The 55008-nt window shown below is 71.8% G+C and carries 58 protein-coding genes (2 of these 58 running past the window's edge); 26 read left to right on the top strand and 32 right to left on the bottom strand.

All coding sequences use genetic code 11. The features are described 5' to 3' along the window. On the bottom strand, positions 1–112 hold the beginning of the coding sequence (locus ACFUO4_RS25515; protein ID WP_383488694.1) for a DUF305 domain-containing protein. Its footprint begins 527 nt before the window's first position; 112 of the gene's 639 nt are visible here — the first part of the coding sequence; it begins with the start codon at positions 110–112; the stop codon falls past the left edge of the window. Between the two features lie 191 nt (positions 113–303). Here ACFUO4_RS25515 and ACFUO4_RS25520 point away from each other — a divergent pair, with 191 nt between their 5' ends. Then, complete coding sequence (locus ACFUO4_RS25520; RefSeq protein ID WP_383488697.1) at positions 304–1806, top strand: LVIVD repeat-containing protein; 1503 nt, start codon at positions 304–306, stop codon at positions 1804–1806. Here ACFUO4_RS25520 and ACFUO4_RS25525 read toward each other — a convergent pair. From ACFUO4_RS25525 to ACFUO4_RS25545, 5 genes are all read right to left on the bottom strand, one after another. After that, on the bottom strand, positions 1794–2483 hold the full coding sequence (locus ACFUO4_RS25525) for a TetR/AcrR family transcriptional regulator (protein ID WP_383488700.1): 690 nt from the start codon (positions 2481–2483) through the stop codon (positions 1794–1796). The two genes, ACFUO4_RS25520 and ACFUO4_RS25525, sit on opposite strands and share 13 nt — an antisense overlap. A 173-nt stretch (positions 2484–2656) precedes the next feature. Then, on the bottom strand, positions 2657–3373 hold the full coding sequence (locus ACFUO4_RS25530) for an HAD family hydrolase (RefSeq protein WP_383488703.1): 717 nt from the start codon (positions 3371–3373) through the stop codon (positions 2657–2659). 100 nt (positions 3374–3473) lie between these two features. Then, complete coding sequence (locus ACFUO4_RS25535; RefSeq protein WP_383488706.1) at positions 3474–4145, bottom strand: phosphatase PAP2 family protein; 672 nt, start codon at positions 4143–4145, stop codon at positions 3474–3476. 46 nt (positions 4146–4191) lie between these two features. Next, on the bottom strand, positions 4192–5136 hold the full coding sequence (locus tag ACFUO4_RS25540; protein ID WP_383488709.1) for a M56 family metallopeptidase: 945 nt from the start codon (positions 5134–5136) through the stop codon (positions 4192–4194). Between the two features lie 94 nt (positions 5137–5230). Beyond that, complete coding sequence (locus tag ACFUO4_RS25545; RefSeq protein WP_383488712.1) at positions 5231–5764, bottom strand: DUF5134 domain-containing protein; 534 nt, start codon at positions 5762–5764, stop codon at positions 5231–5233. Between the two features lie 153 nt (positions 5765–5917). On the opposite strand from ACFUO4_RS25545, the gene ACFUO4_RS25550 reads away from it, so the two are divergent. Continuing rightward, positions 5918–7558: an FUSC family protein gene (locus ACFUO4_RS25550; RefSeq protein WP_383488715.1), complete on the top strand. Its 1641-nt coding sequence runs from the start codon at positions 5918–5920 to the stop codon at positions 7556–7558. After that, complete coding sequence (locus ACFUO4_RS25555) at positions 7555–8094, top strand: MarR family winged helix-turn-helix transcriptional regulator (protein WP_079310253.1); 540 nt, start codon at positions 7555–7557, stop codon at positions 8092–8094. Before ACFUO4_RS25550 ends, ACFUO4_RS25555 begins: the two co-directional genes overlap by 4 nt. A 35-nt stretch (positions 8095–8129) precedes the next feature. Here the strand turns inward: ACFUO4_RS25555 and ACFUO4_RS25560 are convergent, their stop codons facing one another. The 3 genes from ACFUO4_RS25560 to ACFUO4_RS25570 all read right to left on the bottom strand — a co-directional run bounded on the left by ACFUO4_RS25560 (position 8130) and on the right by ACFUO4_RS25570 (position 10538). Beyond that, positions 8130–9182 (bottom strand): aldo/keto reductase, encoded by a 1053-nt coding sequence (locus ACFUO4_RS25560; RefSeq protein WP_383488719.1) that lies wholly within the window; start codon positions 9180–9182, stop codon positions 8130–8132. Positions 9183–9259: 77 nt separating this feature from the next. After that, positions 9260–10024, bottom strand: a complete 765-nt coding sequence (locus ACFUO4_RS25565; protein WP_383488722.1) for a VOC family protein — start codon at positions 10022–10024, stop codon at positions 9260–9262. A 121-nt stretch (positions 10025–10145) separates the two neighbouring features. Next, complete coding sequence (locus ACFUO4_RS25570; RefSeq protein ID WP_383488725.1) at positions 10146–10538, bottom strand: VOC family protein; 393 nt, start codon at positions 10536–10538, stop codon at positions 10146–10148. Between the two features lie 70 nt (positions 10539–10608). On the opposite strand from ACFUO4_RS25570, the gene ACFUO4_RS25575 reads away from it, so the two are divergent. Then, complete coding sequence (locus ACFUO4_RS25575) at positions 10609–11139, top strand: GNAT family N-acetyltransferase (RefSeq protein WP_383488728.1); 531 nt, start codon at positions 10609–10611, stop codon at positions 11137–11139. A 15-nt stretch (positions 11140–11154) separates the two neighbouring features. Here the strand turns inward: ACFUO4_RS25575 and ACFUO4_RS25580 are convergent, their stop codons facing one another. Next, positions 11155–11838 carry a glycerophosphodiester phosphodiesterase family protein gene (locus ACFUO4_RS25580; RefSeq protein ID WP_079310244.1) on the bottom strand — a complete coding sequence of 228 codons (684 nt, stop codon included), beginning with the start codon at positions 11836–11838 and terminating at the stop codon, positions 11155–11157. 354 nt (positions 11839–12192) lie between these two features. Here ACFUO4_RS25580 and ACFUO4_RS25585 point away from each other — a divergent pair, with 354 nt between their 5' ends. From ACFUO4_RS25585 to ACFUO4_RS25610, 6 genes are all read left to right on the top strand, one after another. Next, positions 12193–13590 (top strand): DUF6421 family protein, encoded by a 1398-nt coding sequence (locus ACFUO4_RS25585; RefSeq protein WP_383488732.1) that lies wholly within the window; start codon positions 12193–12195, stop codon positions 13588–13590. 50 nt (positions 13591–13640) lie between these two features. Then, the gene (locus ACFUO4_RS25590; protein WP_079310242.1) at positions 13641–14390 is read left to right on the top strand and encodes an SDR family NAD(P)-dependent oxidoreductase; all 750 of its coding nucleotides are present in this window, start codon (positions 13641–13643) and stop codon (positions 14388–14390) included. After that, a complete protein-coding gene (locus ACFUO4_RS25595; protein ID WP_079310241.1) occupies positions 14387–15457 on the top strand; it encodes a low specificity L-threonine aldolase in 1071 nt (356 codons plus the stop codon). The genes ACFUO4_RS25590 and ACFUO4_RS25595 overlap by 4 nt, the downstream gene beginning before the upstream one ends. A 252-nt stretch (positions 15458–15709) precedes the next feature. Continuing rightward, the gene (locus ACFUO4_RS25600) at positions 15710–16303 is read left to right on the top strand and encodes a transglutaminase family protein (protein ID WP_383488736.1); all 594 of its coding nucleotides are present in this window, start codon (positions 15710–15712) and stop codon (positions 16301–16303) included. A gap of 8 nt (positions 16304–16311) precedes the next feature. Next, on the top strand, positions 16312–17016 hold the full coding sequence (locus tag ACFUO4_RS25605; RefSeq protein WP_383488739.1) for a B3/4 domain-containing protein: 705 nt from the start codon (positions 16312–16314) through the stop codon (positions 17014–17016). 26 nt (positions 17017–17042) lie between these two features. Beyond that, positions 17043–18272: a hypothetical protein gene (locus ACFUO4_RS25610; RefSeq protein ID WP_383488742.1), complete on the top strand. Its 1230-nt coding sequence runs from the start codon at positions 17043–17045 to the stop codon at positions 18270–18272. Positions 18273–18284: 12 nt separating this feature from the next. Here the strand turns inward: ACFUO4_RS25610 and ACFUO4_RS25615 are convergent, their stop codons facing one another. From ACFUO4_RS25615 to ACFUO4_RS25625, 3 genes are all read right to left on the bottom strand, one after another. Beyond that, positions 18285–19310: a hypothetical protein gene (locus ACFUO4_RS25615; protein ID WP_383488745.1), complete on the bottom strand. Its 1026-nt coding sequence runs from the start codon at positions 19308–19310 to the stop codon at positions 18285–18287. A gap of 91 nt (positions 19311–19401) precedes the next feature. Beyond that, positions 19402–20130, bottom strand: coding sequence for a lysophospholipid acyltransferase family protein (locus ACFUO4_RS25620; RefSeq protein ID WP_079310234.1), 729 nt, complete (start codon positions 20128–20130; stop codon positions 19402–19404). A gap of 192 nt (positions 20131–20322) precedes the next feature. Next, a complete protein-coding gene (locus ACFUO4_RS25625) occupies positions 20323–20736 on the bottom strand; it encodes a DUF4395 domain-containing protein (RefSeq protein WP_383488749.1) in 414 nt (137 codons plus the stop codon). Between the two features lie 76 nt (positions 20737–20812). On the opposite strand from ACFUO4_RS25625, the gene ACFUO4_RS25630 reads away from it, so the two are divergent. The 4 genes from ACFUO4_RS25630 (at position 20813) to ACFUO4_RS25645 (ending at position 23975) form a co-directional block, all read left to right on the top strand. Further along, positions 20813–21226: a thioredoxin family protein gene (locus tag ACFUO4_RS25630; protein WP_079310232.1), complete on the top strand. Its 414-nt coding sequence runs from the start codon at positions 20813–20815 to the stop codon at positions 21224–21226. Positions 21227–21419: 193 nt separating this feature from the next. After that, positions 21420–21929, top strand: coding sequence for a flavin reductase family protein (locus tag ACFUO4_RS25635; protein WP_383488752.1), 510 nt, complete (start codon positions 21420–21422; stop codon positions 21927–21929). Between the two features lie 243 nt (positions 21930–22172). Continuing rightward, complete coding sequence (locus tag ACFUO4_RS25640; protein WP_383488755.1) at positions 22173–22961, top strand: electron transfer flavoprotein subunit beta/FixA family protein; 789 nt, start codon at positions 22173–22175, stop codon at positions 22959–22961. A gap of 51 nt (positions 22962–23012) precedes the next feature. Next, positions 23013–23975 (top strand): electron transfer flavoprotein subunit alpha/FixB family protein, encoded by a 963-nt coding sequence (locus ACFUO4_RS25645; protein ID WP_383488758.1) that lies wholly within the window; start codon positions 23013–23015, stop codon positions 23973–23975. Positions 23976–24036: 61 nt separating this feature from the next. Here the strand turns inward: ACFUO4_RS25645 and ACFUO4_RS25650 are convergent, their stop codons facing one another. After that, the gene (locus ACFUO4_RS25650) at positions 24037–24930 is read right to left on the bottom strand and encodes an endonuclease/exonuclease/phosphatase family protein (protein ID WP_079310228.1); all 894 of its coding nucleotides are present in this window, start codon (positions 24928–24930) and stop codon (positions 24037–24039) included. Positions 24931–25121: 191 nt separating this feature from the next. Between ACFUO4_RS25650 and ACFUO4_RS25655 the strand changes: the two genes are divergently transcribed. Both ACFUO4_RS25655 and ACFUO4_RS25660 read left to right on the top strand, forming a co-directional pair. Further along, positions 25122–26411 carry a DUF6986 family protein gene (locus ACFUO4_RS25655; protein ID WP_079310227.1) on the top strand — a complete coding sequence of 430 codons (1290 nt, stop codon included), beginning with the start codon at positions 25122–25124 and terminating at the stop codon, positions 26409–26411. Positions 26412–26498: 87 nt separating this feature from the next. Further along, positions 26499–28265, top strand: a complete 1767-nt coding sequence (locus tag ACFUO4_RS25660; RefSeq protein ID WP_383488763.1) for a protein kinase — start codon at positions 26499–26501, stop codon at positions 28263–28265. Here ACFUO4_RS25660 and ACFUO4_RS25665 read toward each other — a convergent pair. Together ACFUO4_RS25665 and ACFUO4_RS25670 are read right to left on the bottom strand one after the other, a co-directional pair. Then, positions 28211–29038: a hypothetical protein gene (locus tag ACFUO4_RS25665; RefSeq protein WP_079310226.1), complete on the bottom strand. Its 828-nt coding sequence runs from the start codon at positions 29036–29038 to the stop codon at positions 28211–28213. The genes ACFUO4_RS25660 and ACFUO4_RS25665 overlap by 55 nt on opposite strands. Positions 29039–29108: 70 nt before the next feature. Continuing rightward, positions 29109–30158 carry a LacI family DNA-binding transcriptional regulator gene (locus tag ACFUO4_RS25670; protein WP_079310252.1) on the bottom strand — a complete coding sequence of 350 codons (1050 nt, stop codon included), beginning with the start codon at positions 30156–30158 and terminating at the stop codon, positions 29109–29111. 207 nt (positions 30159–30365) lie between these two features. On the opposite strand from ACFUO4_RS25670, the gene ACFUO4_RS25675 reads away from it, so the two are divergent. Beyond that, positions 30366–31313 (top strand): ROK family protein, encoded by a 948-nt coding sequence (locus ACFUO4_RS25675; RefSeq protein ID WP_383488766.1) that lies wholly within the window; start codon positions 30366–30368, stop codon positions 31311–31313. 97 nt (positions 31314–31410) lie between these two features. On the opposite strand, the gene ACFUO4_RS25680 is transcribed toward ACFUO4_RS25675, so the two are convergent. Next, on the bottom strand, positions 31411–33417 hold the full coding sequence (locus ACFUO4_RS25680; protein WP_383488769.1) for an NPCBM/NEW2 domain-containing protein: 2007 nt from the start codon (positions 33415–33417) through the stop codon (positions 31411–31413). A 173-nt stretch (positions 33418–33590) separates the two neighbouring features. Between ACFUO4_RS25680 and ACFUO4_RS25685 the strand changes: the two genes are divergently transcribed. The 3 genes from ACFUO4_RS25685 (at position 33591) to ACFUO4_RS25695 (ending at position 35966) form a co-directional block, all read left to right on the top strand. Beyond that, positions 33591–34562, top strand: a complete 972-nt coding sequence (locus ACFUO4_RS25685; protein ID WP_383488772.1) for a TIGR01777 family oxidoreductase — start codon at positions 33591–33593, stop codon at positions 34560–34562. 30 nt (positions 34563–34592) lie between these two features. Continuing rightward, positions 34593–34784 (top strand): hypothetical protein, encoded by a 192-nt coding sequence (locus ACFUO4_RS25690; RefSeq protein WP_079310223.1) that lies wholly within the window; start codon positions 34593–34595, stop codon positions 34782–34784. A gap of 138 nt (positions 34785–34922) precedes the next feature. Next, on the top strand, positions 34923–35966 hold the full coding sequence (locus ACFUO4_RS25695; RefSeq protein ID WP_079310222.1) for an NUDIX hydrolase: 1044 nt from the start codon (positions 34923–34925) through the stop codon (positions 35964–35966). A gap of 14 nt (positions 35967–35980) precedes the next feature. Here the strand turns inward: ACFUO4_RS25695 and ACFUO4_RS25700 are convergent, their stop codons facing one another. Together ACFUO4_RS25700 and ACFUO4_RS25705 are read right to left on the bottom strand one after the other, a co-directional pair. Next, positions 35981–37000 carry a protein kinase family protein gene (locus tag ACFUO4_RS25700; RefSeq protein ID WP_383488776.1) on the bottom strand — a complete coding sequence of 340 codons (1020 nt, stop codon included), beginning with the start codon at positions 36998–37000 and terminating at the stop codon, positions 35981–35983. Further along, positions 36997–38352, bottom strand: a complete 1356-nt coding sequence (locus ACFUO4_RS25705) for a dipeptidase (protein WP_383488779.1) — start codon at positions 38350–38352, stop codon at positions 36997–36999. Before ACFUO4_RS25705 ends, ACFUO4_RS25700 begins: the two co-directional genes overlap by 4 nt. A gap of 132 nt (positions 38353–38484) precedes the next feature. Between ACFUO4_RS25705 and ACFUO4_RS25710 the strand changes: the two genes are divergently transcribed. Further along, on the top strand, positions 38485–39741 hold the full coding sequence (locus ACFUO4_RS25710; protein WP_383488782.1) for a geranylgeranyl reductase family protein: 1257 nt from the start codon (positions 38485–38487) through the stop codon (positions 39739–39741). 383 nt (positions 39742–40124) lie between these two features. On the opposite strand, the gene ACFUO4_RS25715 is transcribed toward ACFUO4_RS25710, so the two are convergent. Further along, complete coding sequence (locus tag ACFUO4_RS25715) at positions 40125–40580, bottom strand: nitroreductase family deazaflavin-dependent oxidoreductase (protein ID WP_079310220.1); 456 nt, start codon at positions 40578–40580, stop codon at positions 40125–40127. Between the two features lie 169 nt (positions 40581–40749). On the opposite strand from ACFUO4_RS25715, the gene ACFUO4_RS25720 reads away from it, so the two are divergent. The 3 genes from ACFUO4_RS25720 (at position 40750) to ACFUO4_RS25730 (ending at position 43612) form a co-directional block, all read left to right on the top strand. Continuing rightward, positions 40750–41460: a TetR/AcrR family transcriptional regulator gene (locus tag ACFUO4_RS25720; protein ID WP_383488786.1), complete on the top strand. Its 711-nt coding sequence runs from the start codon at positions 40750–40752 to the stop codon at positions 41458–41460. A gap of 254 nt (positions 41461–41714) precedes the next feature. After that, the gene (locus ACFUO4_RS25725) at positions 41715–42950 is read left to right on the top strand and encodes a sensor histidine kinase (protein WP_383488789.1); all 1236 of its coding nucleotides are present in this window, start codon (positions 41715–41717) and stop codon (positions 42948–42950) included. Further along, positions 42947–43612 (top strand): response regulator transcription factor, encoded by a 666-nt coding sequence (locus tag ACFUO4_RS25730; protein ID WP_126270346.1) that lies wholly within the window; start codon positions 42947–42949, stop codon positions 43610–43612. The genes ACFUO4_RS25725 and ACFUO4_RS25730 overlap by 4 nt, the downstream gene beginning before the upstream one ends. Here the strand turns inward: ACFUO4_RS25730 and ACFUO4_RS25735 are convergent. Together ACFUO4_RS25735 and ACFUO4_RS25740 are read right to left on the bottom strand one after the other, a co-directional pair. Beyond that, positions 43573–43887 carry a DUF6332 family protein gene (locus tag ACFUO4_RS25735; RefSeq protein ID WP_383488793.1) on the bottom strand — a complete coding sequence of 105 codons (315 nt, stop codon included), beginning with the start codon at positions 43885–43887 and terminating at the stop codon, positions 43573–43575. The two genes, ACFUO4_RS25730 and ACFUO4_RS25735, sit on opposite strands and share 40 nt — an antisense overlap. 71 nt (positions 43888–43958) lie before the next feature. After that, positions 43959–45446 carry an MFS transporter gene (locus ACFUO4_RS25740; RefSeq protein WP_383488797.1) on the bottom strand — a complete coding sequence of 496 codons (1488 nt, stop codon included), beginning with the start codon at positions 45444–45446 and terminating at the stop codon, positions 43959–43961. 84 nt (positions 45447–45530) lie between these two features. Here ACFUO4_RS25740 and ACFUO4_RS25745 point away from each other — a divergent pair, with 84 nt between their 5' ends. Beyond that, positions 45531–45926, top strand: a complete 396-nt coding sequence (locus ACFUO4_RS25745; protein ID WP_383488800.1) for a MarR family winged helix-turn-helix transcriptional regulator — start codon at positions 45531–45533, stop codon at positions 45924–45926. A 40-nt stretch (positions 45927–45966) separates the two neighbouring features. Here ACFUO4_RS25745 and ACFUO4_RS25750 read toward each other — a convergent pair whose 3' ends face one another. After that, positions 45967–46701, bottom strand: coding sequence for a maleylpyruvate isomerase family mycothiol-dependent enzyme (locus tag ACFUO4_RS25750; RefSeq protein ID WP_383489779.1), 735 nt, complete (start codon positions 46699–46701; stop codon positions 45967–45969). 214 nt (positions 46702–46915) lie between these two features. After that, complete coding sequence (locus tag ACFUO4_RS25755) at positions 46916–48088, bottom strand: MFS transporter (protein WP_383488803.1); 1173 nt, start codon at positions 48086–48088, stop codon at positions 46916–46918. A gap of 246 nt (positions 48089–48334) precedes the next feature. On the opposite strand from ACFUO4_RS25755, the gene ACFUO4_RS25760 reads away from it, so the two are divergent. After that, positions 48335–49126, top strand: a complete 792-nt coding sequence (locus tag ACFUO4_RS25760) for a class I SAM-dependent methyltransferase (protein ID WP_079310216.1) — start codon at positions 48335–48337, stop codon at positions 49124–49126. 52 nt (positions 49127–49178) lie between these two features. Here the strand turns inward: ACFUO4_RS25760 and ACFUO4_RS25765 are convergent, their stop codons facing one another. From ACFUO4_RS25765 to modA, 8 genes are all read right to left on the bottom strand, one after another. After that, entirely contained in the window at positions 49179–49592 is a 414-nt protein-coding gene (locus ACFUO4_RS25765; protein ID WP_383488806.1) for a VOC family protein, read from the bottom strand. After that, a complete protein-coding gene (locus tag ACFUO4_RS25770) occupies positions 49589–50173 on the bottom strand; it encodes a dihydrofolate reductase family protein (protein WP_383488809.1) in 585 nt (194 codons plus the stop codon). The genes ACFUO4_RS25765 and ACFUO4_RS25770 overlap by 4 nt, the downstream gene beginning before the upstream one ends. 73 nt (positions 50174–50246) lie before the next feature. Continuing rightward, a complete protein-coding gene (locus ACFUO4_RS25775; protein ID WP_383488812.1) occupies positions 50247–51410 on the bottom strand; it encodes an oxygenase MpaB family protein in 1164 nt (387 codons plus the stop codon). Positions 51411–51450: 40 nt separating this feature from the next. Next, entirely contained in the window at positions 51451–52506 is a 1056-nt protein-coding gene (locus ACFUO4_RS25780; protein WP_383488815.1) for a polyprenyl synthetase family protein, read from the bottom strand. Continuing rightward, positions 52496–52774 carry a polyprenyl synthetase gene (locus ACFUO4_RS25785; RefSeq protein WP_383489782.1) on the bottom strand — a complete coding sequence of 93 codons (279 nt, stop codon included), beginning with the start codon at positions 52772–52774 and terminating at the stop codon, positions 52496–52498. The genes ACFUO4_RS25780 and ACFUO4_RS25785 overlap by 11 nt, the downstream gene beginning before the upstream one ends. A gap of 141 nt (positions 52775–52915) precedes the next feature. Continuing rightward, positions 52916–54004 (bottom strand): ABC transporter ATP-binding protein, encoded by a 1089-nt coding sequence (locus tag ACFUO4_RS25790; RefSeq protein WP_383488818.1) that lies wholly within the window; start codon positions 54002–54004, stop codon positions 52916–52918. Positions 54005–54056: 52 nt separating this feature from the next. Continuing rightward, positions 54057–54953 carry a molybdate ABC transporter permease subunit gene (gene modB / locus ACFUO4_RS25795; protein ID WP_383488821.1) on the bottom strand — a complete coding sequence of 299 codons (897 nt, stop codon included), beginning with the start codon at positions 54951–54953 and terminating at the stop codon, positions 54057–54059. Next, a protein-coding gene (gene modA, locus ACFUO4_RS25800) for a molybdate ABC transporter substrate-binding protein (RefSeq protein ID WP_383488824.1) crosses the window boundary here: on the bottom strand, positions 54950–55008 show its 3' portion. Its footprint extends 769 nt past the window's final position; 59 of the gene's 828 nt are visible here — the last part of the coding sequence; the start codon falls outside the window, past its right edge — the gene reads right to left on this strand; it ends in the stop codon at positions 54950–54952. The genes modB and modA overlap by 4 nt, the downstream gene beginning before the upstream one ends.

Genomic DNA, 55008 nt, shown 5'->3' on the forward strand with positions numbered 1-55008 from the left:
CCGAAGGGCCCGTCGCCGCCGCCGACTTGGCGTCCGAGCCGGAGTCGCAGGCCCCGAGGCCGAGCAGCACCAGAACGGTCACCGTGGCGAGGGACGCGCGGCGGATGAGCACAACGGCCTCCTGTGGCAGGCGGGTCGGGTGACACCTTGTGAGTGCCGTGACTGTCCTAGCACGCTTCCGCGGATTGTCGAGCAGAAAACTTCATTGCGATTCTGTTGCCCCCTGTTGGTGTGTGCATGGTCAAGACCATACTTCGGTGGTGTGTGAACCGTTCCGAGGCGAACGGCACCAGGGAGGAAGCAGTGATCCTGAAAGATCCCCGAACCCGACACAGACGCCTGGGAGTTGTCGCCGCCGCGACCGGACTCCTCGCGGCCCTGCTGACAGCCGTCCCGGCCGCGGCCACACCCGACCCCGGGGACGGCACGGCGGCTTCCGGCACGGAGGTGTCGCAGAGCACCGAGGCCCAGGTGCGCTCGGCGATAGCCGACGGCGAGATACCCGGCCAGGACGAGATCGTCCACTCGGACAACATCGAGCACCTGACCAACATCCCCAAGGACGCGCTGCCCGGCACCAATTCGGACCTCGCCTTCCAGGGCAGGTACGCCTTCGCCGGCAACTACGACGGCTTCCGCATCTTCGACATCAGCAACCCGAAGGCACCCAAGACGGTCGCCCAGGTGCTGTGCCCCGGCTCGCAGAACGACATCTCCGTCTCCGGCAACCTGCTGTTCCTGTCGACCGACTCCTCGCGCAGCGACAGCAGTTGCAACAGCACCACGCAGCCGGTGACCGAGAAGTCCTCCTGGGAGGGCATGAAGGTCTTCGACATCAGCGACAAGACCAACCCCAGGTACGTCGCCGCCGTCGAGACCGCCTGCGGCTCGCACACCCACACGCTGGTGCCCGAGCGCAAGAACGTCTACATCTACGTCTCCTCGTACTCGCCGAACGCCGCCTACCCCGACTGCCAGCCCCCGCACGACGGCATCTCGGTCATCAAGGTGCCGCGCAACGCCCCCGAGAAGGCGGCGGTCGTGGGCTTCCCGGTGCTGTTCCCGGGCGAGGGCCCGGACGGCGGCGGCAACCCGGGCTCGCCCACCAACCCGGGTGTCTCCAAGACCACCGGCTGCCACGACATCACGGTGCTGCCCTCGAAGGACCTCGCCGCGGGCGCCTGCATGGGTGACGGCATCCTGTTCTCCATCGCCGATCCGGAGCACCCGAAGGTCATCGACCAGGTGCAGGACAACGTGAACTTCGCGTTCTGGCACTCGGCGACCTTCAACCAGAAGGCCAACAAGGTCGTCTTCACCGACGAGTTGGGCGGTGGCGGTGCCGCCACCTGCAACGCGACGGTCGGCCCGGACCGGGGCGCCGACGGCATCTACGACATCGTCGGCAAGGGCGACAAGCGCAAGCTCGTCTTCCGCAGCTACTTCAAGATCCCGCGCCACCAGGCCGACACCGAGAACTGTGTGGCCCACAACGGCTCGCTGATCCCGGTCAAGGGCAAGGACATCATGGTCCAGGCCTGGTACCAGGGCGGCGTCTCCGTCTGGGAGTTCACCGACTCCTCCAAGCCCAAGGAGATCGGCTACTTCGAGCGCGGCCCGCTGACCACCGACACGCTCAAGGTCGGCGGTGCCTGGTCGGCGTACTACTACAACGGCTACATCTACTCGAACGACATCGCCAAGGGCTTCGACGTGCTGAAGCTGAGCGACCGACGCACCGACCCCGCCAAGTGGGTCCGGCTGAAGGAGCTCAACACCCAGACGCAGCCCGACTACTTCGACTGACCCTCAGGGTCGCACTCCGGTGCGGCCCCGGTCGCGAAGAACCGCGACAGATCCGTGCCGCCCGTCCCGCCGGACGCCGCCTCGGTGTCCGGCGGGACCCCCAACTCCCAGTCCAGCCGGTAGCGTTTGAACAGTTCGGCGCGCAGCACCGGCAGCGGCATCGGCACGCCCGGCACCAGAGCGGCGTAGACCGAGCCCATCAACAGGGCACGCAGCATGGGGTAGTCGGCGTCGGGGTCCTGCGATCCATTGCGTACGACGGTGTCCCGCAGCAGCTCGGCCAGGCGCCGCTGTTCCGGGCACGGCAGGAACCCCTCGGCCTGCAGCAGCCCCGCCATGTGCTGACGCATCAGCACCGGCCGGTCCCGGGCCAGGCCCAGGATCGCGTCGATGGCCCGCGCCATCCGCTCCCGGCCGTCCTCGGTGCGCGGCTCCCGCTCCAGCGCCTCCTCCAGCGTGCGGTTCATCAGCCGGTGCACGGCGGACTGCACCAGCTGGCGCTTGCCGGGGAAGTAGTACGACACCAGTCCGCGCGCGGAGCCGGCCCGGTCCGCGATGTCGCCGAGCGTCGTCGCCTCGTACCCGTGCTCGCTGACCACCTCGACCGCCGCCTGCAGCAGCCGCTCGCGGGATCGCCGCCGCAATTCTTCATTGACCGAGGCGCTGCGCGGGGACATGCTGTAACTCCTGCGTTGACTGGCTGCCAGCCAACTATACTCAACGCGTCCGGATCGGCCGGTGAAACGGCTGGTCAGGGCTACTGTCCGTCTCGGGCGACGCGGGGGATCGTCCGAGACGGACGGTTCTTCACACCCCAGTGGTGGCCTGAGGCTACTTACTGGCCCGCGGTTCAGCCGGACACCGGGAATTTCCCGCCCTCGTCCACCACATCGAGCACCGCCAGCAGCCCGTCCGGCCGCTCGGTCACCGGCAGGTGGTCCACGAAGTGCACCGCGCACCCCAGAGCGGCGGCTCCGCCGTCGGCCCGCCGGTCGTCGCCGACCATGAGCGTGCGACGGGGCTCGCTGCCGAGGTGGGCGCAGGCGGCGGCGAACAGCCGGGTGTCGGGCTTCTGGACGCCGTGCTCGTACGACAGCGCGTAGGCGTCGATGTACGGGTCGAGCCCGTGCTCCCGGAACACCGGCCGCAGATCCCAGCCGATGTTGCTGACGACCCCGATGGCGACACCGCGCTCGCGCAGCGCCCGCAGCACCTTGCCGGCGTCGGGGTAGGGCTGCCAGGCGGCCGGGGACATGTGGCGGTCGTAGAGCAGGTCGTGCAGTGCCGGGTCCGGCAGCGTCACCTGGCGGGACAGGCCGGTGTAGACGGCCCGGTGCAGCTCGGCGCTCTCGTCGCGCGTCGCCCACGCCCCGGCCATCTCCTCAGGCACCCGTACGGGGTTCGTGCCCCCCGGCAGCGCCCCCGCCCGCTCCAGTGCCCGCGCGGTCTCGACGACCTCCGGCTCGGGCAACGCGATCCCGGCCTCGGCGAGCCCGCCCCGCAGCCAGGACTCGGCGGACTCGATACGGAAGAGGGTCCCGGAGAAGTCGAACAGCACAGCGATCATGCGGAGATCCTACGAGCCGACCTTCCGCTCCAGGGGTGACTCACCGCAACCGAACGCACGGACGAAATCCCGTCGTGAAGTCCCGCCGGTCACTCCTGCCTCACGCCTGTCGACGCCCGTGCACCAGCACCGCCACCGCCACCACCAGGCCCCCAAGCAGCCAGCCGCCGAGGACGTCCGAGGTCCAGTGGACGCCGAGCCAGATGCGGGTGAGGCCGACGCCCAGGACGGAGACGACGGAGAGGGCGAGGGCGGCCCGCCACAGGGCGCGGCCCGCGCCGTGGTGGTGCAGGAGCCACAGAAGCAGGCCCAGGACGACCGTGGCTGTCATGGCGTGGCCCGAGGGGTACGCGGCGAAGTGGGCCGTGTCGACCGGGTCCGGCCAGACCGGGCGGGGGCGGTCCACCGCTGCCTTGAGGGACTGCTGGATCAGCGTGCCGGCCGCGCACGTGACCGCCAGCCAGCCGGCCGTCCACCACGCCGACCGTCTCCACACCAGCCACACCACGACCACCGCGCACAGCAATCGCATCGTCCACGGATCCCACACCCAGTCCGTCAGGATGCGGAACGCGTGCGTCAGCCCGGACTCCTCGACCGCCCACCGATGGGTCGTGTCGGCGATGTCCCCGTCGAAGCTCATCAGGGGACGCCAGCGCACCGCCACGAGCGTGAGGAGCAGCACCGAGCACACACCCAGGACCCCGGCCGCGCGGCGTGCCGTGCGGTGGTCCGACGGGCTGGGCGGGGCGTCGACGGGCGGGGAGTGCATACAACGATCCTCGCCGACCACGGGGGCCGGAGGCCAATCCCGCCGCTCAGGCGCCCCAGCCCAGCGCGCGCAATCCGGGTACGAACGCCACCAGCAGCGGCACCAGCGGCACCAGCGCCGCCGTGGCCGTCAGGCCCAGGCGGCGGCCGGCCGGCAGCCGGTCCGGGGGAGTGAGGAGGCGGTGGACCCGCTGGGGGACGTGGGCGTGCGGGGTCGGACCGGGGCCGAAGACGCCCCGGTCCTCGTTGAGTTCCACCAGCGCCAGCGCCGTGGTCAACCGGCCGAAGCGGCGGGACGCCATGTCGTCCGCGGCGAGTTCGACCAGCCGGTGCATCTCGTCGCGGAACGCGGCGAACACCGGCACCTGCGGAAACCCGCTCGCCAACGCCGACGAGCAGTGCAGCAGCCAGTCGTGCCGGGCCTGCGCGTGGCCCTCCTCGTGGGCCAGCAGGGCATCGAGCTGACGGCCCTTCAGGCGCCGCAACGCGGCCGTGGTGACGACGAGTTGAGGTGCCGGCCCGGACAGCCACCAGGCGTCCGCGCGCTCACCCTCGAGGACCACGAGACGACCGGTGCCGCTCTCCTCGCCGGGCAACAGCGGGGCCCGTACCAGGAGTCGGGCCCGGCGCAGCCGACGCCTCGCCCGCGCCCGTACGACCTCACGCACCAGCATCGCCGCGCTCCACACCCCACCGAGCGCCAGCGTCACCGCCGTTGTCGCCGCCCAGGTGCCGCCCGCCCCGAGCGCGTAGGCCTCCACGACGCCGCGCGGCGCGGGCGCGAAGACGTGACCACGTACCGCCTGCCAGGCCGCCGCCGCGCTCAGGGTCATCGACAGGGCGCAGCACAGCAGTACCGCCGCCACCGCGCACTGCCACACCCACAGCGCGACCACCGGTTCACGGTCCGGCCAGTCGGCCCGGGCGAGCAGCCGAGGGGCCACTACGGCGGTCAGGGCGCCGAGCAGCAACAGTGCCGCGGGGACCATCATGGGAGCACCCTATGAGCGGCCCGCCGCCCACCGGTACGGCATCCCGCGGCAAAGTGACGCAGGACACGGCAGGGGCCGCAGCGGCCCCGAGTCGTCAGAGTGTCGCCAGCATCGCCACCATCGCGATCCCCATCGACAGCCGGCAGGCCCGCGCCACTTCGGGCCGGTCGCCCCACGCGACGGTTCCGCCCCCGGCCGTGACGGGCACCAGCCGCACGCCGGAGAGCAGCACGTAACCCGTGAAGTAGAGAAGCAGTGCCCCCGTCAGCACGGGGATCCCGGAGCCGCCGCCGTGGTGTGCGGGCGATGCCGCCATCACGACCGCCATGTAGACCATCGCCGACGCCCCCACCAGGTGATGCAGATGGTGAGCGCTGGTCCGCGCCGCCCACAGCGCCCGCAGTGCCGCCGCGCCGAACACGGCCGCGTACGCCGCCCAGGCCCAGGGCGGCGGGGTGAACACCGCGGCCGGAACGGCCATCGCGGCCATGCCGAAGCCCATGAGCGCCTCGCCGCCCGCGGCGCGGCGCTGCTCCTCGACGTCGCTGCGCATCCGCAGCAGGCAGTAGGCCCCGGTCGCCGCGCACAGCGCGACCAGCAGCCAGCCGGGCGAAGCCGGTCCGTGCACACGCGCCTCCCCGTTAGACGGTCGGACGGGGAGGGGATGCCCCGGTGACGCGGCGCGCACGCGAGCGCAAGGGTGTACATGGGGAGCATTCGGCGGAGCACGGCAGGTCAGCAGCTATCGTTTACGAGTAAAACACCTGTTAAGGTTGTGGGTATGAGCAGTACCCAGCCCGCCCCCGCCCAGCCGCGCCTCCGGCGCCTCCCCCTGGCCGGCGTTCTCCGTCTCGGCCGCCCCTCGGACATCTGGTTCAAGCCCGCCCTGAGCGTGGTCGCCGCGGTCGCCCCGCCGAACCTCACCCTGCTCGCGCTCGACCGGCTCGACCTGGCGATGTACACCATGGCCGGCTCCCTGTGCGCGCTGTACGCCCACAACCGCCCCTACGCCGCCCGGGCCCGCGCCCTTGCCTGGGTGGTGCTCGGCATGGTCGGCGGCCTCGCCGTCTCCCTCGTCACCGCCTCGCTCACCACCGACGCCGCCGTCCTGGTCGCCGTCGGCGCCCTGCTGGCCGCCGTGCAGAAGGCGCTGTGCGACGCGACCCGGGTCGGGCCGCCCGGCAACGTGGTCCTCACCTTCATCACCTCGGCGTCCCTGTTCGCCCCGCAGACCCTCGCCCAGGTCCCCGGCCACCTCGCCCTCGCCCTCGCGGCGGGCGCCTGGGCCTGGATCATCGGCATGGCACCCGGACTGGTCCGGCCGCACGGCCCGGAGCGGCGGGCCACCGCACACGCCCTGAACGCCACGGCCACCCATGTCGAACAGGACGACCCCCGCACCAGGGCCGCCGCGGCCGCCGCGATCCAGGCCGCCTGGCAGACCCTGCTGTCCGCCGGCGCCCGCACCGCGACCCGCCGGGCCCTGGACCGGCTGGTCGTCCGCGCCGAGGTCGCTCTCGCGGCCCCCGCCGACACCGACCCGCGACGCCTGCGCGCCTGGGCTCGCGACCTGCGCGGCAACGGACCGGTCCCCGCCCCCGCGGACCACGGCGAACTCCTCGGCGTCGACGCCGAACTCGCCGTCCCTGCCACCCCGTTGTGGCGCAGGCTCGGCCCGCTGACCCCGCTCGCCCTGCGCACCGCCGTCGGCTGCGCCCTCGCCGGATACGCCTCCCTCGCGCTCGGCGTCGGCCGCCCCTACTGGGCCCTGGTCACCGCCGCCTCGCTCTACCAGGCCAACCTCACCCTCACCTGGAGCCGCGGCGTCCAGCGCGTCGTCGGCAACCTCGCCGGCGTCCTCCTCTTCGCCGCCGCCGTCCCGCTCGCCCACCTCGGCCCCGCCGCCCTCGTCCTGGTCTGCGTCGCCTTCAACTTCGGTGCGGAAGCCCTCATCAGCCGCAACTACTGGCTCGGCAGCGTCTGCGTCACCCCCATGGCGCTGCTCATCACCGAGTTCACCGGCTTCCAGGAGCCCGGGCGGCTGATCACCGAGCGGATCGTGGACACCCTCGTCGGCGCCCTTGTCGGCTTCGGCGCCGCGATCGTCGTCACCAACCGCCGCGCGGGCAACCGCATCGAGGGGACGCTGACCGCCGTGGAGCGCGCCCGCGAACACACCGCCCGCCTCCTGGCCGAGCCGCACCCCGACCCCCGCGCCCTGGAGAACGCCCGCCGGGCCCTCGCCGCCCACCTCGTGGAGCTGCGGGGCGCCTTCGACGCCGCGGCCGGCGAGTGGTGGCAGGGCGCGCTGCCCCAGGAGCGGGTCGTGCGCGCCGAGCAGACCGGACACCGTACGCTCGCCGCGACGGTACGGCACCAGGAGGTGTGCCGGAGCGCGACGACGGAGGGCACACGGCCATGACGGCACCGAACGGACGGCAGGCGGACGCGACCGGGGGCGACACCGTCTCCGCGGTCGTCCGGCAGTGGCAGGCCGTCCACCCCGGTCTCGACACCGGCCCCATGGAGATCATCGGCCGCGTCAACCGCTGTGCCGCCCTCCTCCAGCAGGCCGAGGACGCCCCGCTGCGCCGGGCCGGACTCAGCCGCCCCGAGTTCGACCTGCTCGGCGCGCTGCGCCGCACCGGCCATGAGCTGACGCCGGGCGACCTGGCCCGGGAGACCTTCTCCTCCGGCGCCGCGGTCACCAAGCGCCTCAAGCAGCTGACCGAGCGCGGCCTCGTCGAACGCCGCGGGGACACCCGGGACCGCCGCGTGGCCCACGTCCGCCTCACGGACGCGGGCCGCGAGATCGTCGACGGCATCCTGCCCGAGCAACTCGCCTACGAGACGGCCGTACTGTCCGTCCTCGACCCGCAGCGCCAGGGCGAACTCGCCGGACTGCTCGGCGAGTTGCTCGGACAGTTGGAGGGGCGGCTGGGGGCACTGCGCGCCTGATCCCGCCGATCGTGCGGCCTGGCGGCCTGGCGACGCTAGAGGACGTCCGTCGCCGTCCGGCGGTAGCCCGGGCGGCGGTCGTCGATGGTCTCCCAGCGGTCGCCGTAGATGTTGCGGACGATGGTCGGTTCCCGTACGAAGTCGTGCGGGAAACCGAGCGGCACCGCACTCACCTCGTCGAGGCGGGCGACCGCGTCGGCGTCCAGCCGGACGTCGACACAGCCGAGGTTGTCGGTGAGCTGGTGCTCCTTGGTGGCCGCGATGATCGGCACGACGTTCCCGGGGCGGCCCAGCAGCCACGCCAGCGCCACCTGGGCGGGGCTCCAGCCGCCCTGCTCGGCGATGTCCAGGACCGCGGTGACGACCTCCTCCTGCTGCGGGTTCGGCTTGTCGCCCCACGCGTCGAGCCGGCCCGTCTCGCCGCGCCGGTACTTGCCGGTGAGCTTCCCGGCCGCCAGCGGCGCCCACGCGAACACCGCCTGGCCGAACGCCCGTGCCTGCGGCAGCAGTTCGCGCTCGGGCGTGCGCTCCAGCAGGTTGTAGCGCAGCTGCGAACCGGCGAACGCGGTCCAACCCCGCAGCTCGGCCAGCGTGTTGGCCTGCGCGATCTCCCAGGCCGGCCAGTCCGAGACACCGACGTAGAGCACCTTGCCGGTCCGTACGAGGTCGTCCAGCGCCCGCATCACCTCCTCGACCGGGGTGAAGTTGTCCCGCGCGTGCACCCACAGGACGTCCAGCCGATCGGTGCGCAGCCGCTTCAGGCTCGCCTCCAGCGACTGCACCAGGTTCTTGCGGTGGTTGCCGGCCGCGTTGACGTCGCCCTCGCGGGTGCCGCACGTGTACTTGCTCGCCAGCACGAACTCCTCACGCCGGCCCGCCATGAGCTCGCCGAGGATGCGCTCGGAGTCGCCGCCGGCGTAGATGTCCGCGGTGTCCAGGAAGTTGCCGCCCGCGTCGGCGTAGGTGTCCAGCAGCTTGGCGCTGGTCTCCTTGTCGGAGCCGTAGGCCGGGTCGTCGCCCATGACCATGGTGCCGAGAGCGAGTTCGCTCACGCGCAGGCCGGTCTTGCCGAACAGTGTGTAGCGCACGATCAGTTCCCCTTCAGGCAGGTCGTCGTGCGTACGACGCTATGAGCTGGAGCGCGCTCCAACGCAAGCCGTGCGCTTCAGCCCTCCGCGCCCGCCAGGTACACCCCGAACACCGCTCCGCCGGGATCCCGCAGCACCGCGATCCGCGGCCCGTCCGGCACCGACGTGGGCTCCATGAGGACGGTGCCGCTGGCGTCGGTCGCGGCAGCGGCGGTGGCGTCGACGTCCTCGACCGCGAAGTACGGCAGCCAGTGCGGCGGCACCTCGGGCGGGAACTTGTCGTCCATCGTGACCATGCCGCCGAAGTCGGCGCCGTCGAGACCCCACTGCGTGTAGTGCTCGGACGCGTTGACGCTCCAGCCGAACACCGTGGTGTAGAAGTCCACGGCCCGCTCCGGCGCCCGGCACAGCAGCTCCACCCAGCCCAGCGAACCGGGGGCGTTGAGCAGCCCGGCTCCCTCGAACCCCTGCGCCTGCCACAGATGGAAGCCGGCGCCCTGGGGGTCGGTCGCGGAGGCGAAGCGCCCCATGCCGGGCACGTCGGCCGGCGGTGACACCACCGAGCCGCCCGCCGCCTCGACCCTGGCGAGGACGGCGTCGAGATCGTCGGCGGCGAAGGTCACGAACCACGAGCACGGCCGCCCCTCCGCACCGAGCGGCACCATCCCCGCGACCGGAAGAGGACCGAGGTACGCGATCGTGTACCCGCCCATCTCCTCCCGCGCGTCGGTCTCCGTCCGCCAGCCGAAGAGGGCGCCGTAGAACCGCTTGCCCGCCTCCGGATCCGGCGTTCCCACCTCGGCCCAGCAGGGCCCACCGGCCACCGGCTTGTCGAGCCTCATGCCGCCACGCCCCTTCCACCGACGCGAGCACCCCTCTCGCACGCTAGCCCCGGCCAGGTAGGGCCGCCATTCGGCCGGAGCCCAGGCCACAGCAGGAACCCGCCGGTCGCGGCCGCGGCCCTCAGATGCCCGGGCGGAAGCGGATCGGATGGTCCCCGGGGACCTCGACGAGGACGATCCTGATGCCGTCCGGGTCGGTGAGCCACATCTCGATCAGGCCCCATGGCTCCTTCACCGGCGGTCGCGCGATCTCGACGCCCTTCGCCACCAGCTCCTCGTGCGCCGCGGTCACGTCCTCGACCTGCATCCACAGACGGACGGCCGCGGAGGGCGGGGTCTCGGAACGGCCGGAGAGCTCCAGGAAGCCGCCGCCGAGGAAGTAGACGGTGCCGCGTTCCGGTCCTGTGCCGAACTCGCGGTAGACGGCGAGGCCGAGCTGTTCGCCGTAGAAGACGCGGGAACGTTCGGGGTCGACGGGGTGGATCAGGGTCCGTCCGCTCAGTACGTGCACCATGCGGCGGAGCCTAGTGCGGGCGTTACGCTCATCGGTGCCCGTGTCGTGCCCGAGAGTGGAGAAACGCCCCATGACCGCTGGACTCACCTTCCGCGATGCCACCGACGCCGACGTGGACGCGCTGGTCGCGCTGATCGAGTCGGCGTACCGCGGGGACGCGAGCCGGGCCGGCTGGACCACCGAGGCGGACATCCTGGAGGGGCAGCGGACCGACCCGGAGGGTGTGCTGCAGGTCATCAAGTCGCCGGACAGCCGGCTGCTCACGGTGGAGCGCGAGGGCGAGGTCGTCGCCTGCTGCCAGCTCGAACACCGCGGCGACCACGCCTACTTCGGGATGTTCGCCGTCAGCCCCCGGCTCCAGGGCGGCGGCCTCGGCAAGGTGATCATCGCGGAGGCGGAGCGGGCGGCGCGGGAGACCTGGGGCGTCACCGAGATGCACATGACGGTGATCTCCGTACGGAACGACCTCATCGCCTGGTACGAGCGCCGCGGCTACCGCCGTACGGGCCGGATGACCCCGTTCCCGTACGGCGACGAGCGCTTCGGCATCCCCCAGCGCGACGACCTGCAGTTCGAGCTGCTGGTCAAGCCGCTCGCCTAGGGCCTGTCCGGATCGTCACGCCGTGAAGCGGGCGGTGCGTTTGATCTCCGAGTAGTCGGTGGTCGCGCCGTCCAGTTGCAGGGCGCGTACGAGACGCAGATGGTCCTGCGTGTTCACCACCCAGCCGATGATCCTGAGGTCCGCCTTGCGGGCGTGCTCGACGATCTCCAGGGTGATCCGGCGAATGTTGAGGCAGACGGTGGCCGCCCCGGCCTCGACGGCGCGTTCCACGATGTCGGTGCCGTACCGGCTGCCGATCAGCGCGGTCCGTACACCCGGCACCAGACGGGAGATCTCGGCGATCGCCTCGTCGTGGAACGAGGACACCTCCACCCGGCCCACCAGGTCCCGCTTGAGCATGACCTCGGCCAGCGCCCGCGCGGCCGCGATGTCCTTGATCTCGGCCTGGAGCGGCGCCCGCACCGCCTCCAGGACCTCCTCGAAGACCGGGACCTTCTCGCCCTTGCCCGCGTCCAGGGTGCGCAGCTCGGCGAGTGTCTTCTCGGCGATCGGACCGGTCCCGTCGGTCGTGCGGTCCACGTCCGTGTCGTGCATGACGACGAGGGCCCCGTCCTTGCTGAGGTGCAGGTCGAGTTCGATGGCGTCGAAGCCTGCCTGCTGGGCGGCGACGAAGGAACGGAGGGTGTTCTCGGGTTCGAGACCCATGACTCCGCGATGACCGATGGTAAGGAAGTTCAAGGTTCAACTCGCTTCCGTCGACGGCGGCTCGGCTTCCGCAGCCTAATGGCCTCGGCCGATGATGAACCCCTGCGTACACGGGGGATCGGGTGACATGTGGGGCGGACCTGGCCGGGACCGTTCCGGCTGGTCACCCTGGGGTGGGCGAGTCCCGCGGGCATTGACCGCCGATGCCGGCCCGGAGGCCCCAAGAAGATCACGTATACCCATCCGGAGCGCCGCCATGGCATCCGGCAGGAAAAAGTTTCGTGACCATGAGGGTGGGCAGGATAATTTGCGGAGGCCCCTCTTGCTGGCAGGAACCTCATATGTATACGGTTTCCTGACGCGAGGTTCTCCCGTGGAGGATGGGACATGACGGAAATTCTTGTGCAGGCGGCTATGGAGGAGCAGGTTCCTCCCGTGACCAGGGTGGTGGACCACCCGGCGTGGCCCGTGCTCAAGGGTGCCGTGGAGCGGATCAGGCCCTGGCAGTCCAAGGACGGGTCGATCGACTTCACGGCCGAGAGTGCCCCGGACCACGCCACCGCCGAAGCGGCCGTACGCGAGGTCACGGCGGCCGTCGAGGAGCTGTCCCCGCTGCTCCCGCACGACCGTGCCTACCACGAGGCCCTGGTGAAGGACCTGGCGCGCTGGGCCGAGGGTGGCTTCGAGGTGCCCGACTTCCTCGACTCGCTGCTCGCCTTCCAGCCCGCCAAGGGCCGCGCGGACGGCCTGCAGCACCTGGTCGTCTTCCCGATGTACACGCAGAACGGCAACCCGGACCGCAACCTCGAAGCGGTCGTGCTGCGCATGGTGTGGCCGGACTGGCTGGCCGAGCTGGAGCGCACCCGCTACGACAACCCGCTGTTCTGCGGCATCAAGTTCGAGGACTTCACGGCCGGTTACGACACCAACTCCGCCGTGCTCTTCCCCGAGACGATCGCCGTGCGCGAGGCGCCGGAACGATTCTCCTGGGGTGGCATCTTCTGTGACCGCGAGGCTGCCCGCTTCCGTGCCGTCACCGACGCCGCCGTCGGCATCCTGAGCCTCGACCTGCCCGAGGACATCGCCGCGATGGTCCACGACCAGAAGCGCTGCGAGGAGGCCTTCGTCCTGTGGGACATGGTCCACGACCGCACCCACAGCCACGGCGACCTGCCCTTCGACCCCTTCATGATCAAGCAGCGCCAGCCGTTCTGGATGTACGGCCTGGAGGAGCTGCGCTGCGACCTCACCGCCTTCAAGGAGGCCGTGAAGCTGGAGGCGGAAGGCGTGGCGCAGGCCCGCGACGTGCAGTTCGCGGTCCTCTTCGACCGCATGTTCCGCTTCCCCGTGACCGGCGAGCGGGTCCGCAACTACGACGGCCTCGGCGGCCAGCTGCTCTTCGCCTACCTGCACAAGCACGACGTCGTCCGCTGGACCGACAACAAGCTGCACATCGACTGGCAGCGCGCCCCGCAGGTCACCAACCAGCTGTGCGCCGAGATCGAGGACCTCTACCGGGCCGGCATCGACCGTCCGAAGCTCGTCCACTGGTTCGCCGCCTACGACCTGGTCTCGCAGTACCTCGCCCCGCACCCGGGTTCCAAGTGGGCCAAGGGTCCCGACGCCCTGGACCTGTCCCAGCCGCCCCGGAAACTCGTCGATGACGTGCTTCCGGACGAGTTTCCGCTGAGCATGTTCTATGAGGCCCTCTCCAAGAAGCTGAAGAACGTGATCGCCGGCACCAAGGGCATCCGTGCGGAGAGCGCCGAGCGGGTCGCCGCGTGAACGACCGCGGTACCGAGAACACTGCACGGCAAGCTCAGGAGGCGAAGAACATGGCGGGGAACGGAGCTCTCAGCGGTGCGGTGATCGCGGTGGCCGGCGCGGGTGGACCCGCCGGTCGCGCGACACTGCTGCGGCTCGCCGAGGCCGGGGCGACCGTCGTCGGCGCGGACAACGACCCCGAGCGCCTCGCGGAGGCGGTCAGCGCGGCCCGCGACGCGGGCGGCGGCGCCACCGTCACCGGGGAGCCGGTCGACCTGCTCGACCTGGACTCCACGCGGGACTGGGCCAATGGCATCGAGAAGGACTTCGGCCGGGTCGACGGCGTCGTCCATCTCGTCGGCGGCTGGCGCGGCAGCGAGACCTTCATCAAGACCAGCCTCGACGACTGGGACTTCCTGGAGCTGCTGCTCATCCGCACCGTGCAGCACACCTCCCTCGCCTTCTCCGAGGCGCTCCAGCGCAGCGACCGCGGCCGTTACGTCCTGATCAGCGCGGCGGGCGCGACCAAGCCCACCGCGGGCAACGCCGCGTACGCCGCCGCCAAGGCCGCCGCCGAGGCGTGGACGCTCGCCATGGCAGACTTCTTCCGCAAGGCCGGGGCCGGCGAGGAGCTCACCTCCGCCGCCACGATCCTGGTGGTCAAGGCCCTGGTGCACGACGCGATGCGCGCCGAGCGACCCAACGCCAAGTTCGCGGGCTTCACGGACGTCAAGGATCTGGCCGGAGCCATCGCCGAGGTCTGGGACAAGCCCGCCGGAGAAGTGAACGGAAACCGTCTGTGGCTCACCGAGAAGCCGTGAACCCGCCGAAGACCGACGCCCGGCGCCATCACGACCCGGACACCCGGGGCTTCGCCAGCGACAACTACGCCGGCGCCCATCCGGAAGTGCTCGCCGCCCTGGCCCTGGCCAACGGCGGGCACCAGGTCGCCTACGGCGAGGACGACTACACCGAGAACCTCCAGGCGATCATCCGCAGCCACTTCGGCCCCACGGCGGAGGCGTTCCCGGTCTTCAACGGCACCGGTGCCAACGTCGTGGCGCTCCAGGCGGTCACCGACCGGTGGGGTGCGGTGATCTGCGCCGAGAGCGCCCACATCAACGTCGACGAGGGCGGGGCGCCGGAGCGGATGGGCGGCCTGAAGCTGCTGACCGTCCCCACCCCGGACGGCAAGCTCACCCCCGAGCTGATCGACCGGCAGGCGTGGGGCTGGGAGGACGAGCACCGCGCGATGCCGCAGGTCGTCTCGATCACCCAGAGCACGGAGCTCGGCACGCTGTACACGCCGGACGAGATCCGCGCGATCTGCGACCACGCCCACGCGCACGGCATGAAGGTCCACCTCGACGGCTCCCGCATAGCCAACGCGGCCGCGTCCCTCGACGTCCCCATGCGGACGTTCACCAACGCGGTCGGCGTCGACATCCTCTCCCTCGGCGGGACGAAGAACGGCGCGCTGTTCGGCGAGGCGGTCGTGGTGATCAACCAGGACGCGGTCTCCCACATGAAGCATCTGCGCAAGCTGTCCATGCAGCTCGCCTCCAAGATGCGTTTCGTGTCGGTGCAGTTGGAGGCCCTGCTCGCCAAGGACCTGTGGCTGCGCAACGCCCGCCACGCCAACGAGATGGCCCAGCGGCTGGCCGAGGGCGTCCGCGCCGTGCACGGCGTCGAGATCCTCTACCCGGTCCAGGCCAACGGTGTCTTCGCCAAGCTCCCGCACGACGTGAGTCTCCGCCTCCAGAAGCGCTTCCGCTTCTACTTCTGGGACGAGAACGCGGGCGTCGTCCGCTGGATGTGCGCCTTCGACACGACGGAGGACGACGTGGACGCGTTCGTGGCGGCGCTCAAGGAGGAGATGGCCAACTAGGCGGCATATTAAGGTCGGGCGCCATGGGGAGGTCTTTCGGGCGGAGTGGGAGGCGGGGATCGCGGAGCCCCTCTCGAAGGACTTCGGTCCGATGCACGACCTCTACGAGTCGCCCGGCCTTCTCGTCCACCTGTCCCCGGAGACGGCGCGGCAGGCTGCCGCCTTCCTGACGGCCCCCTCTGGATGCATAAATATGCGATCAACCGGAAAACAATTGACCACCGGGTGATCGCATTCCTATGCTCTGCGGCCATGGAGCTGATCCAGAACACCCCTGACCTGTCCGCTTATCTCGCCGCCGACGAGGTCATCGACCACGACCACCCCGTCGTGCGGGACACGGCCGCCCGGCTCGCCCGGCAGGCCGTGGACTCGTATGCCTATGCGCGGCTGGCCTTCGAGTTCGTGCGGGACGCCATTCCCCACTCCGGCGACAGCGGCGACCTGCGCGTCACCTGGCGGGCCTCCGACGTGCTGGGGCAGGGCACCGGCATCTGCTACGCCAAGTCCCATGCCCTGGCGGCCCTGTTGCGGGCCGAGGACATCCCGACGGCCCTGTGCTACCAGCGCCTGGCGCACGACGACGGCAGTGGGCATGCCGTGCACGGACTCGTCGCCGTGCGGTTCAACGGGGCCTGGCACCGGCAGGACCCGCGCGGAAACAAGCCCGGCGTGGACGCGCAGTTCTCCCTCGACGGTGAGCTGCTGGCCTGGGTGCCCGACCCTGAGTCCAATGAGGTGGACTATCCAGTCCTGTATGCTGAACCTCACCCGGCCGTCCTGAGCGTCCTCAAAGCCGCGCCCGACCGGCCCCACCTGTGGAAGACGCTCCCGACCGAACTCTGAGGCAGGCGATGACCTTCTCCCTCACCGTGTCCGACGAGGTCCGCGCCCTCGCGCCCGGCTTCACACACGTCGCGATCGAGGCCCACGGTCTCGTCAACGGCCCGAGCACCGAGGCCAGTTCGGCGCTCCTCGACGACGCGGCCCGCCGTCTCGCCGTACGCCTGGACGGCCGCGCCCCGCACGAGGACCCGCACATGGCGGCCTGGCGCGAGGTGTACACGGCGTTCGGGTCGAAGCCGTCACGGACCCGCAACTCCGCGGAGGCGCTGGCCAAGAGGGCGCTGGCGGACGGCGGACTGCCCCGGATCAACCTGCTCGTCGACCTCTACAACGCCATCAGCGTCGCTCACCTGATCCCGGTCGGCGGTGAGGACATCGACCGTATCCAGGGCGGGATGCGGCTCGTGCGGGCCGGCGGTGACGAGGACTTCGTGACCATGGCCGGAGGTGAGGAGGTCGTCGAGCACCCCGACGCCGGTGAGGTGGTGTGGCGCGACGAGCTGGGGGTCACCTGCCGCCGCTGGAACTGGCGCCAGGGACCGCGCACCCGGCTCACCGAGGACACCGTCTCCGGGATCTTCCTGCTGGAGAGCCTCGCCCCGATGCCGGTCGCCGAGGTCGAGCGGGCGGGCGCCGAACTCGCCGAGCTGCTGGAGAAGTTCAGCCCCGGGGCGCATATCGAGGTGCACGCCGCCGCCCCGGTGCGCGGCTGATCCGTCGCGGTCGTTAACCTCCCCGTATGCATGACGGGGGAACACAAGAGAACAGCACCGGCACCGACGAGCAGCGGGTGCCGCTCACCGACACCGGCACCGGCACGCAGTCCACGCGGCCCCTCGCCCGGCTGAGGAAGCACTGGCTGCTCACCTCGGCGGTGGCGCTGGCCCTGCTCGCGACCGCCACGACCGTACCGATCGTCCTCGCGGACTCCGGCGACGACGCTCCCTGCCAGGAGATCCCCGCCTCGACCCGCGCCCTCGCGAAGAGCCCGGCCGCCGCCACCCGCGCGCTCGACCCCGGTGAGGACCTGTCCCGCTACGACGCCGTGCGCGAGCTGCTGATCCACGGGAACCCGTGCGGCGACGGCGGCGCGGTGCTCGGGCAGGTCGTCGACGCCGCCACCCGGGCCACGGCCCGGGGCAAGCCGCACACGCTCGCCCAGGCCCGTGCCGCGTACGCCGTGGTCGCCGCGTTCGACGACGACGCCGTGCCCAGCGGCGCGGCGCCCGGCGTGGCCCGCGTCCTCGCCGAGTACGTGGTCGACGCCAACCGCTTCCTGAGCCCCGACCGCGACGCGTACAGCCCGGCGGTGGACGCCGTGGCCGCCGCTCCGGACGACACCGGCTGGACGACGTACGGCCGCTTCCTGGCTCCGCGCGAGGCCCACGCCGACTTCGAGCACACCCAGCCCTACTCCGACGTACGGGCGGACCCGGAGGCCCTGGTCGGCGAACTCGCCAAGGACCCCGAGGCGTTCGCGATCCTCTACGACGCCGAGCGCGCGTACTTCGCCTACTACCTCGAACGCCTCACCCGTGACGGCGCCGACCCCGACTACCGGCCGGGCAAGGAGAAGGACGGCAGCCCGAAGTCGACCACGACCTGGGCCGACATCGACCTGGAACACCTCACCGACCGTATCGGCAGCCTCATGAACCACCGGGCGCGGTACGCCAGGGACGGCACGATCCCCGACCTCGCCGCCTTCGACAAGGCCGTGCGAGAGCACACGCGCGGCGCCTATCAGGCGGCCACGCGTCAGGTGAGCAGCCGGCCGGTCATGGGGGACATCGCCGAGCGGCCGGTCTCCGGACCGCTGAGCGGTGACCTGGCGGACGGGCGGCGCCAGCTGTTCGCCGTCCTCGACGCCTGGGCGACGGCGCGCAAGGTGCCGACGGAACGCGCGACGCAGCTACGGCAGTTGATCGACGACCGGTACGTCAGAGCGCTCTGGCTGACCTCGTACTGAACGGGGACAGGGTCAGTCGCCGAGGCGCAGTTCCGTGCAGTCCCGCCGCGCGGTCTGCGTCTCGGTGAAGGCCGCGAAGAGCTTGCGCTGCCCGGTCTCGTCGACGCCGGGGACGTCCTTGCCGGCGCTGAGCGCGAAGTTGGCGGCCTCGCCGTCGCAACGGGCGGTCGCCGTACGGGAGTCGGGGTCGTGCCGTCGCTGCTCGGCGAGCAGACGGTTGCTCCAGTCGCCGTACCAGGCGGCGAACCACAGCCGGGGTTCCCACTCGCCGGAGTCGGCGTCCCGCGCGTACAGGTCGCAACGCCCCACCGGGCCCGCGTCGTTCATGAGCACCGCCACCCGCCACTGCGCGGCCTTGAGCCCACCGGACTTGAGCGCCCACCCGCACGCCGTGTCACCCGCGTCGGCGAGCGGCACCGTCTTCGGGTCCTCCTGTGGATCCACCGGCGCGGCGTCCCCGCCAGGCGCCTCGAGCGGCTCGGCGCCACAACCCAGGCGGTCGGAGGCGGAGTTGGTGAGCGCGACCGCCGTCTCGTAGGCGGCGGGGGTGGCCCGCAGGGTGTCCCGGCCGAGCCAGGTGCGGACCAGCAGCTTGCGCTGCCGTCCCTCGTCGTCCCTGCCCAACTCCGGGCAGGGGAGGAGGAACTGGAGGGCGCCGTACTTGTCGATGTAGCCGGGCAGTCCGTCCGCCATCGGGCCCACGCGGTCGAACCCGGACTCGGACAGGACCGTCATGAACTCCCGGTCCACGTCGTCCCGCCGGGTGTACGCCTCGGTCGCCAGCAGCCGGTCGTCACGCACGTCGTCGCCGTCGAAGCCGAGGGAGCAGACGTAGTCGCCGAGTTCCTCGTGGGTCGCGGATTCCGCGTCCTTGAAGTGGTCCCCGTCGCGCCCGAGTTCACGGACCGCGTCGACCGGCAACGCGCCGTCGCAGGCCGTGCGCAGCAGCCACCAGTCCTGTGCGTACGGGGTGGCGATCCAGCCGCCCAACCCCAGCACGACCGCAGCCGACACCGACACCTTGACCCAGCGCCGCATTCCTTGCCCCCGTAGCAGTCCACCCGTTTACGGGCGGGACCCTATCGGTCGGGCGGCGGAGCCGGCGGCGCGGGTCGGTGATCTCGGGAGGTCAGCGGGCCTCGGCGGCCTTGACCTCTTCCGGGGTGGGCGCCGTGCCGCCGAGGTGGGCGGGCATCCACCAGGTGTCGTCGGCGTCCTTGGGACGGACCGGGTAGGCGCGCTGGGCGGCCTCCAGGAGCTCCTGGACGCGCTCGCGCAGCTGACGGGTGATCGCGCCCGCGTACTTGTCCTTGGGCGCCTCGACCGGCTCGCCGACCCGGATCGTGATCGGGGTGTGGCTGCGCTTGAAGTTGCGCGGGTGGCCCTTGGTCCACAGCCGCTGCGTGCCCCACAGCGCCATCGGGATCAGCGGCACGCCCGCCTCCTGAGCCAGGCGCGCGGCACCCGACTTGAAGGTCTTGAGCGTGAACGACTGCGAGATCGTGGCCTCGGGGAAGACCCCGACGATCTCACCGGCGCGCAGCGACTGCAGCGCGTGCTGGTAGGCCGCTTCGCCCTGCTTGCGGTCCACGGGGATGTGCTTCATCCCGCGCATCAGGGGACCGGAGATCCGGTGCCGGAACACGGACTCCTTGGCCATGAAGCGCACGAGACGCTTCTGGGGCAGTGCGGCCAGCCCGTCGAAGACGAAGTCCAGGTAGCTGATGTGATTGCTCACCAGCACGGCGCCGCCAGAGCGCGGGATGTTCTCCGAACCCTTGCAGTCGATCTTCAGGTCCCACACCTTGAACAGCGTGCGGGCGAGGCCGACGACGGGTCGGTAGACAAGCTCTGCCATGGACGGGGTGGACCCTTCCTTCTCTGCCTGGGAAAGGGGGTTCCCGGCGGGAAAGTTACGACACCGTAGGTTTACGGTATCTCGCAGATCGTGCCCCAAGAACGGGCGGGGGGCCAGTCCTCGTGCCCGCGAACGGCGAGATCCTTGTCACGTCGGCGCCTTGATCCACCTCGTGCTTTTACGTCGCCTTTACTACGCGCGTACGGTCACGCGCCGCACGAGCAGGTACATCTCGCACCCCAGGCAGTACCCGAACGCGGAGTTCAGGAACGCGGCCGCGAGCGCGGCCCCCGTCGCGGCGAGCCCCAGCCACTGCGGTCCGACGCCGTACCCGATCAGCCCCACGACCGCGAAGGCCAGGCCCACCGCCTGCGCGAACCGCGGCGGTTCGGGCGCCTCGAACTCGGTCGGCGGACCGATGCGGGGCCGCACGACCTTCCGGAACAGCCAGCCGTACGGCGAACGCCCCACGCCGCCCGCGGCCCCCAGTGCGAACGCCAGGGTCTGCCAGGCCAGGAGCCACACACTGCCGGTGATCAGCACGACCGCCAGTACTAGGGTCGTCACGGCCGCCCCGAAGCGCGGTCCCCTCACGTCGATGTCCATGAATGAAGCATTCCGCAAGGAATGCCGTGCGTGGAGTCGGGAATCTTTGCAGTCTCGTGAACGCTGGAGCTGGGTGATGACCGGAGTCGTGGTGTGTGTCGTGGTGCTCGCTGCGGCGAGCGCCTACGGAGTGCTGCACAGGCAGCGGAGCGGGAGAGTACGGGTGCGCGGGCGCGACGACGACAAGCGGCTCGGCTCGGCCGAGCTGGGCGCGGAGTTGGGGGAGCGGGCCACCCTCGTCCAGTTCTCCAGCGCCTTCTGCGCGCCCTGCCGGGCCACCCGGAGAGTCCTCGGCGAGGTCGTCGACCTGGTCCCCGGGGTCGCCCACGTCGAGATCGACGCCGAGGCCCACCTGGACCTCGTACGCGAACTGGACATCCTCAAGACGCCGACCGTGCTGGTGCTCGACGCCCAGGGGCGGGTGGTGCGGCGCGCCACCGGGCAGCCGCGCAAGGCGGATGTCATCGCGGCCCTCGGCGAGGCCGTGTGACGGTGAGGCAGCTCCCATATGCCGGGACGTACTTGACTGGGCGTACCACCTATCGTCAGCCTGACCGTATGCCTTCGGAACTCCTTCTCTTCGGGCGGGTCCACGTCGACCTGGCCCGCACCGCGAGCGCGCGCTGTCCGGGCTGTTGAGCAGCCACGGACCAGCTCGCCCCACCTCGCAGAAGGACGACCCCATGACGGCCACGCCGGACCTCCGCACCCCTCAGCTCGCCTCCCCCGATCTGCTGCGCTCCGTCTTCAGGCGGCACGCGGCGGGCGTCGCCGTGATCACCGCCCGTGGTGAGGGCGGCCCGGTCGGCTTCACCGCCACCTCGCTCACCTCCGTCTCCGCCGAGCCCCCGATGCTGTCCTTCGGTATCGGCACCGGAGCCTCCAGCTGGCCCGCGATATCCGGCACCGAGCACGTCGGCGTCCACATACTCGGCGAGCACCAGCAGGAGCTGGCCGCCACCTTCGCCCGCAGCGGCGCCGACCGCTTCGGCGCGCCCACCGGCTGGCGCGAGGGGCCCCAGGGTGTCCCCGTCCTCGACGACGTCCTGGCCTGGGTGGTGTGCCGCGTCGTCGCGCGCGTGCCCGCGGGCGACCACCGGATCGTCCTCGCCGAGGTGCTCCTCGGTGACCCCGCCGGCCCCGGCCGTCCGCTGCTGTACCACCAGGGCGGATTCAGCGGACTGCGCGACTGACGACTCGCGGCGCACGCCGGCTTTCCTCCGCTCTCCCCCTGCGGGACCGTCGAGTTCCGATTACGCTGCGTTGCAAAGGTCACAGTTCAAAGCGCTTGCTTAGCGGGAACGAACTGGGTGTACTGACGAGTAATATTTCGATCGGAGCGCGGGCCGCCCCGATCGGGATCGGCCGCTTGGGGCGCCTATGCTGCCTGCAAGTAGGCAGCACACAAATGTCGACGCAGCAGTAGGAGAGCCGGCGTGAGCTTGAGGATCGTTGTCACCGTGAAGTACGTGCCCGACGCCACTGGCGACCGGCACTTCGCCGATGACCTGACCGTCGACCGGGACGACGTGGACGGTCTGCTCTCCGAGCTGGACGAGTACGCGGTCGAGCAGGCGCTGCAGATCTCGGAGAACTCCGACGAGGACGTGGAGATCACCGTCCTGACGGTGGGCCCCGAGGACGCCAAGGACGCCCTGCGCAAGGCGCTGTCCATGGGCGCCGACAAGGCCGTCCACGTCGAGGACGACGACCTCCACGGCACCGACGCGATCGGCACCTCGCTGGTGCTCGCGAAGGCGATCGAGAAGGCCGGCTACGACCTGGTCATCTCCGGCATGGCCTCCACCGACGGCACCGCCGGCATCGTCCCGGCGCTGCTCGCCGAGCGCCTGGGCGTCCCGCAGGTCACCCTGCTGTCCGAGGTCTCCGTCGAGGACGGCACCGTCAAGGGCCGCCGGGACGGCGACGCCGCGAGCGAGCAGCTTCAGGCGTCCCTGCCGGCCGTCGTGTCCGTCACCGACCAGTCGGGCGAGGCGCGTTACCCCTCCTTCAAGGGCATCATGGCGGCCAAGAAGAAGCCGGTGGAGTCCTGGGACCTGGAGGACCTCGAGATCGAGGCCGAGGAGGTCGGTCTCGAGGGTGCCTGGACCAAGGTCGAGACCGCGGCGGCCCGTCCGGCGCGCACCGCGGGCACGATCGTCAAGGACGAGGGCGAGGGCGGCAAGCAGCTCGCTGAGTTCCTCGCGGGCCAGAAGTTCATCTGAGCCCGAGTTCGCCGACCGCCCCTCATCTGATCCAAGCAGGAGAGCATTCCCATGGCTGAAGTTCTCGTCTACGTCGACCACGTGGACGGTGCCGTCCGCAAGCCCACCCTGGAGCTGCTGACCCTGGCCCGCCGCATCGGCGAGCCCGTCGCCGTCGCGCTGGGCAACGGCGCCGGTGACACCGCCGCCGCCCTCGCCGAGCACGGCGCGGTCAAGGTCCTCACCCACGAGGCCGCCGAGTACGCCGACTACCTGGTCGTCCCGAAGGTCGACGCCCTCCAGGCCGCCGTCGAGGCCGTCTCCCCGGCCGCCGTGCTGGTCCCGTCCTCCGCGGAGGGCAAGGAGATCGCCGCCCGTCTGGCGCTGCGCATCGGCTCCGGCATCATCACCGACGCCGTCGACCTCGAGGCCGGCGACGAGGGCCCGGTGGCCACCCAGTCGGTGTTCGCCGCCTCCTTCACCACCAAGTCCCGTGTCTCCAAGGGCATCCCGGTCATCACGGTCAAGCCGAACTCGGCCGCCGTGGAGGCCGCCCCGGCCGCCGGCGCGGTCGAGGCGCTGTCCGTGACCTTCTCCGCCGCCGCGACCGGCACCAAGGTCACCGCGCGCACCCCGCGCGAGTCGACCGGCCGTCCCGAGCTGACCGAGGCCGCGATCGTCGTCTCCGGCGGCCGTGGCGTCAACGGCGCCGAGAACTTCGCGATCATCGAGGCGCTCGCCGACTCCCTCGGCGCGGCCGTCGGCGCCTCGCGTGCCGCCGTGGACGCCGGCTGGTACCCGCACACCAACCAGGTCGGCCAGACCGGCAAGTCGGTCTCGCCGCAGCTGTACATCGCCTCCGGCATCTCCGGAGCGATCCAGCACCGCGCGGGCATGCAGACCTCGAAGACGATCGTGGCGATCAACAAGGACGCCGAGGCCCCGATCTTCGACCTGGTCGACTACGGCGTGGTCGGCGACCTCTTCGACGTCGTCCCCGCCCTGACCGAGGAGATCAAGGCCCGCAAGGGCTGATCCCCGCAGCGCCTGACCGAGGCCCCCGCGACCGCTTCCCGGCGGTGGCGGGGGCCTCGGCTCATCCCAGGGTCAACGCGGCCTGGACCGGCAGATGGTCGCTGGGGAACTGCCCGTCGACGGCGAAGGTGTTGATCGAGGCACGGTGGACCTTCACCCCGGTCGTGGCCAGGATCCAGTCGATGCGCTCGCCGCCGGGCGTCAGCGGCTCGTAGCCGTGGAACGTCCCGTACGCGGCACCGCGTTCGGCCGCCGCGTCCCAGGTGTCGACGAGTCCGGACTCGACGAGGTTGTCGTAGGCCTGGTTGTCGTGGGCCGCGGCGTTGAAGTCGCCGGTGACGACGACCGGCAGCGAACGGTCGAACGCGGCGATCTGCTCGGTGATGAGCAGGGTGGCGCGCTCGCGCGCGTACTGGCTCACATGGTCGAGATGGGTGTTGAGGACATAGAACTCGCGGTCGTCGTCGGCGCGGTCGCGGAAGCGGACCCAGGTGACGATCCGGGGGAGCGCGGCACCCCAGGTGTTCGAGCCGATCGTCCGGGGAGTGTCGGAGAGCCAGTAGGTGTCGTGTTCGAGCGGGGCCAGGCGCCGGGTGTCGTAGAAGACCGCGGTCGACTCGTCATGGCTGCCGCCCTCGCGGCCGGTGCCGATCCAGGCGTAGTGCGGGCCGAGGTCGGCGTGGATGTCCAGCAGTTGCTGGTAGAGGCCCTCCTGGGTGCCGAGGAACGTGGGGGTCTCGCGGCGCAGGAGCGCGCGCATCACCGGGCGGCGGACGGCCCAGCTGTTGGGTCCGACGGCACTGGCGAAGCGCAGGTTGAAGGTCATGGCATCGAGGCGGCGCCCGACCGAGCGGGCGGCGGACGCGGGCATCGTGGCCATCAGAGGCAGGGTGAGCGCGGTGGCCACCACGGTTCTCAGTCCCATGCGACGCGTCATTCTGTCGGTGTCCGGCATGTAATCCCCTCCCGACGGATCAGGATGAACGGGGGAACCGGTGGGCGAAAGAGGGCGTGGTGGGGCCGGAGATGCCGGAAGGGGCGTGGCGGCCCATGCTGTGGACGGGGTGTTGACCTGCGGGAAGATCCACGGATAACTTCGTTCTACGGATTGTTGATTCCGTAGTGCGGAAAACAGGAGGGTGTGGCATGGGTCAGCAGGAGCAGGTGGCGACGAGCCTCGCGGGCGCCGTCAGCGAGGAGATCAGCGCCTCCCTCGCGCCGGTCGACGCCGAGCTGGAGCGCCGCTACCCCGGCGACCCGGGCACCCGCCAGCCCGTCCACACCGTCTACGTCCCCGGCGACGTCTTCGCCGCCGGCACCCTGCGCTCCTGGGGCGACCAGGCCCTCGCGGCCCTCGACGAGCACGCTCCGGACGCCGCGTCCTTCGCCGCCGTGCTCGGACTCTCCGACGCACTCGCCGAACCCGTCCACACGCGCGTGCGGGCCAAACTGGAGCGCGAGCCGATCGAGGACCTGCGCGTCGACTTCGAGGACGGCTACAAGGGCTCCGACGAGGACCAGGACGCCGCCCGCGCGGCCCGGCTCGTTGCGGACGCGTACAAGAACGGCACCGCCGCCCCGTACATGGGCATCCGCATGAAGTGCATGGAGTCCCCGGTCCGCGACCGCGGCATCCGCACCCTCGACGTCTTCCTCACCGGCCTGATGGAGGCCGGCGGACTGCCCGACGGACTGGTCCTCACCCTGCCCAAGGTCACCTACCCCGAGCAGGTCACCGCCATGGTCCGGCTCCTGGAGCAGTTCGAGAAGGCGCGCGGCCTGGCCCCCGGCCGGATCGGCTTCGAGATCCAGATCGAGACCAGCCAGGCGATCCTCGCCGCCGACGGCACCGCCACCGTCGCCCGCATGATCGACGCCGCCGAGGGCCGCGCCACCGGCCTGCACTACGGCACCTTCGACTACAGCGCCTGCCTCGGCGTCTCCGCCGCCTACCAGGCCAGCGACCACCCGGCCGCCGATCACGCCAAGGCGATCATGCAGGTCGCCGCCGCCGGCACCGGCGTACGCGTCTCGGACGGCTCCACCAACGTCCTGCCGGTCGGCAGCACCGAGAAGGTCCACGAGGCCTGGAGGTTGCACTACGGCCTCACCCGGCGCGCCCTGGCCCGCGCCTACTACCAGGGCTGGGACATGCACCCCGGCCACCTCCCCACCCGCTACGCGGCCGTCTTCGCCTTCTACCGCGAAGGCTTCGAAGCGGCCGCCAAGCGCCTCGCCGCCTACGCCAACCACGTCGACGGCGACGTCATGGACGAGCCCGCCACCGCCAAGGCCCTCGCCGGGTACCTCCTGCGCGGCCTGGACTGCGGCGCCCTGGACACCGGCGAGGTCACCCGGCTCACCGGGCTGACCCTGGCGCGCCTCCAGTCGTACGCCGGACCCCGCCGCGCGGACCTGACGGCCTCGGCCAAGTAACACCTCGGCGACCTCGGCGAGGACTGTCACAGCCGCCCCGTACTCTGTACGCGACCTTGCACATGCGTACGGAGGAACGGGGCGGCGGTGTCTTCGGGGGACAACGGACGGACGGACGGGACCGGCCGGCTGCTGGCCGGGCGCTATCGCGTCGTGGCCCAGCTCGGGCGGGGCGGCATGGGTGTGGTCTGGCGGGCGGTGGACGAGGTCCTCGGCCGTGAGGTCGCCGTCAAGGAACTGCGCACCTACACCGACGCGGACGGGCCGGAACTGTCCGATCTGCGGCTGCGCATGCAGCGCGAGGCCCGCGCGGCGGCCCGGGTGCGCCATCCCGGCGTGATCGCCGTGCACGACGTGGGAGAGGTCGACGGCCGCCCGCTGATCGTCATGGAACTGGTCGACGGCCCGTCCCTGGACGACGTCCTGCGCGACCGCGGCACCCTCGACCCCCACGAGGCCGCCGGCATCGGCGCCAAGGTCATGGACGCGCTCGCCGCCGCCCACCGCGCCGGCGTCCTGCACCGGGACGTGAAGCCCGGCAACATCCTGCTCGACCGCTCGGGCCGCGTGGTCCTCACCGACTTCGGCATCGCGACGATGGACGACCCGGGCGACGGCTCCGCCACCCATCTGACCCGCAGCGGCGAACTCGTCGGCTCCCTGGACTACTTGGCACCCGAGCGCGCCCAGGGCGCCGACCCGGGCCCCGCCTCGGACGTCTGGGCCCTGGGCGCCACCCTGTACGCGGCGGTCGAGGGCGCCTCGCCGTTCCGGCGTACGTCCACCTTCTCCACACTCACCGCCATCGTCTCGGAGCCCTTGCCGCAGCCCACGCGCGCGGGCGCGCTCGCGCCCGTGCTCCAGCGGCTCCTCGACAAGCGCCCCGAGGGGCGCCCGGAGGCGGAGGAGGCCGCCGCACTGCTCCAGGCGGTCGCGGAATCCGCGACGGCCGACTCCGGCACGACCCGGCTGCGGGGTACGGCCGTGGCGGCGCCCGTGGTGACGGAGCACAGCGTGCCGTCGGTGCCGCAGGGGTTCGGGCCGCCCCCGGCACAGGAGGCGCCGTCCGGCTTCGGCCCGCCCCCGGCACAGGAGGCGCCGTCCGGCTTCGGCCCGCCCCCGGCACAGGAGGCGCCGTCCGGCTTCGGCCCGCCCCCGGGACCCGGCATCCCGGACGTCACCGGCCCCATGGACACCCCCCGCCCGGCCCGCGGCCGGCGCCGCGTCCTGCTCGTGGCCGCGGCCGTCGCCGTCGTGCTCGCGTCGGCCGGGGTGACCGTGGCCGTCCTGAACGGCTCGGGTGACAAGGACACCGACGCGCGGTCCACGTCCCCCCGTACCGCTGCCGAGGTCACGCCGGCGGCGAGCGGCCGGGGCGACGCCGTACGCACGGACGGGCCCGAACCGACGGAGAAGGGCGGCAAGAAGACACCCACGGCAACTCCGTCGGCGAGTCGCACGGCCGACAGCGAGCCCACCGAGCGGGCCACCACCCCGGCCCCGAACAGGACTTCAGGCGGCCATGCCCCCGCCACCAGCGACAGCGGCGCCGACGAGACGACCAAACCCGCCGCGTCCTGCGTCTCCATAGGCGGCGGCAAGTACAACTGCGAGGTCTGGAAGACCGCCGACTCCTACACCGCGGCCGGCGCCAAGGTCGGCATCCTCGGTGCGGGCACCAACTACTTCTACTGCCAGCAGAATCTGGGCCGCCGCGAGACCGACGGCGAGTGGACCAACGTCTGGTGGGCGAAGACCGACGACGACAGCGGCAACACCGGCGTCTTCGTCAGTGACGTCTACATCAAGGGCGGCGACAACGACGAGCCGGTGCCCGGACTGCCGGTCTGCTGAGCCTCCGCGTACCGCTCCAGGCCGGAGACCGTCACCAGCTTCTCCCGCTTGAACAGCCGTGTCCCCTCCCGGCACAGCTCGTGGTCGGCGCGCGCCCGGGCGCAGAACTCCTCGGGCGTGACGCCGAACAGCTCCCTCAACCGGGGCGAGGCGACGAGGAGTTCGGTGAGCAGCGGCCGCTGGCCGGGGTGGCCGCGCGGGGTACCGGTGCCGTCGTGGAGCACGCCATGGGTGTTGACGTACACATACGCGCCCGGCAGTGCGGTGCCGTCGGCGAGTTCGCACCGCACGTCGGGGGCGGGCAGCCACGCGCGCCGGTAGTTCCCGGCCGTCAGATGCGCGCCCTCGCTCGCGTCGACGACCGCCAGCTGCTCGGCGTCGAGCCAGATGACGTACAACTCCTGTACGGCTCCCGGTGCTTCGACCGGGGATGCGGACACATAGCCCAGCCGGCTGACGTGCGCGGAGACGCCGATGGCGATGCCCGTGACGCGGGTGCGCACCATCGGGATCGGGGAGACGATCCCGTACTCGGCCATCTTGTGGCGCAGTTGGGCCGGGCTGGCGTTGGAGCCGACGGCGAGGACGGGGACGCGGTCCTCGTGCAGGAGGCGGTCGAGGGGCAACAGCCGGTCGCCGTCGAGGAGTCCGGAGTCCGAGGGCCACGCGCCCGGGTAGAGCAGCGGGTGATCGCGCGGCGCCTCGGCCAGACCGAGCGCTTCCAGGGTGCGGTCGCTCAAGGGCACGGCCTCAGGGCCGGTCCGGCGGATCATGCCGCGGCCGCGGGGTGTGGCATCAATGAGGTGACGCTGCTTTCCTGCGACCTGATCCACCGGACAGCCCCTAGTCCGCCGGCGGCAGTTCGCCCGAGCCGCGGGTGATCAGCCGGGTCGGCAGTTCGATCCGCTCCGGGGTGACCAGCGTGCCGTCCAGCTGCCGGAACAGCCGCTCCGCGGCCGTGCGGCCGAGGGCGGCGGCGTCCTGGGCCACGACGGTGACGCCGGGCTGGAGCAGGTCGGCGAGCTCGATGTCGTCGAAGCCGACCAGGGCGACCTGGCGCGCGTGCTCGGCGAGGACCCGGACCACGGTGACCGTCACCCGGTTGTTGCCCGCGAAGACCGCGGTGACCGGATCAGGCCCGGACAGCATCTCCTCGGCCGCCCGGCGCACCCGCTCCGGATCGGTGACCCCGAGGGACATCCACTTCTCCTCGACCGGTATCCCCGCGTCCTCCATCGCGGCCCGGTAGCCGCGCAGCCGCTCGGCCGCAGTGTGGATGCGGGGCATGTCGCCGATGAACCCGATCCGGCGGTGGCCGTGCGCGATGAGGTGGGCGACGCCGTCGCGGGCGCCGCCGTAGTTGTCGGACAGGACCACGTCGGCATCGATCTGCCCGGCCGGACGGTCCACGAACACCGTGGCGACGCCCGCCTTCAACTCCGGCTCCAAATAGCGGTGGTCGTCACCGGCCGGGATGACCACCAGGCCGTCCACACGCCGGGCGCACAGCGCCAGCACCAACTCCTGCTCGCGGTCCGGGTCCTCCGCGCTGGAGCCGTTGATCAGCAGGGCGCCGTTGGCGCGGGCCACCTCCTCGACCGCGCGGCTCAGCGGGCCGTAGAACGGGTCCGCGAGGTCTTCGAGGACCAGGCCGATGCTGGCGGTACGGCCCTTGCGCAGCACCCGCGCGCTGTCGTTGCGGCGGAAGCCGAGCGCGTCGATGGCCTCCTGCACCCGCCGCTCGGTCTCCGGGGTGACGCCCGGCTCGCCGTTGACCACGCGGGAGACCGTCTTGAGGCCCACTCCGGCGCGTGCCGCCACGTCCTTCATCGTCGGACGGTTGCCGTAACGCATGGTGGCGGATCGGTCTGCACGGCGGGTGGTCTCGGGCACGATGCGGCGTCCTGTCCTGTCGTCCACGGGTCGTCCACGCGGGAGGGGTGCGGCGTCCATGATTTTGTATGAGGATGTGGCGTCGAGCATAGAGCCTGGACAACGTTGTCAGATGCGGGGGACACTGTCCACCACAATTGCCGTGTCCGTGCCCCCACCTCGGAACGGCCCGCCCTTTCCGACGGTTGACGGGGAGATCTGACACTGATGCACACCGACCTCGTGGCAGCGCTCGACATCGGCGGCACCAAGATTGCCGGTGCGCTGGTCGACGACCGCGGCCACATCCTGGTCCGCGCGCAGCGCGCCACGCCCGCCCAGGAGGACGGCGAGACCGTCATGCGGGCCGTAGAGGAGGTGCTCGGCGAACTCACCGTGTCGCCGTTGTGGGGAAGCGCCTCGGCCCTCGGTATCGGCAGCGCGGGCCCCGTGGACGCCTCCGCGGGCACCGTGAGCCCGGTCAACGTGCCCGGCTGGCGCGACTATCCACTGGTCCGGCGGGTCCGGGAGGCGACGGGCGGGCTGCCGGTCGAGCTGATCGGCGACGGCGTGGCGATCACGGCGGCCGAGCACTGGCAGGGCGCCGCGCGCGGGCACGACAACGCGCTGTGCATGGTGGTGTCGACGGGTGTCGGCGGCGGCCTGGTGCTGGGCGGCCGGCTGCACCCGGGGCCGACCGGCAACGCGGGCCATATCGGCCACATCAGCGTGGACATGGACGGCGACCCGTGCGCCTGCGGCTCCCGCGGCTGCGTGGAGCGGATCGCCAGTGGCCCCAACATCGCCCGCCGGGCGTACGAGAACGGCTGGCGGCCGGGGCCGGACGGCGACACCTCCGCCGCCGCGGTGGCCGCCGCGGCCCGGGCCGGCGATCCGATCGCGGCCGCCTCCTTCGAGCGGGCCGCGCAGGCGCTGGCCGCCGGGATCGCCGCCACCGCGACCCTCGTCGAGATCGACATCGCGGTGATCGGCGGGGGAGTGGGCAAGGCGGGCGAGGTACTCCTAGCCCCGCTCCGCAAGGCCCTGACCGACTACGCCACCCTGTCCTTCGTCCAGCGGCTGGCGGTCGTGCCGGCCCAGATGGGAACGGACGCGGGTTTGGTGGGGGCGGCTGCGGCGGCGCTCGCCAAGGGCGCGGACAAGGCACCGGTCTGATCCCGCAGGAACGTTCACGCCGGGGGCGGTGGCCGCTGGGATGTCGGCGCCGGAGGCCGGGCGGGCCGGTCGGTGTGGCCGGGCCGCCCGGCGGAGTTCAGCAGGTCAACTGCGCGTCCGCCCAGTCCGCGTGGTCCGAGTCGAGGCCGTCGCCGCCGTCGGTGACGACGAGCCGGACCACCTGGGCGCCGGTGACGTCCGCGGTGAGCGGCTGGGCCGGCATCGCGTTGGTGAGGACGCCGGTCGAGGCGACCTTGGTGCCGTCCGCCCAGATCTCGAAGGCGACCGTTCCGGCGGCACCCTTCTCGTCGTCGACGCCGACGTCCGCGGTGACCGTCTCGCACGTCCTGCCCGTGTAGTACTCGATGATGCTCTGGGCGTGCACACCAAGTCCCTTGGCGTACACCACGCCGCCGATGGTGATCGGATGTCCGTCGCCCGCGGCGTTCTCCCCGTTGCTCATGTCGCGCTCCACCGGCCCCCATCCGCTCAGGGCCGACAGCCAGGGCAGTTCGCTGAGTGGGGAGGTCCCCGGGGGCGGCGGCACCACCACGGAGACCGTCACGGTCAGGGCCGTGGCGACGCGGACGCCTGCCGGTGAGCGGTAACTCGCCTTGAGTGTCAGGTCGTACGACCCGGTGGGCGTCCCGGCCGGGGCGGCCACCGTCCATCCGGTGCGCAGGGACCGGCCCGTCGTCAGGACGGCCGCCGTGGTCGCCGAGGTGGGGCGTACGGACCAGCCCGCGGGGCCGGTGAGGGCGACCGAGACCTGCCGGGCCGGGGTGCGACCCAGGTCGGTGACCTTGCTCGTCAGCGTGGCCGGGGCGCCGGCCTCGATCAACTGGCTGCCCTCCAGGCCGAGTTCCGCGGCCGGCGGGTGCTTGGCCCACCCGGGGTCGGCGGAGACCCGTAGGAGGACCGTGCCGTGGGCCGGGACGGTGGCGGCGATGGTGCCCGCGGTGTTGTAACTGCGGTGCTGCCACAGGTCGCGCAGGGTGTAGGCGTCGGCGGCGGGCAGGCCGACGGCCGCGGCGGTCGTGGCGATGCGCTGTGCGGTGCCGGTCTCGTTGAACAGGGCGACCGCGCGGCTGCCGTCCCGCATCTGCTTGGCGACGACCCACCGGCCGCCCTCCGAGGAGACCACGGTGCCCTGCTTGCCGAGCGGGTCCTGGTCGACCGCGATGACCTCCTTGTTGCCGAGGATCTCGTAGGTCGCGTCGCTCGCGTGGCGCAGGTCGGAGCCGATGAGGAGCGGCGCGGCCATGATCGACCACAGGGAGAAGTGCGAGCGGTACTCGGTGTCCGTCATGCCGCCGTTGCCGACCTCCAGCATGTCCGGGTCGTTCCAGTGCCCGGGGCCTGCATGCTCGGCGAGCGGGAGGTTCTGTCGCAGGATCGAGAGCATCGAGCCCCAGTTGTCGCTGATGTCGCCGGTCGTGCGCCACAGGTGGCCCACGTCGGACGCCCATTCCCAGGGCTTGTTCTCGCCCCACTCGCAGATGCTGTAGACGATGGGCCGGCCGGTCGCCCGCAAGGCGTCGCGCATGGTCGTGTAGCGCGCCTTGGCGTCCACGCCCTGGTTGTTACAGTTGTCGTACTTGAGATAGTCCACGCCCCAGTCCGCGAACTGCTGGGCGTCGCTGTACTCATGGCCCAGCGCGCCGGGAAATCCCGCGCTGTTGCACGTCTTGGTGCCCGCGCTCGTGTAGATGCCGAACTTCAGTCCCTTGGAGTGGACGTAGTCGGCGACCGCCTTGATGCCGTTCGGGAAGCGGACGGGGTCCGGGACGAGCTTGCCGTCCGCGTTCCGCTCGGGCAGGGCCCAGCAGTCGTCGAGGTTGACGTACTGGTACCCGGCGCCCTTGAGGCCCTTGTCCACGAAGATGTCCGCGATCGACTTGACCATCGCCTCGTTGAACTCGGCGCGGCAGTGCGTGGAGTTCCAGTTGTTGAAGCCCATGGGCGGGGTGAGGGCGAGACCGTCGTCCAGGGCGGGTGCGGCGGCCCGCGCCGAGGGTGCGGCGAGTCCTGCGGCGGCGAGCAGTGCGGCGGTGAGTGCTCCGACCACTCGGCCACGGGTTGTGCGGGTGTGAAGGTTACGCATCCTTACGTTCCTCCGTACCAGCGAAAGGTGGGATGACTACATGTACGCGTCGAAGCGTGATCCCGGTAGACCTCTGTCGGACAGGTCGGGGGAGGACAGGTTCGGGATGGGCGCTGTTTTTGAACGCGTTCAACTCTGTGCGTTACGCTCTCCCCCTACGAAGGGGGAGCCTGATGAAGTTCGTGATTCCCGGGGGAACCGGGCAGGTGGGTACCGTCCTCGAGCGCGCTCTGCGCGTGGCAGGACATGACGTGGTCGTCCTGACCCGGCGGCGGGCCCGGGACCATGAGGTGCAGTGGGACGGGAAGACGCTCGGGCCCTGGACCGAGGCGGTCGACGGCAGCGACGTGGTGATCAACCTGGCGGGGCGCAGCGTCAGCTGCCGCTACACCCCGGCCAACCTGAAGGCCATGATGGACTCGCGGGTCGACTCCGCGAGGGTCGTCGGAGAGGCGATCGCGGGCGCCGTACGACCGCCACGCCTCTGGTTGCAGATGAGCACGGCCACCGTCTACGCCCATCGCTTCGACGCGCCCCACGACGAGGCGACCGGAGTGGTCGGCGGCACCGAGCCGGACGTCCCCGACTACTGGGCCTACAGCGTCGAGATCGCCGAGCGCTGGGAGCGGGCCCAGGAGGAGGCCGACACCCCGCACACCCGGAAGGTCGCTCTCCGGTCCGCCATGGTCATGAGCCCGGACCGCGGCGGGGTCTTCGACGTGCTGCGGACCATGGTGCGGCTCGGCCTCGGCGGTCCCGTGGCGGGCGGGGCGCAGTACGTCTCCTGGATCCACGAGGACGACTTCGTCCGCGCGGTCGAGTTCCTGGTCGACCGTGACGACCTCGCCGGGCCGGTGAACCTCGCGGCCCCCGGCCCGCTGCCGCACCGCGCCTTCATGCGGGACCTGCGGGCCGCCCAGGGCATGCCCGTCGGGCTACCCGCCACCCGGTGGATGGCCGAGATCGGGGCGTTCGTCCTGCGCTCGGACACCGAACTGCTGCTGAAGAGCCGCCGGGTGGTGCCGGGACGCCTGCGGGAGGCGGGGTTCGCCTTCGAATATCCGCAGTGGTCCGACGCCGCCCGTGACCTCGTACGACGCGCCCGTACCGGAACCGGCCGGGTGCCCGCGCGGACGAGCGCGTGACCCCGGTGCCGTTTCGCAGTTGAACGGGGCATGAAGAAGCGCACCATGGCTGCCATCGCCTCCCTGGCCACCGGTTTCGTCGTCGCCGCCATCACCCCGTCCCACGCGGTCGGCGACAACCTCACCGACCTCGACGTCGAAAAGACCCTTAGCACCCTCGACCACACGATCGCCAGCGACAGCCTGGCCGTGGACAAGAACGCCCTCGGCCAGAACGACTGACGAGCGCGGGACCACGGTGCCGGCGCCCCCTGCCGCAGGGGGCGTCGGCACCGTCGTACCAGGGCCCTCAACTGGGGCTGGTTTCCGTGCCGGGGTGGAGCGGGCAAGCCTCAGGGGGCCAACAGAAGAGGGGGAACCGTGACCGTCGTTTGGATCAACGGCGCGTTCGGTGCGGGGAAGACCGCCACCGCACGGGAACTGATCGAACTGATCCCGAACAGCACGCTCTTCGACCCCGAGGTCGTCGGCGGGGCGCTCACGCACCTGCTCCCGCCCAAGCGCCTCGCCGAGGTCGGCGACTTCCAGGACCTGCCGATCTGGCGCCGGCTCGTGATCGACACGGCGGCCGCCCTGCTCACCGAGCTCGGCGGGACCCTCGTGGTCCCCATGACCCTGCTGCGCCAGGAGTACCGCGACGAGATCTTCGGTGGCCTCGCCGCCCGCCGCATCACCGTCCAGCACCTCCTGCTCGCCCCGGCTGAAACGATCCTGCGCGAGCGAATAGCGGGGCGGGAGATCCCGCCCGACCTCCCGGACGGCGAGATACGGGTACGGCAGCGGTCGTACGACCACATCGAGCCGTACCGCACCGCCCTCGCCTCCTGGCTCACCGCCGACGCCCATCTCGTCGACACCAGCGCCCTCACCCCGTACGAGACGGCCGTCCGGATCGCCGAGGCCGTCGGCTCCGGTGCCGTGCCCGTCTGCGACATCGTGCAGACCCCCGAGCCGACCGCCGAGACCGTCGCCGCCGGCGTCCTCCTCTTCGACGAGCAGGACCGCGTGCTGCTCGTCGACCCCACCTACAAGCCCGGCTGGGAGTTCCCCGGCGGTGTCGTCGAACCCGGGGAGGCTCCCGCGCGCGCGGGCATGCGCGAGGTCGCCGAGGAGACCGGGATCGAGCTGGACGACGTACCGCGCCTGCTGGTCGTCGACTGGGAACAGCCCGTGCCTCCCGGATACGGCGGTCTGCGCCTCCTCTTCGACGGCGGCCGGCTCGACGCCGCCGAGGCCGGTCAACTCCTGCTGCCCGGGCCCGAACTGCGCGAATGGCGCTTCGTCAGCGAGGAGGAGGCCGCCGAACTGCTGCCCCCCGTCCGCTACGAGCGGCTGCGCTGGGCGCTGCGAGCACGGGAGCGCGGAGCCGCGCTGTACCTGGAGGCCGGGATTCCGGTGGGTTAGCGGGGACTCACGCATCAGGCGCTTGCGAGTCTCAGCTCTTCCGTCGGGTACGGCGTGGTCCTGCTCTCCTGCTGGAAGCGGCGGTTGAAGTCGCCCATCAAGGACGCCACACGCGCGTGCCGGACCAGGATGCTCGCCGCGGCCCGGGGGATGCCCCTGGGCCGCATGCCCTCGGCGCAGGCCTCGATGAACGCCCGGCGGTCGTCCGGGCCGTAGCCGTGCAGCGCCACGGTGAGCCAGTTCACGAGGTAGCTGGCCGTGTAGGCGCGGTCGTAGTGCCGGTGCCTGGTGAAGAAGTTCCGCTCGTGCGGGGCGAGGTGGAAGCGGGCCGAGAGGGAGAGGCCGTAGTCGGTCAGATAGAGCTGCCGGCCGTCGGTGAGGATGTTCTTGAAGTGGGCGTCGAAATGCAGCAGTTCGCGCGCGTGCAGAAAGTCGGTGACCGCCCGCAGGCCCCGCTCCACCAGGGAGCACGCGCGGTCGGCCTGGCTGGTGCGCAACTGGGCGTCCAACCAGTCGTGCAGGGTGTACGGCACATGCTCCAGGAACAGCGTCAGGCTCGCGGACGCCGTCCGCAGCCCTTCGACGCGGTCGCGCACCCCCGGGCCCCAGTACGCCACCGTCCGCTCCACGTCGGCGAGTTCGGCCGGCAGCGGCTGGGGCGTGTCGGGCAGTACCCGCCAGTGATGCATGAGCGGGAAGCCCGTGTACTTGCCGGACAGCACCCAGTCGGTCGTCATCGTGTGCACGGCCAGTTCGCGCCAGGCGCCGAACCCCGGACTGCCGAAACCGTAGTGGCAGTAGAGGGGCACGCCCAGGACGTTCGCCGTCGACCGTACGTGGTTCGGGTGCCGTTCCACGTCGGTGAGCGGCACCCGTTTCACGAACACCGGTCTGCCCGCCACCTCGACCAGTGTGGCCCGGCCGCCGATCCCGGTGCCCAGCGGCCGCCCCGACGCCACCAGACCGCTGAGGTCGTGGTCGTCGAGGCGGGCCAGGGACATGCCGATGTCGGAGTGTGCCGTCAGGCGGTTCACATCGCCGCGTAGTTCCGCAGGAACAGGGCCTCCGCCACCGACAGCCGCTCCAACTCCTCAGGAGAGACGCTCTCGTTGACCGCGTGGATCTGCGCCTCCGGCTCGCTCAGGCCGATCAGGAGGATCTCCGCACCCGGGTAGAGGGCGGCGAGCGTGTTGCACAGCGGGATGGAGCCGCCCTGGCCCGCGTACTGCATCTCCTGGCCCGGGTAGGCCACCGACATCGCCTCGGCCATCGCCGTGTACGCCGGGCTGGTCGGGTCGGCGCTGAAGGGCTGGCCCTGGCCGACCTGCTCGGTGCGCACCCGGGCGCCCCACGGCGTACGCGTCTCCAGGTGGGCCTGGAGCAGCTTCGTCGCCTCGGCGGCGTCCACGCCCGGCGGCACCCGCAGGCTCACCAGCGCCCGGGCGCCCGCCTGCACGGACGGGGTGGCGCCGACGACCGGCGGGCAGTCGATGCCGAGGACGGTGACGGCCGGGCGGGACCAGATGCGGTCGGCGACCGTGCCGGAACCGATCAGCTCCACACCCTTCAGCACCTTGGCGTCCTGCCGGAACTGCTCCTCGTCGTACTGCAGCCCCTCCCACGCCGCCCCGGGGGCGAGCCCGTCCACCGTCGTCGAACCGTCCTCGGCGCGCAGCGAGTCCAGTACGCGGATCAGCGCGGCCAGCGCGTCGGGCGCCGCGCCGCCGAACTGGCCGGAGTGCAGGTTGCCCGCGAGGGTGTCGACCTGGACCCGGACCAGGGTCATGCCCCGCAGCGTCGTCGTCACCGTCGGCAGGCCCACGCGGAAGTTGCCCGCGTCGCCGATCACGATGGTGTCGGCCTCCAGCAGGTCCGGGTGGTCCTCGGCGTACCGCTCCAGACCGCCCGTGCCCATCTCCTCCGAGCCCTCGGCGATCACCTTGACGTGCACCGGCACACCGCCGTTGGCCTTCAGCGCGCGCAGGGCCAGCAGGTGCATGATCACGCCGCCCTTGCAGTCGGCGGCACCGCGCCCGTACCAGCGGCCGTCGCGCTCGGTCAGCTCGAACGGCGGCGTCGTCCACGCCGACTCGTCCAGCGGCGGCTGCACGTCGTAGTGCGCGTACAGCAGGACCGTCTTCGCGCCCTCGGGGCCGGGCAGGTAGCCGTACACCGACTGGGTGCCGTCCGGGGTGTCGAGCAGCGCCACGTCCTGGAACCCCTCGGCGGTGAGCGCGTCCGCGACCCAGCGGGCCGCGCCCTCGCTCTCGCTCTTCGGGAACTGGTCGAAGTCCGCCACCGACTTGAACGCCACCAGTTCGGTGAGTTCCGCCTTCGCCCGGGGCATCAGTGAGGCGACGGTCTCGGCGACCGGATTCGACGACATGGGCACGCTCCTTGTAGGTGCGACGTTGTACGTATGGGTACGGAGATCCTCCCACAGCGGCCTGCGGCGATGGCGGTCGTAGGATGCACAAGGCAGCAGCGGCAAGCGGCTTGATCGGAGCAGTAGACCATCGTGACCAGCGAGAACTCTTCGGCGGACGACGCGCGGCAGGTGTGGGACGTCGTCGTGGTGGGCGCGGGGCCCGCGGGGGCCTCGGCCGCCTACGCGGCGGCTGTCGCCGGGCGGCGTGTGCTGTTGCTGGAGAAGGCGGAGCTGCCCCGCTACAAGACGTGCGGCGGCGGCATCATCGGACCCTCCCGGGACGCCCTGCCGCCGGGCTTCGAGCTGCCCTTCCGGGACCGGGTGTACGCGGTGACGTTCTCGCACAACGGCCGCTTCACCCGCACCCGCCGCTCCAAGCAGATGCTGTTCGGCCTGATCAACAGGCCCGAGTTCGACCAGCAGCTCGTCGAGCACGCGCAGAAGGCGGGCGCCGAGCTGCGGACGGGAGTCACCGTCCAGCGGGTCGAACAGCACGGCTCGGCGGTGCCCGACCGGCGCACGGTCGCGGTCGTCCTCCAGGGCGGCGAGACGGTGCTCGCGCACGCGGTGGTCGGCGCCGACGGCAGTGCCAGTCGCATAGGAGCTCATGTCGGGGTGAAGCTGGACCAGGTCGATCTCGGCCTGGAGGCGGAGATCCCGGTGCCGGAGACGGTGGCCGAGGACTGGGCGGGCCGGGTGCTCATCGACTGGGGGCCGATGCCGGGCAGCTACGGCTGGGTGTTCCCCAAGGGGGACACGCTGACGGTCGGGGTCATCTCCGCGCGCGGTGAAGGCGCCGCCACCAAACGGTACTTGGAGGACTTCATCGCCCGGCTCGGCCTCGCCGGCTTCGAACCGAGCATCTCCTCCGGGCACTTGACCCGCTGCCGTGCCGACGACTCCCCGCTGTCGCGGGGGCGGGTGCTGGTGTGCGGCGACGCGGCGGGCTTGTTGGAGCCCTGGACCCGCGAAGGCATCTCCTTCGCGCTGCGGTCGGGGCGGCTCGCGGGGGAGTGGGCCGTGCGGATCGCCGAGGCGCATGACGCCGTGGACACCCGGCGCCAGGCCCTGAACTACGCCTTCGCGATCAAGGCGGGCCTCGGCGTGGAGATGAGCGTCGGCAAGCGGCTGCTGCTGGCGTTCGAGCGCCGGCCGGGGCTGTTCCATGCCGCGCTGACCGGGTTCCGGCCGGCCTGGCGGGCGTTCATGGAGATCACCCGCGGGTCGACGTCGTTGGGGGAGCTCGTGCGGGGGCGTCCGATGGCGCAGCGGGCGCTGGCGGCGCTGGACCGTCGGGCGGGGCTTGCGGAGCAGGCGCCTCCGGCCGACGGCGAGGCGCGTTCCTGACGCGCGGGGGCCATGGGTGGCGCGGGGCGACTGGTGGCACGGGGGCGGCTGGTGGCGCGGGCGGCGGCGGGCGGGGGAGCGTCGGCCAGTGGCGCCGGCGCCGGCCGGCGGGGGGAGCGTCGGCCGGCGCCGTGAGGCGTCTGGGGTGAAGAGGAGCGGTGGCCTGCCGCCGGGGCTTCGGGGTGCGGTGCGCGGCGCTCGGGGGCAGGGCGTGGTACCGGGCGGTGGGGCCGTGGGCACAGGTGTCGTGGGGTGTTGGTCTGGGGGGCGTGGCGTCCGGCGGTGGGCTGTAGCGTCGGCTGGAGGTGGGTGTCCCTCCGTGTCGTGCGGCGGCCCGCAGTGGAGTGAGGTGCCGGGTGTGGTGTCAGCCGCGCCGGCCGGTGTCAGTTCGTGATCGTGATCCGGAAGACCGGGTGGTCCGGGGCGATGCGGCGCAGGTCGGCGTCGGGGGAGTCCGGGCCGACCCCGTTGAAGAAGACGCCGACCTCGGCCTTCCAGCGCTTGAGGTAGGCGCGCAGCAGCGGGACCTTGTCGTCGTCGGCGACCTCCGTCGCGGTGAACACGTCCACGTTCTTGCCCAGGCGCAGCTCCCCGCCGCCGGCCGCCCGCATGTTGTGCGTCCACTGGACGTGGCCACGCGGGGCGAGGAGGTACTGCTGTCCGTCGACGGTCAGCAGGTTCACGGGGGTGGTCCGCCACTCGCCGCTCTTGCGACCGCGCACGGCGAGGACCCGGGAGCCCCAGACGCTGAGGCCGCGGCGGGTCAGCCAGGCCACGAAGCGGTTGAAGACGTTGACGGTGAACCAGCCGGGCTTCTTGACGTGCGTGGACGCGGACATGGGGCCCCCAGGGGTTACGGTGGAGCGACGCTCACGTTTGTGAGCAGTGCTCTCTCTTGGTGCTCAGTCTGCACCGGATGGGTGCTCCAAAGCAAGAGCAGGCGCTCTCTCTTCGTATCGGCGCTCACGTTTGTGTGCACCGCTCTCTCTTCATGGGACACTGGGCCGTATGAGCCCCGCAGACGACAACACCCCCCGCGGCGCCCGAGCGCGCGCCCGCATCGAGGTCACCGCGGCCATCAAGGACGAGGCACGCAGACAGCTCGCGGTCGACGGCGCCGCCAAGCTCTCGCTGCGGGCCGTGGCGCGTGAGCTCGGCATGGTCTCCTCCGCGCTCTACCGCTACTTCCCGAGCCGCGACGACCTGCTCACCGCGCTCATCATCGACGCCTACAACTCCCTCGGCGAGAGCGCGGAGGCGGCGCACCAGAAGACGGCCGGGGCCGCGCCCGCGCAGCGCTGGGTGGCGGTCTGCGAGGCGGCACGCGAGTGGGCGCTGGGGAATCCGCACGAGTACGCGCTGATCTACGGCTCCCCGGTCCCCGGGTACAGCGCGCCCCAGGCGACCGTCCCGGCCGCCTCCCGCGTCGGGCTCCTCCTGATCGGCATCACGCGCGAGGCGTACCAGGGCCGCGGCCTCGCCAAGCCCCGGCTGCCCGCCGAACTGCGCCCCGAGGCCGAGCGCATGACCGCCGACCTCGCCCCCGACCTCCCGCCGGAGACGGTCACCACGCTCGTGGCGGCCTGGGCCCAGCTGTACGGACTGATCGGCTTCGAGCTCTTCGGGCAGTTCAACCGGGTGGTGGAGGACCGGTCGACGTTCTTCCGGCACGCGGTGGGCCAACTCGCCCATGGGGTGGGCCTGGTGTACGGCGAGTAGAGACCACACCCCACTCCCGCCGACTACGCCGCCTCCCGGCCCTCCGCGTTGGAGCCGGTTTCGTGACTGTGGCGCGTCTCGCGCTGTCATTCCTCGCAAGTGCGGGCCGTCGTGGCGCCACCGGAACCGGGGGTGACGGCGGCAGCTCCGCGCCCGGTGCCGACCGGGGACGGCGACGTACTTCGCCGGGAGTACGTGTGATCACCTCGCCCGGCTGACGCCCCGCGCGCGTGGTGGCGTCTAGCGTGGCGGACATGGACGAGCAGCGCGTACGCGGAGGTCCGCCCTCGTGGTGGCGGCACGGGCCGCCGTGGCGGAACCGGTGGGGAGACGAGGACGCCGTCACCCGGTGGCCCTGGCGCTCCACCGTGCTGATCACCGCCTTCGTGCTCGGCGGCTCGCGCTTCGCGGCCGAGCAGCAGGTGGACGACCGGGCCTCGCTCGACACCTTCGCGCGCGTGCTGCTCGTCGTGGCGGCCGGGCTGCTGCTGTGGCGGCACCGGTACCCGGTGGTCGTCGTGTTCGGCACGGCGGCCGCCACCATGCTGTATCTCGGTGCCGGCTATCCGTACGGACCCGTCTTCGTGGCCGTCGCGGTGGCCTGCTTCAGTGCCGTCGTCGCCGGGCACCGTACGGCCGCCTGGACCGCCCTCGGCCTGCTCTGGGTCGGGCAGGCGCTGGTGGCCCACTGGCTCTACCAGTGGCTGCCGCCGTCCGGGGACCAGGCCGCCGCCTGGGGGTCGGAGGGTGTGGTCGCGGCCTGGGCCGTCGCGATCGTCGCGGTGGCGGAGCTGGCCAGGACCCGGCGGGAGCAGTGGGGGCGGGAGCGGGCCGAGCGGGCGCAGGCGGCGCGGCGGCGGGCCGGCGAGGAGCGGTTGCGGATCGCGCGCGAGCTGCACGACGTCCTCGCCCACAGCATCTCCGTGATCAATGTGCAGGCCGGGGTCGGCCTCGCCCTCCTCGACAGCGACCCCGAGCAGGCCCGCACCGCCCTCACCACCATCAAGGCCGCCAGCAAGGAAGCGCTGGGTGAGGTCCGCCAGGTCCTCGACACCCTGCGCACGCCCGGCGACGCGCCCCGCGCGCCCGCGCCCGGCCTCGACCGCCTCCCCGAGCTGGTGGAACAGGCCGCGAGCGCGGGCCTGACCGTGGCGGTCGAGGGGACGGCACCCAAGCTGCCGCCGGGCACGGACCTCGCCGCGTTCCGCATCGTCCAGGAGGCCCTCACCAATGTCGTACGGCACTCGGGATCGCGGCACGCGCGCGTGCACGTCGATTCCGGCGACGGTACGACGCTACGGCTGCGGATCGACGACGACGGGCCCGCGACCGGCACCGACGCGGGCGGCAGCGGGAACGGGCTGGCCGGAATGCGGGAGCGGGCCGCCGCGCTGGGTGGCACGATCGAGGCGGGACCGCGGCCCGACGGGGGCTTCCGGGTGCTCGCCGTACTGCCGTTGCAGGTCAAGGCCAAGGAGGACGACCGGTGATCCGCGTACTGCTCGCCGACGACCAGTCACTCGTACGGGCCGGGTTCCGTGCGCTGCTCGACGCGCAGCCGGACATCGAGGTGGCCGGGGAGGCGTCGGACGGCGAGGAGGCGCTGCGGATGGTTCGCGAACTGCGCCCCGATGTCGTCCTGATGGACATCCGCATGCCGGTGCTGGACGGCCTCGCGGCGACCCGCGGGATCACCGGCGACGGCGACCTGCCGGACGTGAAGGTGGTCATGCTGACGACCTTCGAGCTCGACGAGTACGTCTTCGAGGCGATCCGTTCGGGCGCCTCCGGCTTTCTGGTCAAGGACACCGAACCGGAGGAACTCCTGCGCGCCGTACGGGCGGTGGTGGAGGGCGATGCGCTGCTGTCGCCGGGGGTGACGCGGCGGCTGATCGCCGAGTTCGCGGCGCGTTCCAAGGAGCCCGCGGCCGAGGGCGCCCTGGCGGGGCTCACGGAACGGGAGCGTGAGGTGATGGCGCTCGTCGGTATCGGGCTGTCCAACGAGGAGATCGCCCGGCGTCTGGTGGTCAGCCCGCTCACCGCGAAGACCCACGTCAGTCGGACGATGGTGAAGCTGGGGGCCCGCGACCGGGCCCAACTCGTGGTGCTGGCCTACGAGTCGGGGTTGGTGCGGCCGGGCTGGCTGGGCTGAGTCGTCTGCGGTGCGGCGGGCGGCGGGGCGGTGTCCTCGCGGAAGCGGAGCAGCACGCTGATGACCCGGGCCGCGAACAGCACGGGAGCGATCCCGAGCCCGAGGCGGATCAGCGCCTTCTCCAGCGTGTCCGGCAGGTCGAAGAGCAACGCCGGTCCCGCGACCGCCCCGAACAGCACCGCCGCCGCGAACGCCGCGCTGAACAGGGCGTATCCGATCTCGACGGTGATCGCGTCGCGCCTGGCCTGGTCCGGCCGTCCCCCGTATGCGGTCATACGACGAGTCTCACAGGGGTGCGCCCGGCGGAGCAAGCGGGCTCCGCCGGGCGCAGTTCGGAAAGGCACGGCTAGTCGCGTACGGCGACGCGCTCCGTCTCCTCCTGGGCGAGGGACTTGGCGACGACCACGGACGGCTGCCGCGGGCGACGGGCGCGCAGGCCCGTGAGGGAGATCAGCAGGCCCGCGACCGCGATGCCGGTGACCACGACAAGGCCGGGCAGATACCCGTCGAGGATCTCCTGCCGGGAAGCGGCAGGGTCGTCCGGGGCGTTGGCCGTCAGCACCGCCGTCACCACGGCCAGGAACAGTGCGCCGCCCACCTGCACCGAGGTGTTGAGCAGACCGGAGACCATGCCCTGCTCGTGTTCATCGACGCCGTTCGTGGCCTGGACGTTGAGGGAGGGGAAGGTCAGTGCGAAGGCCGCGCCGACGAGCAGCATGGTCGGCAGGATCACCGACGCGTAGACCGGGTCGAGGTCGATGCGCAGGAACAGCAGATAGCCGACGACCATCAGCGCGAAGCCGAGCACGATCAGCCGCGGGGTGCCGAAGCGGTCGATGACGGTGCCCACCTTCGTCGCGGAGAGCGCCACGAGCGCGCCCGCCGGCAGGAAGGCCAGGGCCGTGTGCAGCGCCGACCAGCCGAGCAGCTGCTGCATGTACAGCGTGACCAGGAACTGGAAGCCGATGTAGCTGCCGAGGAAGGTCAACGCACCGAGCTGGGCCCGGACTTGAGGGCCGGAGCGCAGGACGCCGAGCCGGACGAGCGGGCTGGCGCTGCGTCGTTCCACGGCCACGAAGGCGGTGAGGAGAGCGGCAACCGCCAGGAAGGACAGGATGGTTCGGGCGGAGCCCCAGCCGACTTCGGCCGCCTGGACGACGGTGAACACCAGCAGCAGCATCGAGGCGGTGCCGAGAACGGCGCCCGGGATGTCGTAGCCGCCGCGGTTCTTCTCGCGTTCGGTGCGCGGCAGCAGCTTCAGGCCGACGACGAGGGCGATGAGCGCGACGGGCGCGGGCAGCAGCATCGTGTACCGCCAACTGGCCTCCGTCAGCAGACCGGAGAAGACCAGACCCATCGAGTAACCGGTGGCGCCGCAGGTGGTGTAGATCGACAGGGCGCGGTTGCGCAGCGGGCCTTCGGCGAAGGTCGTGGTGATGATGGACAGGCCGGCGGGCGCGGTGAACGCGGCGCTCAGGCCCTTGACGAAGCGGCTGGCGATCAGCAGCGGTCCGGAGTCCACGAGCCCGCCGAGCAGCGACGCGAGCGCGAAGACGGCGAGGGCGACCAGGAAGACCTGGCGGCGGCCCAGCAGGTCGGCGGCGCGGCCGCCGAGGAGCAGCAGACCGCCGTACCCCAGGATGTAGCCGCTGACGATCCATTGCAGGGTCGAGGTGGACAGGCCGAGGTCGGCACCGATGGACGGCAGGGCGACGCCGACCATCGACACATCCAGCGCGTCCAGGAACATCGCGGCGCAGAGCACCAGCAGGGTGCCCCACAGCCGGGGGGTCCAGCGCCCTTCGGACGCGGGAGTGGTGAGCGGAGAGGTCATGCGAGGACACTACATGCGTATGCATCGAATGCAAGCGCATTTAATTACGGTGCAATAATTCTTGTTCTCTGCTACGGTGCGCCCATGGCGGCGAAGAAGGCCGAGCAGGCACTCGTGGAGCAGTGGCGGGACATCCTGGCGCTGCATGCGCGCACCCAGTGCGAACTCGACCGCGCCCTTCATCAACACGGCCTGTGCGCCAGCGACTTCGAGGTCCTCGACGTACTCGCCGACGGGCGCGGGAAGGACGGGGCCTGCTCCTACCGCGTCCAGGAGATCTCCGACCGCATCCATCTCAGCCAGAGCGCGCTGTCCCGGCTGATCGCCCGCCTGGAGAAGGACGGGCTCGTCGAGCGCGGCATGTGCCCCGAGGACCGGCGCGGCGTCCGGGTGGGCCTCACGGACAAGGGACGCACGCTGCACGGCGAGGTACTGCCGGTGCAGCGCGCGGTGTTGACGCGGATGCTGAACTCGGACTGAGCCGCGACGGCATTCGGGCTCAGCCGGAGGCGACTTCGCGTCACACGGCCGAGTTCCTCCGCCACAGCTCGGCGAGAGCGGCGTCCCCGGTCACGCTCGGGAACGGCACCCGGTTCCACAGCGACAGGTACAACTGCGCCGCGGGCCCGCTGATCTCACACTCCGCGTCCCCCGTCTTGCCTCGCTCGGCCGCCGGTGGCTCCTGCGTCAGGCGTACGGTCCACACGGCGTCGTCGTCCACGTCCGTCGCCCGCACCCGCAATACCCTCGGCTCCTCGCTGCGCACCCGGCTCCTGGGGCGGGCGTGGAAACCGCGCAGCAGTTCGTCGACGCCGTCCGCCGCGAACCGGGGATCCAGGTCGCTCGGGGTGCCACCGCGGGCGGCCTCCGCGTCGAACCGGTGCACGCTCGTCTCGTGCGCCTGCCTGCGGGCCCAGAACGCGAGCGGGGACGGGGCGGGCAGGAAATGCCAGCACTCCAGGTCGGGGGCGGCCGAGGCGAGGGTGCGCACGAGGTGCGCGTGGCCCTCCCGGAACCAGGCCAGAAGTTCGGCGCCGTCGAGGGCGGGCGCGTCGCCGAGGGGGCGGCGGGACGGGTGCCCCTCGGCGACGTATCCGGTGGCCCAGCGGTGCACCGCGCCGGTGTGCCGCACCAGGTCCCGCACCTGCCACTGCGGGCAGGTGGGCACCTTGGCGTCGGTGCCGGCCCGCTCCGCGGCGTCGGCGAGCAGACGGCCCTCCCGGTCGAGGATGCGGATGAACTGGGCGGTGTCCAGAGGGGCGTCCAGGGGTGCGTCCGAGGAGGTGTCGATGGAGGTGTCCATGGGGGTGAGTCTGTCGTACCGAGGGCGGGGGATGAGGGTGATCGTCCAGGGATCCAGGGATCCACGGATCCACGGATCCACGGATCGACGGATCTGCGGATCTGCGGGTCTGCGGGTCTTACGGATCGACGGATCTAGGGATCGACGAAGGCGCCCGGTCACGCGCTCAGCGCTGCGTCGCGCGATGGGCGAGGAGCGCGATGGCGGCTGCCGTCGCGGCCAGCACCGCCACACTCGTGAGAGCGAGGGGCAGGGAGAACCAGTCGGCCATGAAGCCGATGGCGGGAGGCCCGAGGAGCATGCCGCCGTAGCCGAGGGTGGAGGCGATCGCCACCCCGTCGGGCCCGGCCAGCGTGCCGGCGCGTTCGATGGCGACCGGGAAGAGGTTGGCCAGCCCGAGCCCGGTGATCACGAAGCCGACGAGCACGATCCACAGGGCGGGGGCGAGAGCGCCGAGCAGCATGCCGATCGCGGCGGTGGTCCCGCCGGCCACGAGGGTGCGTGTCTGGCCGAGCCGTTCGAGCAGCCGCGTGCCGGTGAGGCGGCCGAGGGTCATGGCGAGGGCGAAGCAGGAGTAACCGGCGGCGGCCACGCCGGCGGTGACATCCAGGTCCTGTTTGAGATGCAGGGCGCTCCAGTCGGCCAGGGCGCCCTCGCCGTAGGCCGTGCAGAGGGCGATCAGTCCGAAGGTCAGCACGAGGGGGCGGGTGCCGGTGCGGGGCCGGTGCGCTCGGGGTGATGCCTGGGGGGTGTCCTGGGGTGGGGCGGGGGGCGGGATGCGCAGGAGGACGCGGCCGGTGACGGCGGTGACCAGGAGGCCGAGCGCGGTGAGGCCGAGCAGGTGCCGGGTGGGCGAGAGCGCGCCCGCGACCAGCGCGCCGAGTCCGGCGCCGGCCATGCCGCCGAGGCTGAAGGCGGCGTGGAAGCTGGGCATGATCGGGCGCCGCAGGGTGTGCACCAGGTCGACCGCGGCGCTGTTGAAGGCGACGTTGATCCCGCCGTACGCGCTGCCGAACACCAGGAGTACGGCGCCCAGCGTGAGAGCGGAGTGGGTGAGGGGCGGGAGCGCAACGCTGAGGCAGAGCAGGACGGCGCAGACGACGGTCACCTGGTGGTTGCCGTAGCGACGGCACAGGCGGCCGGTGAGGATCATCGTGACGACGGCGCCCGCGGAGACGCCGAGGAGGGCGAGGCCGAGGGTGGTGGCGGAGGCGTTCGTCTGTTCCTTGATGTCGGGGATGCGCACGACCCAGCCGGCGAAGATGAAGCCGTCCAGGGCGAAGAAGACGGTGAGGGCGGTGCGGAGGCGGCTGAGGTCGGAGGGGGTGTGGCCCGGCACGGCGTTGTGCGTTCGGGGTTTGTTTATTGGCGGCACAAAATCAGGGTAGGCGTGTGCTCGGTTGTGGGCAAGGGTGTTCGGGTGAGCGGGGCGAGGGCGGCGGTCCGCGCGGTGCGCCGCCATGTCGCCTTGTGAGCCATTCGGTGACCCCTAATTTCGTTGAGTTCGCACCCCGTGATCGTGTTGGCTGGCGCACCGGACTGTCAGTGGCGCAGGTGTCCGCCTGGCCGTAGCAGGGAGAGAAACGTGCAGGACATGGGGGTCGACCCGGCTGCCCACAATCGGGCCGCCTGGGACAAGTACGTCCAAGAGGGCATCGAGTGGTCGAGGCCGGTGAGCGCCGAGGAGGTCGAGCGGGCCCGCGGGGGTGACTGGTCGATCGTTCTCATCGGGCATGAGCCCGTCGACCGGTCCTGGCTGCCGGCGGATCTGACCGGCAAGGACGTGTTGTGCCTGGCCTCCGGCGGCGGTCAGCAGGGGCCGATCCTCGCCGCTGCCGGGGCGCGGGTCACCGTCTTCGACAACTCGCCCGGCCAGCTCGGCCAGGACCAGATGGTCGCGGCCCGCGACGGACTCGAGCTACGCACCGTCCTCGGCGACATGCGCGACCTCAGCGCCTTCGGCGACGCAGCCTTCGACGTCGTGTTCCATCCGGTCTCCAATCTGTTCGTCCCGGAGCTGGCGGCGGTGTGGCGTGAGTGCTTCCGCGTCCTGCGACCGGGCGGAACCCTGCTCGCGGGCTTCATCAACCCGGATGCGTACCTGTTCGACCACGAGGCGCTCGACGAGCGTGGCGAGCTGATCGTCGTGCACAAGCTGCCCTACAGCGATGTCACGCAGTACACCGCCGAGGAACGCGCCGCGAAGTTCGGCGCGGACGCCGCCCTCGAGTACAGCCACACCCTCACCGACCAGATCGGCGGGCAGCTCGCCGCGGGCTTCGTCCTCACCGGCTTCGCGGAGGCGCCGCACCAGTCCAACGCATCCGCTGCGTACATGTCGCACTACTTTGCGACACGGGCGGTCAAGCCCGGCTGAGTGGGGAGGGCTGCCGAGACGGCCGTGGAGCGTGGGGCGGGCACTCCGGTACTCACGCGAAGTCCGCCGCCGTGATGCCGTCGGGATGTCCCGGCGGCCACTCCACCAACTCGATCCGGTAGCCGTCCGGGTCGGTGAGCCACGAGGTCTTCGGGCCCTGCGGGCCGCCCGGGTACTGGAGGGGTCCGGGCCGCAGCCCTGCTTCGGTCAGCGTGTCCAAGGCGGCGGCGAGCATGTCCACCTGGATCGCGAGGTGGTCGAGACCGGTGCCCACGTCGACCGGCCCGGCGTCGGGACGGTGGACCAGTTCCAGTGACGCCGCCGGTTCGCCGGGGAAGCTGAGGAGGACGAGGCGAGCCCCGCCGCCGAGTTCGACCCGGCCCAGTTCGGCATAGCCCAAGGCCGTGTAGAACGCGAGCGAACGGGCGAGGTCGGTGACGCGGTAGGAGACGAAGAGCGTCTTCACGCGGCCTCCTCGGATCGCCGCACCCGGTAGCGCAGATGCGTGACGTCCCGGTCGTCGAGGCGTCGGACGAGGTCGAGTTCGATGTGATCGCCGCCCAGGTGATCGAACAGCCGTCGCCCCTCCCCGAGGAGGACCGGGACCAGGTGGATCTCCATCTCGTCCAGTTGCTCGGCGCGCAGCAGTGCCTGCGCCGCGCCCGCCCCGTGGACCATGACCGGCCGGCCCCCGGCGGCCGCGCGGGCCTCGCGCGCGCAGTCCTCGACATCGGTGACGAAGCGCGCGTGGCCGGGTGGGACGTCCCCGTCCGCCACCTGGCGCGTGAGGACGAAGATCGGCACGCCGTCGTGGTGATCGCCCTGCCAGCGCCCCGCGAGTTCGAAGGTGCGCCGGCCGGAGATCACCGCGCCGGTCGCCAGCGCCTCGCGGTAGACTTGGCCGCTCGGGCCGTCGGACTTCCGGTCGTCGAGCCAGTTGAAGAGCCGCCCACCGTCCCGGCCGAGCTCCTGCCCCGGCCGGTCGTCCGGGCCGGCGACAAAGCCGTCGAGCGACATCGACATGTACAGCCGAATCGGACTGTTCATCCCGGTCTTCCTCTCCCTGCGCGGCCCCGAGCGAGCGGGCTGTCCAACGGAAGACTTCAGGCGACCGGCAGACTCATCGGCCCGACACGCCGACCGGCGGGACCCAGCGCCGGGTGCGGGGGATGGTGCCCGCGACGCCGTAGCCCTTCTTGAGGTGTTCGGGGATGGCGTAGTGCATGACCCGGCCGCGGGTCAGGGAGGAGAGTTCGAAGACCGTGGTCAGGTGGCCGAGGCGGTCCAGGGCCCAGGCGCCGAGCGGGGAGCGGTCCTCGATCGACTCCAGGACGCCCAGGAGACGGGGTACGGCCTTGACCACGGTGTCCCACGGAGTGTGCGGCACCTCCAGCCAGTCGGCACAGGTGTCGCCGATGAGATGGCGGATCAGCGCGGAGACGATCGGGTCGAAGAACGTGCCGGGGACGATCTCCTCGTACAGGTCGATGAGTTGGCGGGTCAGGTGCGCGCCCTCCGCGGACGGGCCCATGTGCCGGATCATGTAGAGGTCGAGGAACCGGCGGGCGTCCTCAAGGGACTTGGGGACCGCCTCCTGATCCACGCCGAGCATCGCTCCCACCACCCGCCACGCGTAGTAGTAGGCTTCCGCGCCCTCCTGGGACATGTGGATGCCGAGGCGGTGCAGGCTGTCCAGCACGAGCAGGGAGAAGAACATCTGGCCGCCGATCATGTCCTCCTGACAGATCGGCACTCCCAACGCGTCGACGTCCCAGCGGTTCTCGCGCCTCAGGTGGTGCCGGATGGAGGCGTGCAGCAGGCGGACCTTCTGGGCGGCCGGGATGAAGCGGCTGCCCGCCTCGAAGGCGTCGGGCTGCATGAGGCGGACGGTGAACTGGCCCGTCTCCGCCATCCGTTTGGCGGGGTACTTCAGGCCGTGCGTGGCCGACAGCAGCCTCGCCACATGCGGCACGACATAGCAGGCGGGCATGGAGGCGAAGGACAGCGCCGTGGAGATGTGCACGTTGTTGTCGATGAAGAACAGCCGGGCCCGCTCCATCTCCGACCAGTCCACCCAGGCCGGCGGGACGCGGGTGGCGTCGAGGTACTCGCGGGCGACCTCGGGCAGCCCGTCCGGCAGCGGAGCGCCGGCCGTGGAGACGTAACGCATCAGGGAGTTGAACGTGCCCACCTCGCCGCGTTCGAAGAGCGTGGCGACGGTGGCGTCCGCGAGTTCGTCCCCGGTCTGCCGCAGGGCGTCCATCGAGGCCTCGGTGCGGGTCATGGCAATGCTCCTTGTCGTCCGGCGGGTGCCCGGGGGTGCTTCAGGACAGGCGGTTCGTCGCCGACCGCGCCAGCGCGGTCAGCGCAGTGGCGGCGTGCGGCGGGAGATTGAGCTGGTCGAGGGCGCCGAGCGACTCCTCGACCCGCGCGCTGATCATGTCCTCGATACGGTCGGGCGCCCGCAGCGCCCGCATCAGTCCGCGGACGTCGTCCAGGGCTTCCGTGTCCGCACCGGGCCGGCCCAGCAGGGTGCGCAGGCGTTCGCGGTCCTCGGGTCCGGCCAGGCGCCAGGTCTCCGCCAGCAGGGCCGTGGGCCGGCGGCCCGCCAGGTCGTCGCCGTTGGCCTTGCCGGTGTGCGCCGGGTCCCCGAACAGGCCGAGCAGGTCGTCCCGGAGCTGGAAGGCCTCGCCCAGGGGCAGCCCGTACGACGAGTAGCCCTCGCGCAGCCGGGTGCCGGCTCCGGCCAGGGCGCCGCCGATCAACAGGGGGTGTTCCACCGTGTACTTGGCGGTCTTGTAGCGGATCACCTTCAGCGACACGTCGGTGTCCGGACCGGTTCCCGTGCGCAGGATCTCCAGGCACTCACCCGCGATCAGCTCCCGGGCCATCACCGACCACAGAGGCCGGGCGCGGGCGAGATACGCGGCGGGCAGGCCACTGGTGGCGAACAGCTGCCCCGCCAGCGCCATCAGCAGATCGCCCACCAGCATCGCCAACGACCGTGCGGCAGCCGGGGCGTGCGGCCGATGCCGTACGACGTCCCGCAGGGCGATGTGCGCCGTGGGGCGCCCGTGCCGCAGGGGGCTGTCGTCGATGAGGTCGTCGTGGACCACCGCCGCGCAGTGCACCAGTTCCATGGACGCCGCCGCCCGCACCAGCGCGTCGGAGTCCGGCTGCCCCACGGCGCGCCAGCCCCAGTAGCAGAAGGCCGCGCGCAGCCGCTTGCCGTGCGTCACCGCCTCCTCCAACTGCCCGGCCACCGGGCCCAGCAGAGGGTCGATCCCGGCGAACCGGTCCGCCTCCTCGGCCATGAACCCGCTCAGCATCTCGTCGACGCGGGCCTTGAACGCCGCCGGTTCCCAGCGGTCACTCCTCACCGGCGCTCTTCCGGGCCAGGGCCTGCTGGGCGAGGATCTCCAAGTGGGCCGGTGGCACCGCCGTGTACCGGTCCAGCACCAGGCGTCCCCGCGCGACGAGGTCCTGCTCGGCCTGCGCGGCGAGTTCCGCCGCGTCCGAACGCCGCAGCAGACCCCGGACCGTGCCCACGGCCGACCCCAGCGTGCTCACGGCCAGGTCGGCCAGCCCCGCCACCAGGAGTAACGCTTGCGCGTCGAGGCTCTCGCGGCGTCCCGCTTCTCGCGTCAACTTCATCCCCACCCGCCGGACTTCCGGACGCCGGTCGCGCGCCCGTCCCTTCGAGGATCGCCGTACAGCGGGTGCCGGCCCGGAGGAACTCACGATCGAGTGATCATCTCGTTCGACCGTGCGGTTCGGCGGGGGGCCCGCTCAGGCTGGGTAGGCGTGTGTCTGGGCCGCCTTCACCGTCGCCCAGACCTCGGCCCCCGCGTGGAGGTCGAGTTCGGCCGCGGCGACCGTGGTGAGGTCGGCGGCCAGGGGGAGTTCACCGCCGAGGGCGACCCGGATCTGGTCGCCGTGCGTCTCCAGGCCGGACACTTCGCAGCGCCAGAAGTTGCGGGCGCTCGATCCCGTGGGCCGGTCGCGGTGCAGGGTGACCGCGCTGGGCGGGAACGCGACGAAGACCGGGCCGGTCAGGTCCTCCGAGGTGGTGACCGTGGAGCCGCCGTCGACGTGGACCGTGTGCCCCTCGGCCTCACCCCGGTACAGGTTGAGGCCGACCAGGTGCGCGATGTAGTCGGTCCGCGGGTGGCGGGCGATGTCGGCGGGCGTGCCCCGCTGGACGGCCCGGCCCTCCTCGATGACGACGAGATGGTCCGCCAGCACCATCGCGTCCAGCGGATCGTGCGTGACGAGCACGGCCACCGCCTCGAAGTCGGCCAGGTGACGGCGGAGTTGGGCCCGGACGTCGAGGCGGGTGCGGGCGTCGAGGGCGGCGAGCGGCTCGTCGAGCAGCAGCAGCCGGGGGTGGGTGGCCAGGGCGCGGGCGAGCGCGACGCGCTGGGCCTGGCCGCCGGAGAGCCGGCGGGGTTTGGCCGCCGCGTGGTCCGCGAGGCCCATCCGTTCCAGCCATACGGCCGCCTCGGCGCGGGCCTCCGCCTTGCCGGTGCCGTGACAGCGGGGCCCGAAGGCCACGTTGTCGAGCGCCGTGAGGTGAGGGAAGAGCAGATAGTCCTGGAAGACGACGCCGACCGGACGGGACTCGGGGGGCGTACGGTCCAGCTCCGCGCCGTCGAGGCGGAGATGGCCGTCGGTGAGCGGGACGAGACCGGCGAGGGCGCGCAGCGCGGTGGTCTTGCCGGCGCCGTTGGGGCCGAGGAGGGCGACGACGTCACCGGGGGCCGCGGTGAGGGCCACGTCGAGACGGAAGGAGCCGCGGTCGACGACGAGACGGGCGTCGAGACCGTCAGCGGAGGGCACCTCGACGTCGTACCGGATCGTCTTCTCGGTGTCGGTCATGGGCGGTCGTCCAGAGGAGTCGGGCATGCGGCGGTGGTCCGGAACGGTCGGGTCATGACGCGGTCATCCAGCGGTCCCGCAGGCCCGCGAGGACCGCGATCGACACGGCGAGCAGCACCAGGCTGAGGGCGATGGCGGCCTCCGGGTCGTTCTGGAGGGCGAGGTAGACGGCCAGCGGCATGGTCTGGGTGCGGCCGGGGAAGTTGCCGGCAAACGTGATCGTCGCGCCGAACTCGCCGAGCGCCCGCGCCCACGCCAGGACGGCGCCGGCGGCGACACCGGGTGCGATGAGAGGCAGCGTGACCCGGCGGAACGCGGTGAAACGCGACGCGCCGAGCGTCGTGGCCGCCTCCTCGTACCGGGGGTCGGCGGCGCGCAGGGTGCCTTCCACGCTGATCACGAGGAACGGCATCGCGACGAACGCCTCCGCGATCACGACGCCGGTGGTGGTGAAGGGGAGCGTGACCCCGAACCAGGCGTCCAGCCACTTTCCGACCACCCCGTTGCGGCCCAGCGCCATCAGCAGCGCCACACCGCCGACGACCGGCGGCAGCACGAGCGGCAGGGTGACCAGGGCCCGTACGAGACCCCGGCCCGGGAACTCCACGCGGGCCAGCAGCCACGCCAGCGGCACCCCGATCACCAGGCTCACCGCGGTCGCCGCCGTCGCGCAGACCAGGGACAGCCGCAGCGCCTGCCACGCCTCGGTACTGGTCAGCAGGCCGGGCATGCTCCGCCAGGGAGCCCGGAAAAGCAGGGCGACCAACGGCAGGACGAGGAACGCCACGCCGATCAGCGCAGGCACGAGCAGCGGCAGCGGAGCGGTACTCCCGCGCCGGCCCACGCGTGGCGCGGCTCGCCCCGGGCGGCCCACGCGCGGGCGGCGGCGCCTCGGACCCCCGCTGAGGGTGTCCACGGCGCCGGGCTTGCCCGAGGCGGGGGACGTCACGGCTTGAGGAACCCGGCCGAGGTCAGCACCTGCTGTCCCTCGGCGGACTGCACCA

Origin of the sequence: Streptomyces sp. NPDC057280 (assembly GCF_042668605.1) — a bacterium.
In the GTDB taxonomy this organism is placed as follows: domain Bacteria; phylum Actinomycetota; class Actinomycetes; order Streptomycetales; family Streptomycetaceae; genus Streptomyces.

What these genes read in the sequence shown, in the direction of transcription:
- ACFUO4_RS25645 (WP_383488758.1), top strand. Translation starts at nt 23,013, where the DNA reads ATGGCTGAAGTTCTCGTCTACGTCGACCACGTGGACGGTGCCGTCCGC.
- ACFUO4_RS25590 (WP_079310242.1), top strand. Translation starts at nt 13,641, where the DNA reads ATGGCGGGGAACGGAGCTCTCAGCGGTGCGGTGATCGCGGTGGCCGGC.
- ACFUO4_RS25535 (WP_383488706.1), bottom strand. Translation starts at nt 4,145, where the DNA reads ATGCACTCCCCGCCCGTCGACGCCCCGCCCAGCCCGTCGGACCACCGC.
- ACFUO4_RS25610 (WP_383488742.1), top strand. Translation starts at nt 17,043, where the DNA reads ATGCATGACGGGGGAACACAAGAGAACAGCACCGGCACCGACGAGCAG.
- ACFUO4_RS25655 (WP_079310227.1), top strand. Translation starts at nt 25,122, where the DNA reads ATGGGTCAGCAGGAGCAGGTGGCGACGAGCCTCGCGGGCGCCGTCAGC.
- ACFUO4_RS25605 (WP_383488739.1), top strand. Translation starts at nt 16,312, where the DNA reads ATGACCTTCTCCCTCACCGTGTCCGACGAGGTCCGCGCCCTCGCGCCC.
- ACFUO4_RS25530 (WP_383488703.1), bottom strand. Translation starts at nt 3,373, where the DNA reads ATGATCGCTGTGCTGTTCGACTTCTCCGGGACCCTCTTCCGTATCGAG.
- ACFUO4_RS25690 (WP_079310223.1), top strand. Translation starts at nt 34,593, where the DNA reads ATGAAGAAGCGCACCATGGCTGCCATCGCCTCCCTGGCCACCGGTTTC.
- ACFUO4_RS25745 (WP_383488800.1), top strand. Translation starts at nt 45,531, where the DNA reads ATGGCGGCGAAGAAGGCCGAGCAGGCACTCGTGGAGCAGTGGCGGGAC.
- ACFUO4_RS25620 (WP_079310234.1), bottom strand. Translation starts at nt 20,130, where the DNA reads ATGGCAGAGCTTGTCTACCGACCCGTCGTCGGCCTCGCCCGCACGCTG.
- ACFUO4_RS25665 (WP_079310226.1), bottom strand. Translation starts at nt 29,038, where the DNA reads ATGATCCGCCGGACCGGCCCTGAGGCCGTGCCCTTGAGCGACCGCACC.
- ACFUO4_RS25550 (WP_383488715.1), top strand. Translation starts at nt 5,918, where the DNA reads ATGAGCAGTACCCAGCCCGCCCCCGCCCAGCCGCGCCTCCGGCGCCTC.
- ACFUO4_RS25585 (WP_383488732.1), top strand. Translation starts at nt 12,193, where the DNA reads ATGACGGAAATTCTTGTGCAGGCGGCTATGGAGGAGCAGGTTCCTCCC.
- ACFUO4_RS25555 (WP_079310253.1), top strand. Translation starts at nt 7,555, where the DNA reads ATGACGGCACCGAACGGACGGCAGGCGGACGCGACCGGGGGCGACACC.
- ACFUO4_RS25600 (WP_383488736.1), top strand. Translation starts at nt 15,710, where the DNA reads ATGGAGCTGATCCAGAACACCCCTGACCTGTCCGCTTATCTCGCCGCC.
- ACFUO4_RS25720 (WP_383488786.1), top strand. Translation starts at nt 40,750, where the DNA reads ATGAGCCCCGCAGACGACAACACCCCCCGCGGCGCCCGAGCGCGCGCC.
- ACFUO4_RS25775 (WP_383488812.1), bottom strand. Translation starts at nt 51,410, where the DNA reads ATGACCCGCACCGAGGCCTCGATGGACGCCCTGCGGCAGACCGGGGAC.
- ACFUO4_RS25650 (WP_079310228.1), bottom strand. Translation starts at nt 24,930, where the DNA reads ATGCCGGACACCGACAGAATGACGCGTCGCATGGGACTGAGAACCGTG.
- ACFUO4_RS25715 (WP_079310220.1), bottom strand. Translation starts at nt 40,580, where the DNA reads ATGTCCGCGTCCACGCACGTCAAGAAGCCCGGCTGGTTCACCGTCAAC.
- ACFUO4_RS25770 (WP_383488809.1), bottom strand. Translation starts at nt 50,173, where the DNA reads ATGAACAGTCCGATTCGGCTGTACATGTCGATGTCGCTCGACGGCTTT.
- ACFUO4_RS25790 (WP_383488818.1), bottom strand. Translation starts at nt 54,004, where the DNA reads ATGACCGACACCGAGAAGACGATCCGGTACGACGTCGAGGTGCCCTCC.
- ACFUO4_RS25615 (WP_383488745.1), bottom strand. Translation starts at nt 19,310, where the DNA reads ATGCGGCGCTGGGTCAAGGTGTCGGTGTCGGCTGCGGTCGTGCTGGGG.
- ACFUO4_RS25735 (WP_383488793.1), bottom strand. Translation starts at nt 43,887, where the DNA reads ATGACCGCATACGGGGGACGGCCGGACCAGGCCAGGCGCGACGCGATC.
- ACFUO4_RS25680 (WP_383488769.1), bottom strand. Translation starts at nt 33,417, where the DNA reads ATGCGTAACCTTCACACCCGCACAACCCGTGGCCGAGTGGTCGGAGCA.
- ACFUO4_RS25725 (WP_383488789.1), top strand. Translation starts at nt 41,715, where the DNA reads ATGGACGAGCAGCGCGTACGCGGAGGTCCGCCCTCGTGGTGGCGGCAC.
- ACFUO4_RS25630 (WP_079310232.1), top strand. Translation starts at nt 20,813, where the DNA reads ATGACCGGAGTCGTGGTGTGTGTCGTGGTGCTCGCTGCGGCGAGCGCC.
- ACFUO4_RS25570 (WP_383488725.1), bottom strand. Translation starts at nt 10,538, where the DNA reads ATGGTGCACGTACTGAGCGGACGGACCCTGATCCACCCCGTCGACCCC.
- ACFUO4_RS25540 (WP_383488709.1), bottom strand. Translation starts at nt 5,136, where the DNA reads ATGATGGTCCCCGCGGCACTGTTGCTGCTCGGCGCCCTGACCGCCGTA.
- ACFUO4_RS25705 (WP_383488779.1), bottom strand. Translation starts at nt 38,352, where the DNA reads ATGTCGTCGAATCCGGTCGCCGAGACCGTCGCCTCACTGATGCCCCGG.
- ACFUO4_RS25525 (WP_383488700.1), bottom strand. Translation starts at nt 2,483, where the DNA reads ATGTCCCCGCGCAGCGCCTCGGTCAATGAAGAATTGCGGCGGCGATCC.
- ACFUO4_RS25625 (WP_383488749.1), bottom strand. Translation starts at nt 20,736, where the DNA reads ATGGACATCGACGTGAGGGGACCGCGCTTCGGGGCGGCCGTGACGACC.
- ACFUO4_RS25575 (WP_383488728.1), top strand. Translation starts at nt 10,609, where the DNA reads ATGACCGCTGGACTCACCTTCCGCGATGCCACCGACGCCGACGTGGAC.
- ACFUO4_RS25565 (WP_383488722.1), bottom strand. Translation starts at nt 10,024, where the DNA reads ATGAGGCTCGACAAGCCGGTGGCCGGTGGGCCCTGCTGGGCCGAGGTG.
- ACFUO4_RS25740 (WP_383488797.1), bottom strand. Translation starts at nt 45,446, where the DNA reads ATGACCTCTCCGCTCACCACTCCCGCGTCCGAAGGGCGCTGGACCCCC.
- ACFUO4_RS25685 (WP_383488772.1), top strand. Translation starts at nt 33,591, where the DNA reads ATGAAGTTCGTGATTCCCGGGGGAACCGGGCAGGTGGGTACCGTCCTC.
- ACFUO4_RS25675 (WP_383488766.1), top strand. Translation starts at nt 30,366, where the DNA reads ATGCACACCGACCTCGTGGCAGCGCTCGACATCGGCGGCACCAAGATT.
- ACFUO4_RS25635 (WP_383488752.1), top strand. Translation starts at nt 21,420, where the DNA reads ATGACGGCCACGCCGGACCTCCGCACCCCTCAGCTCGCCTCCCCCGAT.